Raw genomic sequence first — 57307 nt, forward strand, 5'->3', positions numbered from 1 at the left:
CGAACCTCTCGGGTTCGTGTTCCAAGAGGCATTCGTTGCATTCCGCGCAGCACAGAAAGCGCCGTTATTGTCGGGCTTGTAGACAGTTTGTGAGCGAGAGCTGTTGTCGCTCCCGCTCGATTCCGTCTCGGGCGAGACGGCGATCGTGCCGTCTGGGCAGGGTTTGAATTTCTCATATCCGATGCGACCGGAACTGCCGGCCTCGGGGCACTGGGGCCAGGGCTCCCCATGCGCGACCATACGGAAAGCGCGCTCGACCGGAGGCACACATTCCCCGACGCTCGCCCAACCCTGCGGGTTGAGGATGCACAGCAAGACCTTGCAGCCAAAATCATCAGCATGGGCCGGCGCCGGGGACAGAGCCGCCAAGGTCGGCAAAAACGCCACAACGGGAAGAACCTTGCTCATTTTCATTGTGTCTGCCTCATTTTCGCGATTGCAGTTCATCGATTCATTGTATTAATTCAGCATTTCAGAATCGGCAACGGCGCAGGGTTATTTTAATGATTCGATCCCGCAGAACGGTACTGGCAGCGGGTGCGATCCTGGTGACCTGCCAAGCAGCGTCTGCGCAGGAAGCTTCCGGGAATTTCCTGGGCAACGTCACAGCACCTACCGGTCGCATCGTCAACGCGGCTGTCGACTCGAAGGGCCGGGTGATGCCGGCCTTTGAGGTTGGGAGCCATGACGTGCAGCGGATCGGTACGGCGGGAAGCGCTGACAGCGCGGCCGCTACGGTGACATCGACCAAGGCTGACAACCCCTGCCCCGGCGTCGCTGCCCTGTCGAAGGAAGAAGGACAGCGGATCGTCGAAGCGGTCGCGCGCCAGCAAGGCTTTGCCCCGCCCCTCGTCCTCGCGGTTGCCCGGGCCGAAAGCCGCTTCAATTCCGGCGCGCTATCGCCCAAAGGGGCCTATGGCCTGATGCAGCTTCTGCCGTCCACGGCGGTAAGCTACGGTGTCAATATCTGCGATCCCGCGGATAATGTGAAAGGTGGGATCGGCTTTCTGCGGGATCTGCATCGCAAATTTCCGAACCCGATATACATGCTCGCCGCCTACAATGCCGGCGAGATCGCGGTTCTCAAATATAAGGGCGTGCCGCCCTACCCCGAGACGGTTGGCTACGTCGCCAACGTCATCAACGATTTCTACCAATGGCCATCGGTCGGGTCTGGGGCAGTGATGCCCACCGGGGTGGTGAGCCTTGACCTGGCCGGCGTTCAACCGGCTGCGGCCGGCGCAGCGGATCAACGAAATGATCCGACATCCCGCACCAACTCTCGCAATGGCAGCACAATGACGTCTCGCGAAGCGACGGCGCCGGTCTGGCAGGGCGGGATGGTGCAAAACTTTGACTGAGGAGAAGCTTTGATGACCTTATGGAAGACTGGTGTGGCGATGCCGCTCATGCTCTTGGCAACGCAGGCGATGGCTGGGGGCGGAAATCTCCAGCCGGTGCAAAGCACGCTGCAGACGTTGGTGCAGACCCTGACCGGGCCGATCGCGACGGCTTTGGCGGTTCTGTTCTGCATTTTCATGGGCTTCATGGCCTGGGCGGCACGCCTGTCATGGTTTGTGGCCGGCAGCTGGGTCCTGGGTATCGTGCTGGTCTTCGGCTCGGCCCAGATCGTCGAATTCTTTCAATCCGCGGTCGGCAGGTGATCGGCATGGCAGACGGCCGGATCGATCCTGGCGAGCCCAGATTGTTGATCACTCCTCTCGTCAAGGGCTTGACCCGAGCGCCGACGGTGCTCGGCATCCCCTACGAGCTAGCGGGGTTCATCGGCGTGTTGACCGCTGTCGTGTTCCTCGCAACCCATAATCTGGTCATGCTCTCTATCTGCGTGCCGCTCTATGCGGTTGCCAGGATCGCGATCATGCGCGATCCCATGTTCATCGAGATCATGTTCATCCGTTCACGAAAGATGCCGCCCCGGAGCGCCAGCTTCTGGGGCGCGCGCAGTTACCGGGTGTGACGTGGCGATCGCACGGGCTCTTCGCGATGAACTGAGTTTCGGGGCCGTATCTCGTCGGGAGAACCCGGTTTCGGCCCATATACCCTACTCGCGGCATGTGTCCGACGAGGTGATCAAGACGCAGGACGGCATGTTGATGTCCTTCGTTCACATGAGCGGGCTATGCTTCGAGACGATCGATATCGCCGAGATCAATTCGCGCCTGCTCGGTCGCAACGATCTCATTCGGGGGTTGGCGAATTCCCGCTATGCGATCTACTCGCATATCCTGCGCCGCGAGGTGAAACCCGCGATCGAGTCGAGCTTCGAGAATAAGTTCTGCCAAGAGCTGGACCAGCGCTATACGGCGGCCCTACGCACCCAGCGCATGTTTGTGAACGATATCTACCTGACCATCGTGCGGCGCGAGCTGCAAGGCACGGTCGGGACGGCGGATCTCGTGATCCGCAAGCTTTTGGGACGGAGGGCTGCGGACGGTCGCTCTTCGAGCGAGGAGCGGGCGCTGATCGAACTCACGGACGTGATGAAAGCCGTCCGAGAGAGCCTGCAGGCGTATGGCGCGCGGGTTCTCACCGTCGTCAAGCGCAGTGACGTTTGGCATTCCGAGCCGCTGGAATTCCTGGTGCAGCTCGTCAATGGCGGATTTCCGCGGCCGATGGCACTGCCGCGCATGAAACTCGCGGAGGCGCTAGCGACGAAGCGGCTGTTCTTCGGCCCGAATGCGCTGGAAATTCGCGGGGCGTTCCCTGGCGAAACGCGATACGGCGCCATCATTTCCGTAGGCGAGTACCCCTCCATTACGGGACCAGGGATGCTCAACCCCATGCTGAAGGTGCCGCACGAATTCATCGTCACGCAATCCTTCGCCATCATCGACAAGCCCCAGGCGCTGACCCAGATGGAGCGGGTCGGGCGCAAGATCGACATGTCGGATGAAGCAGGCTCGATCGTGGCCGATCAACTCGGTGAAGCGCGCGATGAGCTTCTGTCCTCGGAAGCGCTCTATGGCTTGCATCATCTGACGGTGCTGTGCCTCGGGAAAACCATGGACGACGTGGCGCGTTGCGTGACCGATGTCGGCACGGCGCTGACGGAGGTGTCCGCCCTGTGGGTTCGCGAGGACCTGAATTGTGAACCTGCGTTCTGGGCCACCCTGCCTGGCAATTTCGCCTATGTGGCGCGCAAATCGATGATCTCATCGAAGAACATGGCGGGCTTCTCCGCCTTTCATAACTATCCGAGCGGCCGGGCTGGCGGGGTGCATTGGGGAACGCCGATAAGCGTCCTCGAGACGACGTCGCAAACGGCCTACTTCTTCAACTTCCATGTTCGAGACCTCGGCAACTTCACCCTGAACGGTCCCTCGGGCTCGGGCAAGACGGTGCTGCTCGGCTTTCTCGCGGCACAGGCGCAGCGCATCACGCCGCGCCCCAAGCTGGTGATGATCGACAAGGATAGGGGCCTGGATATCTTCGTGCGGTCGCTTGGCGGCCGCTATGAGGTTCTGAAGGCCGGGGAGCCTTCCGGCTTCAATCCGTTGCGCCTGCCCGATACGCCGCGCAACCGGGATTTTCTCTTCCAGCTTTTCAGCTTCATGCTGCGTCGATCCGACGGATACGCCCACTCGACGCGCGAGGAGCAAGTCATCCGCAACGCGATCGCCCAGGTGGCGAGCGCGCCGCCGGAAGGCCGAACCATGGAGGAGTTCGCGGAGCTATTGCGCGGTGCGATGCGCGCCGGCGATGACGACCTCTATTCGCGCTTGCAGCCATGGATGAGGCCGGATCAGCGCGGTTGGTTGTTCAACAACGCGGAAGACTCGTTTTCGATGTCGTCCATTTTCGGCTTCGACATGACGAGCGTGTTGAGCGACGCAACGACCAGCACGGCGGCCTTGCTCTATATCTTCCATCGCATCGAGGAGCTGCTTGACGGGCAACCGGTCATGATCTTCCTCGATGAAGGCTGGAAGCTCCTGGACAATGATATTTTCAGCTACTTCATCAAGGACAAGCTGAAAACCATTCGTAAGCTGAATGGCATCATTGGCTTCGGCACGCAGTCAGCGGCGGATATCGTGAAGTCATCGATCGCCAACACGCTGATCGAACAGACGCCGACCAATATCTTTTTCCCCAACCCGAAGGCCGACGAGGAATCGCACAGGGCGTTCGGGCTGTCGGAGCGCGAGATCAAATGGATCCGCGAAACCCCGCCTGAAGCCCGCAAATTCCTGATCAAGCATGATCAGGACAGCGTCATTGCGCGCCTCAATCTGGGCGCGATGCCTGACGCGATCAAGATCCTCTCCGGTCGAATTGAGACGGTTCAGGAGCTCGACGCGCTACGCGCGCGCGTCGGCGACGATCCGCAGGTTTGGTTGCCAATCTTTCTTGGGAGGGACCCGGAATGAAGACCATTATAGGCGCGACGGCCGCACTTGTGACGGTGTTCGCGGGATCGACGGCGATGGCGGCCGTGCCGGTTTCTGACAGCCCGATCCTGTCGCAGCGGAGCGAGGACAAGGCCGACAAGGTTCAGATCAAGCTCATCCAGGAGGATACCAAGTCCGCCACGCAGGGCGTCAATTGCTCGGTAACGACACCCAAAAAGGCGCAGAACATGAAGAGCCCGAAGGCTTCGGTCGATCCGGCGAGTGGCCGGGCGTCCTTGGAACAGGCCAATCCGGACATCAAGGGCTCTTCGGCGTTCGCCTCGACCGGGTCGGGATCGGGCGCTGTCGGCGGCAATGCGGGCGAAAGGGGCCAGTTGGATATCACCGGTCAGGTTCTCGGGGGCATGAATGGCAGCATGTCAACGGTGGCCCCCAATAAGCAGTCCTTCGAGACCATGGGTCAGGATATCGGGACCGACAAAACGGTCATGGAAGCCTTCGACCGCAACAGTGCAATCCGCGCCCAAGGCGGGCTGACCTTCAACGAGGTGATCCAGGCGACAGGGTTCTTCGCCCAAGCTTTCAACGTGCGAAACATCGGCACTGCCACACTGACAAGTCGGGGATCCTCCGGCCTGGTGGTGCCCACTCCCGCGTCCCCGCCGCCTGGCTCGGGTGGCTCGACGAGCTGTCCGGGGGGTACGAGCGGCGGCGGCACGGCCGGCAACCCGTGCTGCCCCTCGACGGACAGCGCATGCCCGGTGCCGCGCACGACCGACACGGTTGAAAACGTCTCGCCCATGCTTTCGCAAATCCAAAGGGACGCGAACAGCGCCCCCGTCACAATGACGACCGACGAACTGATGTCGGCCGTCAAGCAATATCAGGCTCAATAGGAGAAAGCGCTATGCGTGGAATTCCGTTAACAGCGGCACTCTTGCTTGGCTTTGGCGGCATCGCCTTTGCGCAGGTGCCTACGATCGACGAGGCTAATCTGGAACAGGCTCGGCAGATTGCATCGGCCACGAGCGAGATCCTCAGCACCGACCGCAACATCATGAACTATACGCAAAAGACGCTGCAGGCCGTCACGGGCGACCGGTCGAGCCAGGCCGGCCAGCTCGCGCAGATGGCCTTGGGCAATGGCGGCTTCTCCATGGGGGACGCGCCTTCGCTTGGTAGCGTGATCTCGGGCGGCTCGTTGTCGTTCGCCGGCCTCGGCAATGGATCGCAGGGCATCGTTTCGAACATGATCAATGGCTTGCAGCTGGTGAAAACCATTTCGGGCCTGATCAATGGCCAGACGACGCAGATGGATAAGAACTACAGCGCCCTGGTGAACGTCGCGGCCACTGTTACCGGGCTGGTGGACTCCTCGCAAAATGGGGTGAAGACTCGTTCCAGCGCTTTTCAGTCGGGCGCTCAACGGATCGGCACGGCGCAGGACATCAAGGGCTCGATCGATCAGAACAGCCAGATCATGGTGCAAACGGGTCTGACCGTGAACGAGCTGATCGGCGCGGTGAACACCGCTACGGCTGCCGCCAACCAGGAAAACATCGATCGTATGAACCTGATCACGCAGGCCTCGCGGGGGCTCGAATACAAGTCCGGCCAATGACGGTGCGCTTTCTTCTATCAGCGGCCGCCATCATTGGCGCTGTCGCGACCTCCGGGTGCGGCCACAAGCCGCTCAAGGCTCCATGCTCGCGCGACGAGGGACCGATGCAGCCGATGGCGTTCGCGGCGCCCGAACCAAGAACAGAAGCGAAGAAGCCATTCGAGTGCGGTCCGATGAAGGCACTCAATAGCGATCCATCTCTGTTTCCAGGTGGGATGGCAAAAAAATGAACTTCAATATCACGACGCTTCTGCAACAGGTCGACAAGTTCGGCAATAACTATGTATCGCAAGCCTACCAGAACCTGGCGTCGGCCCTGACCGGCGGCGGACAGGTGGGCGTCGCCGGCCTGATGCTGACGCTGTACGTGATATTCTGGGCCATCGGCATCTGGCAGGGAACCTCGACCGGATCGGGAAAAGAGATGGTCTGGCGCCTGTTCCGCGCCTTCGTCATCTACGCTCTGGCGACGAGCTGGGGGGACTTTCAGACATATGCCTATTCGTTCGCGAATGAGACACCTTCCGCGATCGGGAACAGCCTTCTGACGAGCGTTTCGGCCAATGTGACCGGGACATCGGCCGGACTGAACTCCGTCAACTCGGTGCAGACGGCCCTGCAAAATATCTGGGATTCGCTCGCCAATTCCACCTCCGCCTTTATCAAGAGCCTTGGGGTGTTGAACTTCGGCGGCTACGTGCTGGCGGCGATCATCCTTGTCGTCGGCGCGCTGCTCATCGGTTATGCGATCTTCCTCATCATCCTGTCGAAGATCTTTCTTTGGCTTTTGCTGGCGCTCGCCCCAGTGTTCATCATTCTTATGCTGTTCGGCTACACGACCCGGTTCTTCGCCGGCTGGGTAACCGCGATCGTGCAGTACATGTGTGTGCAGATACTGGTCTACGCATTCTGTGCCTTCTTCATCTCGATCACCCAGACTTATTTCGACGCGGTCAACCGGTCGAACGGCGCTGCGACAACGACCTTGACCGAAGCCGCGCCGCTGATCCTGATCTGCCTTGTTGGCGTGCTGCTGCTGTCGCAAATCACCAACGTTGCCGCCTCTCTCGCGGGCGGAATTGGTATTGGAACGCCTTCGTTTGGGCGCTTCTACGGCGGCGCCTTCGCAGCGATGGGCCAAGCCGGTCAGCGCAGGCTGATGGGACGCTTGGGCTGGAGCACCCGGCAGGAACGCCTGGCGGGTCGCGAGCGGGCACGCGTGAGCCTCGCACAGAGAAGGTATGAGAATTCAGCGGAATATGCACGGCTTTCCCGAAAGCTGACGGATCCCGCATAGGTTTGGGGCACCAATGAGCGATGTGAAGGAAAACGCTGGGCGACCGGCGAAGGAAACCGAGTCTCCCTTGCCGTACTACGTGGATGCGGCAATCTGGGAAAAAGATATCGCGCGGCGCAATCGCTGGTCGCGATCTCTGGCGTGGTGTGTGGCAAGCGTCGCCTCGGTCATTGCCGTTGCAGCGGTGGGCGCGCTGATCCTTGCGCTGCCGCTCAAGACTTATGAGCCCTACATGGTGGTGGTCGACAAATCCACCGGGTTTGTCGAGGTCAAGCGGCCGCTGGCCGACGGTCCTTTGCAGCAGGACGAGTCGATGGGGATGTTCGATATCGTCCGTTATGTGAAGGCTCGCGAGACCTACGATCCGAAGGCGCTGAAGGACAACTTCGATCTCGCGCAATTGCTGAGCGCCGGCGATGCCTCGAGGGAGCTCGTCGAGCTTTTCAGCCCGGCAAACAAGGTGACGAACCCCGTCGTGCTGTACGGGCGAAACACCGTCGTGGCTGTGACCGTGAAGTCCGTGACATTTCCCAACCAAAGGACCGCCCTGGTCCGGTTCATGACGGAGGAAAAGAGCCAGGCGAACACCGTGCAGCGGCATTGGGTGTCGTTGATCCGGTTCCGCTACACCGGCGTGCCGGCCAAAAACGAGATCCGCTTTCAAAATCCGCTCGGCTTCCAGGTGCTCGAATATCGGCGCGATCAGGAGACGGCGCCGGCACCCACCGCGGAGACACCGCAATGAAGGTCGCCGCCATCCTGATGGCAATCGGGCTCGGCGTTTGCGCGGTTCAGCCGGCCCTTGCCGAACAGACCCCTCGGGCGGGATCTCGTGACAGTCGCATTCGCTTCGTCTGGTATCAGGAGGACGATGTGGTGTCGGTGCCGGCCAGCTATGGCGCCTCGACCATGATCGAATTCGGCGATGACGAGAAAATCGAAACCCTCGGCGCTGGCGACGTCCCGGCCTGGAGCATCGAGCCCAACAAGAAGGGCAATGTGCTGTTTGTGAAGCCGATCGAGAAGAATGCGGGCGGAAATCTCAACGTCCTGACGAACAAGCGCAGCTATGTGTTCTTCCTCAACGGCGAGTTTCGGCCGGTTGCGCAACAGGTCTATGCGATCAAATTTCGCTATCCCGAAGAGGCGTCGGACGCGGCGCTGATGGACGAAGCCCGGGCCCGGGCGGCGCAGCCGAACCGGCAGGGTTTCAAGGCCGAAAACGCCAACTCGTCCTATGCCTACAAGGGGTCGTCGGCAAATAAGCCGCTCGTGATCTACGACGACGGCGTGAAGACCTGGTTCCGCTTCGATCCGGCAAGGGAAGTGCCGGCGATCTATGTCGTCGACAGCGAGCGCAATGAGACCCTTGTGAATTATCGCCGCGAGGGCGCGTACATCGTCGTCGACAAGGTCAATTACCAATGGACGCTGCGCAACGGCAACGAAGCAACCTGCGTCTTCAATCTGAGACTGAACAATGTGAACGAACCGACCGGGCTTGAACCTTACGAGCCGCAGCGTGTCGGCGGTGGGACTGTTCGGAAAGTGAGGGGGCCTGATGCCATCTCCCAATGAGTACAGAATGCTCGCCGAGGAAGGCACGGCGGTCGCCCCGCCAAAATTCGGGGCGAGCACATTCTTCAAGATCGTGGTGCCGCTGGGTGCGGTGGTCTTCGCCGGCTGGATGATCTATGCGGCGACGCGTGCGCCAGACAAGCCGCTGTTGACGGCGTCGGATGGCGAGGAGTTTCACACCACACAGTTTCCCGCACCTGGGCTCGATACGCCGCGTCCCCAGCTTGACAACGGGACCCTGAAAATCCCGACGGCTCCCGAGGAGCCGCCGGCTGCGCCGGCGCAGCCGCCGTCGACGATAGAGGCTCCGCCTCCCCCTCCGCCAGCCTTGCAACCGCCTGCAGCTCCACCACAGGTGCAGGATGATTCCGAGGCCCGTCGTCTGGCTGAGGAAGAACGGCGCAGGCAAGAAGAAGAGGAGCGGCGCAAATGGGAGCGCCTGCGCGCCAAGCAACTCGTCGTCGATAGCGGCGATGCGCCTGGCAGTGCGTCAGCACTGGGCGGCAATGGTACGGATGCAGCGGCGGCCGGAAACGCAGGCGAGGGCGAGGAGGACCCCAATCGGCGTTTTTTGGCAAGGGCGAGCCAGAGCGGAGCGGATACATCGAAGGCCACGATGAACCCGCGCACGGACGCTCTGGTCGCCCAAGGGACGATGATCAAGGGCGTACTCGAGACCGCGATCCAGAGCGATCTTGCCGGTATGGTTCGGGCCGTCGTGTCGGAGGATGTGTGGTCGTTCGACGGTCGCAGGGTTTTGATCCCCGCTGGCTCCCGCCTTATCGGTGAATATCGCAGTGGCCTCGCAACCGGCCAAACGCGGGTGTTCATAGTGTGGACACGCCTGCTTCGATCGGACGGCATGTCGGTGCAGCTCGGTTCGACGGGCACCGACGAGCTCGGTCGCAGCGGCATGCCGGGCGAGGTCGACAACCATTATTTCGAGCGCTTCGGCTCGGCGATCCTTTTAAGTGTCGTGGGCGGTGCGACACAATTCATCGCCAACCTTGGCAACGACCAGAATGGGTCAAACACCAACCAGACCTCCACGGACCCGCAGACCGGACAGACGGTGACAATCCAGACGCAGCCCAATCAATACCTGCAGAGCGCCCGCCAGATCGGCGCGCAACAGGTCTCACAAAGCCTCAACCGCATTGCCGAAGAGGCGCTTCGAAATTCGATCAATATCGCGCCCACGATCCATGTCGATCAGGGGTCGCGCATCATGGTGTTCGTCCGCCGGGACCTCGATTTTTCGGAGTTCTATCCGGACCCGGTACGCGAGGCGTTGACGGAGATACGACGTGAGCGGGCAGCAAAGAACCGTCTTTCTAAATAAGGCGCTGGAGCCGGTGCGGCGCTGGCTCGACGACGATCGCGTGGTCGAAATCTGTGCGAACGGGCCTGGACTTGTGTGGGTCGAAATTGTTGGCTCGACACATATGGAGCCCTTCGACGTCCCCGAGCTCGACCGCGCCGCGATCACTTACCTCATGGAACGTATAGCGGCATCATCCTCGCAATCGATCAGCGAGGAAAATCCCTTGCTTTCGGCCGCCCTCCCCGGCGGCGAACGCTTCCAGGGCGTGCTTGCGCCGGCGACGCCGACAGGAGGCGCCTTCGCGATCCGCAAGCAGGTCGTGAAGGATATGCGCCTTGATGATTACCGGAAGCGGGGGTCGTTCGATACGATCTCCGTCCAGGATCCCGGCGAATTGAGCGAGACCGACAGCGCCCTTTGCGAATATCTCGACGCCGGCAAGATCGAGGATTTCCTCCGCCTGGCCGTGCGGGAACGGTATTCGATCTTGCTTTCAGGAGGCACATCGTCGGGCAAAACGACGTTTCTGAACGCGATTTTGCACGAGGTGCCTTCGGATGAGCGGATCCTCACCATTGAGGATACGCGAGAGGTTAAACCACACCAGCCCAACTATCTGCCCCTCGTCGCATCAAAGGGCGAGCAGGGCCTGGCGCACGTGACCGTTGAAACGCTGCTGCAAGCCGCCATGCGGTTGCGGCCGGATCGAATCTTCCTGGGCGAGATCCGGGGAGCGGAAGCCTATTCGTTCTTGCGCGCCGTCAACACAGGTCATCCCGGATCGATCACGACGATCCATGCGGACAGCCCGACCGGTGCGTTTGAGCAGCTAGCCTTGATGGTCATGCAGGCTGGGCTCGGGCTGAGCAAGGCAGAGATCATCGATTACGTGCGGTCCGTCCTGCCGATTGTGATCCAACAAACGCGCCGGGGCGGCTGGCGCGGAACTTCGGCGATCTGGTTCAACCGCATGACCGAATGGAGAGCCGCCAGAAAGGTTCCCCAGAATGTCTCGCGTATTCGCTTATAGGCTTCTCCTCGGCCTCATCGGCCTCGCCGCCTTCCTTGCCCTTTGGAGCCTGGCCTACGAGCTGGTGGCGACATGGCGGTGGAATCCCGCCCTCCCCTCTGAAGGCGCCTCGCGCTGGGGGCTTCTAAAGTACCAGAACGCGCAACGCAGCTTAAGTGGCCTGTTCGTTGCCTGGCAGCATTTCAGTCAGCGCCTGGCCTATCATCCCACGCAGAGCGAGACGATCATCCGCGGCGCGATCGCGGTCGCGGTTGTCGTGGCGATCGGCGTCGGCCTGATCTTTGCAAGCCTGATCAACCGCAAGCCAAAGCACTACGGCGATGCGCGGTTCGGCACGATCATGGACGCCGAAAAGAAAAACCTGCTGGCAAAGCAAGGCTTGATCCTCGGCAAGATGGGTGGGGCGACGATCCGCTCGGATGATCCCGCGCACGTCCTGGTGGTCGGGCCGACCCGATCCGGCAAGGGCGTCAGCTTTGTCATTCCGAACGGTTATATGTGGCGAGGATCCTCGGTGTGGTTCGATCCGAAGCGGGAGAACTTCGAGGCGTTCGGTGCACACCGGCAGGCTCTCGGCGACAAGGTCTTTTTCTTTTCTCCCGGCGAGCGGGATTCGCATCGCTACAATCCGCTGGATTTCATCCGGCGCGATGCGCGCATGCCGACGGACTGCGCGGTGGTCTCCTCCTTCATCATCCCGGAGGCGACAGGAAGTTCCGAGATCTGGGCGCGCGCCGGCCGGCAGCTGCTTTCGGCCATGATCGGCTATGTTCTGACGTCACCACGCTATGAGGGGCAGCGTCATTTGCGCGCCGTCGCGATGCTTCTTTCGACCGGCGTGGATTTTCTCAGGGTGCTGACGAATATCCGCAATGACGAGGAAAAATATCTGCCTTCGTGGGTCGTGCAGGGGCTCAACCAGTTCATTGCGCTGGAAAAGGAAACGCGAAACTCGGCCTACTTCAACCTGACGGCGGCTCTCAATCCCTGGACCAATGACCTCGTTGCGGCCGCTACGGCGTCGACGGATTTCGATATCTCGAAGCTTCGCAAGGACCCGACGGCTCTCTTCATCGGCTGCTCGGTGGCCCAGCTCGACGTGTTCCGGCCCATCATCAAAATCTTGGTCCAGCAAATCCATGATGTGCTGATGGCCTCCTTGCCGGGCCCGGACGAGCCCTACCAGGTCCTGGTGATGATCGACGAGTTTCGCCAACTCGGCAAAATGGAGTCTATAGTGTCCAAGCTGGCGATCAACGCGGGCTATGGCTTCCGCATGGTCCTTGTCCTGCAGGACCTCGCCCAGCTCGACGAAGTCTATGGAAAAGCGACGCGGCAGACCACGGTGTCCGCGTGCCAGGTGAAGCTTTTTATCCGCATGAACGACGTGGAGACATCGGAATATGTCTCTGTAATGCTGGGACCGACCACGATCGAGGTGCCCACACCGATTATCAGAGCCGGTCAAGGTATATTCGGCGCCCGAGATAAGAGTTTAAGTTATCAGGAAAGGCCGCTCCGGACGGCGGCGGAGCTTCGACAGATGCCAGCGAAGCAGGCCGTGGTTCTGGTGCCGAGCGCACCTGGTTTCATGGTGCGCAAGGTCACCTACTATAAGGACGCTCCCTATAAGGCGACCTACCGGGAATTTCGCCACCGGCGCCTGAAAGTGCCGCCTCTTAGCCGATGGCAGGATCTTCCACTGCGCCCCATGGCGGAGGTCGAAGCGGTGGCTAAAAGTACGCCAGCCATGCCTTTCGAGCTAAGGGACCCTGATACCGTCGAAGCGCCGGTTTCGGGCGATGCAGCCTATGCCGATGCGGTGCCGCCGGCGACTGGTGCGGCGGCTGAAGGGGTTGATCCTGTGGAGTCAAAGCCGAAAGTGAATAGCAACAGCTCGGACGCACCGCGGGCGCTGCCAAGCTCAGGCCGTCCGACGGGCGGTGAGACTGACGCAAAGAGTGAGGTCGCCGCTGAAGTTCCTGAGTTGAAACCGAAGCGGACCGATCAGACGGCCGATGATGCGCCGCGGCCGCTTCCCACCCTTGGCCGGCGATCGGCGCCGGCAGCATTAAACGCGTCTGACCCGAGTGCGTTTGTGGGCAAGGCCAGTGTCCTGCAATTCCAAGTCCGGCCGGGAAACAAGTCCACGTCGATCGCCGCGCTGCTCGCATCGCTCGATCAGGAGGTGGAGGCCGACGCTCGTTCACTGTCGCCGTCAGTGGATAGCGAAGATGTCGACGAGGTGCCGTCAGCCGCTATTGAGGCGTTGCAGGATCAAATTAGACGTCACGGCGATCGCTAGGACGTGAAATTCAGTTGAATACAAAGAGCGCTTTGTGCGTTCGGTGCCCATGTCGAGACATGAGAACAAAACGAAGGGTTCCCTATCCGATATAAGGGGCGCATCGAACGGTTTCCTTGAGCCCTCGGTGGTATGTGTGAGCCCGCTGGCGAGGATCTGGCAGGATCGGCAAATCCGGTTCTTGGTGGGCAAGTGAGGCTGATTGCTGGTCCGTAAAATGCGATTGATTTTCATTCTAGCCAACCTGTATCAATACCGATACAGTGCGCGCGATGAAGGTGATTGAATGGCTTGGAAGCAGCAGAGCGGATGTTCGAGCGTTTCCTGACGATGCGCGGATAGAGGCCGGCTGGCAGCTCGAACTTGTCCAGCGCGGCGACGATCCCGACGACTGGAAACCTATGCAGATCGTAGCGGCCGGCGTCAGGGAAATCAGGGTTCGGGAGGCATCCGGAGCGTTTCGCGTCATCTATCTGGCAACCCTGGAAGACCGCGTTTTGGTGCTTCATGCATTCCAGAAGAAGACACAGGCCACATCCAGGAAAGACCTCGATCTAGCGGCTCAACGGCTAAAACGATGGAAGGCAGAACGATGAATGTAGAAATCTATGAGAACGTCTGGGACGCCCTGGCGGACACCGAACAGGAGGCAGCAAACCTTAAAGCGCGCTCGGCGCTGCTCTACGAAATCCGTAAGGCAGTCCAGCGTTGGGGCATTCCCCAGGAGGAAGCCGCCAAGCGGCTCGGCCTGACGCGCCCTCGTATCAATGATCTGCTGCGCGGTAAGCTCGCCAAGTTCTCGCTTGACGCGCTCGTCAACATCGCCGCCTCCGCTCACTTGGATATAGAAATCCGGGTGAAGGAGGTTGCATAATCACGAGGTGTCTAATCCTCGCCTTTCCTCGGAGTACATCCGCGTTTGGACGCGAGCGTGGGCCGAACGGAGCCCCAGCCAGAGCCCGGTTAGGGAACAACGAGCCCACGCAGTGCTGCATGACGAGGCGACTACTGCTTTTGCGGCTTTTGTGAATCCGGCTCTTCGCCTTCGACCGGAGCGGTGTTGATGCTCCTCGACTGCAGGCGCTGCAGTTCTTCGAGCCGTTCGCCTTTGACGATCTCGGGATCAAGCCGCTCGTTAGGATTCTGCGCCAATGCACGCGCGGCTTCGCTTGCGGCTTGTGCCTCGCGGGCTTCCTTCGCAGCGATGCTTTCGGCGTTGCGCACCATTTCGCGGTCTTGCGCAACCTGCTCAAGCGAGGTCGGATCAGCCGATCCGGCTCGTTCGTCGCGGATCTCCTGCTCGATGGCGCGGTTGCGGATCTCGCGAGCGCGATCGGCCTCAAGCCGCTCAGCCGCTTCGATCTCCTGGGCGCGATGGATCAAAGCTTCGGCGCGTGCGCCGGCAATCCGATGGGCCTGGTCTTCACTGACATGCGTGACGCCTCCTTCCTGCAGGGATTTGAGATCCGTCCGGATCGCAAGCAGCTCCATGGTGGGCGCCGCGCGCCGTAAGAACTCCGCTTTGGCTTGCCCATTCATCATCGCCGCTGTCTTGTTAACGGTCTCGTTGATCTCTTTAGGTTTTCCCGCATCTGGTCCGCGGTGGCATCTGAACTCATTTGAACACCCTTTCCATCTCGGATAGCGACCACAACAGTACCGGATCGGACGGCTTGCGTCATCCGATCATTGAAGTGACTCGCTATCGTGTTATCCGGCTGAGATGCGGCGACTGAGTGCCATTCCTGAAGGCCTGTCTGGGTGGCCTGCAGCTGGCGCGCCGAAATCGGAATCTTTATCGGGTTGGCCTTTGCGTGGTTGATCCGCTGGCGGGCTTTCTCGATGACGTGCGGGTTTGCACGGGCGTAGGCGCGGTCCCGCGCCTCCCTGCCCGGCCGCGGCTTCTCGGCCGTGGCCACTATCGCCTTGTCGCGCGGACCATAGCTTTGTGATGACGCCCGATAGGCCGCGGAAGTCGCGACGATTTTCATGCCCTGCGCTTGTGCGTGCTGGGCATAGAGCGCGCGCCATTCACGAAGCTGGGCCGGGCCTGGTCGCAAGCGCTCACCGTCCTCACCCTTCACGGCGACGATGGCATGGACATGAATATGGCCGCCCTCCTCGGCCATATCGGCATGCATGCCGAAGGCGAATTTGTGATTGGGGAACTGCTCATGCAGGAACCCACGTGCGGCCCTCACCAGAGCTTGCCTGTCCTCGCCCGCCTTGGCCGACAGGATCATGTGCATGGTGTCGCGAGGCTTGTAGGAATTCAGCGTCTTGTCCCAGGACTGCGCGGTCTGCCGAACCGCCTCCTCAGACGCGATCGCGGCGCCGTCGCCGCCGATCGCCGCTCCGTCATGGGTAAGGCGCGAGAGCTGGAACACGACACCGGCTTTGCCGTGGCTGGGTTCCCCAATTGGCTTCACCGAAACGGCATCCTCCTTGACCCCAAGCGCCTCGGAGATCCGCGAGGCGATCATGACCCGGGTGGGGGCCGAGAACTGGCGATCATGCTGGCGTCGATCGGAAAGGTGAAACCGATGCTTCACCTTGTCGTCCCCGTTCTCACCTTTCACGACGCTGTGTCCGGCCATGGTCGCGACGACGCGCGCGACGCTCGATCCGTCCTGCAGTGTGTCGATACGATAGGCGAAACCGTGGCCGGCGAAACCTGCCTGAACTGCCTGTGAAAGGCGCTCGGCATTCTCCTGCCCTGCCAGCGAAAGCCGAAACGTCGCCACATCCTCGCTCTCCCGCCGCTTGTCGAAACCCTTGCCCCACTGTTTCATTTCCTCGGCAACGGCTTCCTGCGTTGCCAGGATACGCGCGTCATGCGTCTCGAGCGCGACGCCCTCCTTCTGGATATATTGACCGATGGCGGCTGCCCTTGTGACGCCATGCCCGTAGGAAATCACCTTCAGAACGGCCGGCTGATACCCGGCCGCCAGCTTGTCGGCAGCGGCCCTCGGTGCAGGTCCGCCGGCGAGCTTCCGCCGCTTCGTTGGCGGGGCGAGGTTTAGTCGCCCGGCTTTACCGCGCGGCGGCTCCAGCTCCCCGGGAGACGAGCGCGGCACGGCCGGTTCAGGTGGCTGGCTTGCCCCGAAACCGCCCTCCCCCTTCCGGCTGCGAATCGTCTTGAGCAAACCATCATCGTCATTTCCAGCAAAGGACAACATGGCCCGATGCCGGCGCTTGCGGTTCTCGTCTTCAAAAGCCGCGCTCGCGCGAATTCGATCGGCTATGGCCTGTATGGAAGACTGGTCGAGGTTCACGCGCCCTCACCATCCAGCAGATGCGCCGCCTTCCGAAGTTTCAGGCCATGCGCGATCGTCATCGCCGTCAATTCGGCGTCGACAGCTTTCACCCTCTCATCCAGCGCTTCCCATATCGGCAACGCCGCCTCCATGGGGGCAGCGTGGCCGGAATGAATGGCATGGAGAAGCTGGCTGAGGTTTCGGCCGACCATCCGGAGTTGCGAGGCCAACGCCGCGACGGTGCGTGAATTCTCAGCTGACAGAGCGGGACCGACATCCAGGCTGGCCCGGATAATGCGCCGCAACGTCTCCGCTCGGTCAAGCTGGAACACCTTGCAGGCCTCATCCAGGAGCGCGCCTGCCTCCGGCCGATATCGATCCGGGAACGCTTTCGAGTGTCCTTGTGGGCGGCGCTGGTGTCCAAAATTCCTCGCTATGGCGGATGGGCCTCACGTCGAAGACGGTCCAGGTCGAAGCGAAGCGACGACCTGCTCAGCCAATTTGGACCCAAATTGCGTATCTTGTCAATTCAATACGCAACATTATACTGACTCACTGATGTGTCGCTCCCGAGCCGCCTCTGCATCCCGGGACATTGCACCGATGCGCAAATTCATATTATCACATAGGCACTTATGCGCCTTCGCACTTTGTTGCATCGGCGCATAGGCAAAACGCAAGAAAGTCACTTTGGCGCCAAATCACCTATGTGCCTTGACGCCAAAGTCGAACGCGAACATTAGGAAAAAACAATGCCGGAACAACGCGCGGTGCAAATCACAGTGGCCTCTCCCAAAGGCGGGGTCGGCAAGACCATGACCACCATCCTGCTCGCTGGCGAGTTCGCCGCCGCCGGTCATCGGGTGACGGTGCTCGACACTGATCCGCAACTGTCAGCGCTGGAGTGGAGCAAAAACAGTCGCCGCGCCGGGTACGCTCTTTCAAACATCGACGTCATTCCCATCGGCTCGACCGACGAACTGATCGATCGCCTGGCGCAATCCGACGCCGAGGACCTGCTGCTGGTCGACGTCCAAGGCACGGCCGTGGCTGCCCTGGGACCAGCCGTCGCCAACGCCGACTTCGTGCTGATCCCGACGAAAGCGCACGTCTTCGATGTCAAGCAATGCCTCGGTCTGATCCGGCACATCCGCTCGCTTGGCGGACGCCATCGCGAAATTCCCTACGCGGTGATGCTCAACATGGTTTCGGGGATCGAGCACAACACGATGGCCTTCCGCACAGCGATCCAGTTGCTGCGGCAGGCTGATGCCAGTGTGCTTGAGACCTTTTTGTCGCAACGGCCGACCTTCGCCTCAATCGCAACCGCCGGGACGCTTTACGAAGTCCAGCCTGTGAACAAGGCGGTGCAGGACGCTCGCGACCAGACGAATGCCCTGACCGCCGAGATCATCAGCAAACTGAACGGAGCCACCCCGCAATGAACGAGAAAAGCGATCGGACCGCAAACCAATTGCCGCTGCCTGCCTTGAAACCGCGTGCCCGTTCGGATGATCCGTTCTCGCGCAACATGGCTGCCATAGTGGAATCCAGCATCAGCGAAACGGACAACCTGGAGCAGCAGACGAGAACCCGGTCTGCCAGAGAGGCGAAAGCGAAGATTGAAAGGCCAAAGGCAGACGGCGGGACAGCCCGGCTGCACACGCGCATTCCGGTCTCGGAGATGATCGAGCTGCAGGTCCATTGCGCGCGCAACAGGACAACCATGCAGGAGGTGGTTCAGGGTCTGATAACGGAATTCCTTGCCCGGCAGCCGAAGTAGCCAGACGCGTCCATCAGCGTCGATCGTTACGACCGACCGCGCACGATACGGGCCAACGTGGATTGGCTACATCTCTCCGGGAAGGGCCATCAAAGACGCTGTTGAACGACTGACGCTCGGTTCCATCCATCACCAAAGCGAATCGATCCGCGTCTGCTGATTCAAACCATTCATTGGACGCGCGCGTCCGGCTGCGCGATTCTGTCTGCAATGATCGCGCAGCTCTATCGCCTCTGTATCGAACGCCGCGACGCGGATCGGAACATGGCGCGCTTCTATGCGCTGTCGATCGAGGAGACCCTGTTCGGCCAGACCTGCCTGGTCCGGCGTTGGGGTCGGATCGGAACCACCGGCCGCACGGTACAGCACTCCTTTGATACCGAGGGCGAAGCCGTCGAACTTTTCCTCGCGCTGCTGCGCGCCAAGCGGATGCGCGGCTATCAGCCGCGATCCACCTACCCGACGCGCAGAAGCGATCCCGTCTGGTTGACAGGGTAGCCGCTGGGGCGACGGGAGCCAGGCGAAGTCGTTCGTGTCCTCGCTCTGGTTGGAGCTGTCGCGCTTGGGTCAAGCGGGGAATTCGACGGCGCCGACAACGATTTCGGAGCTGTAGCGCTCGATGCCGCGTTGTCCGTCCACTGGTGTAGTGGATGCGCCCAAGACCGCGACCGTCATGCCCTTGCGTGCTTCTGCCAAGTTTCGGCGAGGCTGTTGAAGCACTTGATGCGGTGCCATTGGGTGACCCTGCTCGGTCTAGCCGTTTTCGCCTTGACCACCTTGCCGTCGACCCGGCGCGGGCGCGATGTCGCCCGCGCCGGGTCGATGTCGCCAGTCGGAAATCAGTGATCTTGATGCTGCTGCCGCATTGTCGCAGTTTCGGGGCCTTCGCCTATGTTGCGCCGCCCGCGCCAGCGCAGTAAAAAACAGGGCAACACCTGCCCCTGTGGCTTAACGCTTTGCTTTGCGCCAACCGGCGGCCACCGCCTCTTCCGCGCTGCAGAACCACCGCTCTCCCTTGCTGGTCGTTATGACCGTGCGATCGTAATACTCTTGGCCGGGCATGTGATAGATGTGCTCACCGCGGGCGTTGATGTTGCCCTTGATATTGCAGGCACTGGGCGACGCTGCGAGCAGGGGAGCGATCGTCGATGGCTGTTCGTTGTCAGCGCGATGCTCGGCACGCCAATCCCAAGGCGCTTCAAACGTTCCTGCCCAGATGCCAACCCTTGCCGCCTTGGCCTTCTCCTGTAGCATGGCGTAGGCACCTTGGCTGTATTTCGGCCAATCAAGAGCTTGGCCGTTCTCGACCATCCAGGCGGCGACGCTGACCCCATCGGCCCGGCTACAATTGCCGACATAGCGGCCGTACCGATCCCATGACACAAACATGCACTGGGTCGGTCGGGAGGCGGCGAGAAAGGCATCGAGAGCGGCGGCATACTTGGCGCCACATTGATACTGGAAGCCGTTGGCGTCGTCGCACTGCTGTGCTGACTCCGGTGCATCGATACCATTGAAGCGAATGCGCTGGCCATGGATCTCGATCGTGTCGCCGTCGATCACAGATGCGATCCCAGCAATTGCTGCCGGCCTCGGCTTGATTAAGTTCTGCAGATTGATTTCCGGCAGCGATCCGCTGTTATGCATGACAAACTGCGTCACCAGAGCGAAAGCCGCAGCCATGGTCACGAAGACCAGCCGCATCGGCACGCTGGCCCAGCGCCGTACGAGCGTGCGTCCTGCGGCAGTACGCTTGCGCCACGGGCTCGACCAATCATTATAGCGGGATTTATCCAAGCCCTTCTCCCCGGCGCAAGAATGCGCCCCAAAATACACGGAAAGTCCACAATCCTATCGGAACCGCTCAACGGCTCGCCCGTTTTTAAATCGGAGGCACATTGCCGCTCTAGGAGCTGTAATGAAACGGCTTCCATACGCATCCGCCATGTTGGCCGTGCCTGCGGCCTTCTTGCTCCGTCCGCCTGCCGGCGTTCGTTTGGGAACGGCCGAAGGCCCCGCCTTGCGGCGGAGCCCTCGTCGAGGCGATCAGTCCCGGTTGGGGCGAGACCAGATCAGCTGCAGGCCTTCCTCGCCTTCCACCTCGATCAGGGTGGCGTAGATCGGAGCGGGGAAGCTCGGGTCGTCCAGCTTGACCGAGAGGTAGTCGCGGCCCTCGTTGGAGACCTTCTGCCAGGCGGCTCCGAGATCGACGCTACCCGAGTAGACGCGGAAGTGAGGGCCTTTGTCGGAAGGGTTCTCGACGCGGATCAGCTTGGCCTTGACGTTGAGGTTGAGGGTCTTGATGGCTCCGGAAAAGCCGGAGTTGCCGTTTGAGGTGAAAGTGCCGATGGTAGCCATTTGTCGTCTCCTTGAGTTTCTCGGGCCGCGACCACCGCGACCTCGATGGCGGTCGACAGACCGGAGGCGATCGGCCCGCACCCGAAGGGCCGGAACGACAGTGAAGGGCAGCCAGGGCGAGGCTTTCTTGTTCCGCGAGGAATGATGGCGAAGCCAGCAGGGGAAGAAAGTCACGACCGGCTGTTGCGGGTTTGAGAACGAGGCGAAGCGAAGCGAAGACGGCCTTCGGTCAGACCAGCCACATCGAGGACGCAGGTGGTGCGCCCTTCCATGAAACCCCGGCCACGGACGACAGGCGAAGCAAATCGGCATGATCACCGCAACCGCAGCCACGGTGGGGCGCCATCAAGCCCGGCCGTCCACGTCACGCGTCATTGCGAAACGACGGACAGCCACAATCGGAAAGAGACGCACCCGCCTCCTCATATCGGTCGAACGACGACGGGGCCGAGAGGCGAATCTCCAGGAGCCCGGTAATCTGCTGCTTCAAGCAGGAACGGCCGCATAGCAGTCGTCGATAGCCATCTTGGATTGGACGCCGGTACGGGCCGGCTGATCAGGCTTCGGCTCCGGGTTACCGCCCGAACAGGCGTCCGCCGCAAGGCGGGGCCTTCAGCCTGCTGTGCAGTGCCGGTGTAGCCAACGACGCTTGCCAGGCTGGACGATCACACGGCGCACATCCCTTCACATTAACAAATCGAGCTGGCCTGTGCCGTCGACAAACCGACTTCGCCAAGGGGAACGCCGGATCGGTGCAGAAAGACCTCGCCGCCGATACCGCGCAGGCCGGTGCGAGTTGCCCGGTCAACGTCGACAGCATCGGGGACATGCCTCGGCGTCATTGTCACGCATGGATCGCCAGAGGCTGTTGGCGTAGATGGGGCAGCCGATGCAGGCGCTTTTGGGCGGATTCCGAGCCATTGAGTGGCGACCGGATGCTGCAGCGAGCGCCAGCGCGTGAGGCTAACCGGCACGGGATCGTTTCGATCCGCCGGCTGTGGTCGTGCACTGCCAGCGGGTCACGCCGATCAAGACATTGGCGCGCCGGTCGACGGTGCGGGTAGAAGCGGGAATCGATGCCCAACGCTTGCCCTCAGCGGCGTTGAGGCGATTTTCGCGCAGATTGCCGTCCGAGACGAACCGGAAACGGGCAGCTCATTCGGCGATATAGCCAGCGCAAATGCTCGTCGACGGCGACCGGTTCCCAGCGAGCATCGGCGAATATAGCGCAATCCAAAGGCCCGAAATGACCATGTGCCGCCATCAGGGCGAGCGTGGTCGATTGCACACCTGCGCCCCAGACTCAGGACACGAAGGCGGATCAGGGAGGGCTCGGCGCCCTCCCCTTGCAAGAGCGGAGCGCGTAACATCAGGCCGCCCTCCCCAATTCTTCCGCCTGCGGCTGGAATTCGTGGAGATAATTGACCGCGCGTTGCGCGTGGGCGGCTGCCTGAAAGATCGCCCGCTTGTCGCTGCCCAGCAGGCTGGCCCAGCCCTGAATATAGGCGGCATGATCGGGCCTCGGCTCGAGCTCGGGGACGATATCGAGGTCCGCGCACAGCATCGCAGCACCAAGCTCCACGAGCAATTCTTCGCGCGCGCGATCCGTGCGGTCCTCGTGGTAGCGGCTGAGGTCCCTGTTCAGCCGATGAGGAGCCGATGTCCAATGCAGAGTCTCATGCGCGCGCGTAGCGACGAACGAAGCCATGTCCCGGAAAAACTCCGAGGACGGTAACTGCACATGGTCGGAAGAGGGAGAATAGTAGGCCTGGTCTCCGCCATACCGCACCACCGCTCCAGTATTGTCGAAAAAGCGATCGGCATGCTCGATGCGCTGGACAGGATCGGTAACAGGATCGGGCGCCGCGTAGTAGTGGGCCGGCAGACCCTCGATCTGGTCGGCGCAGAACACCGTATAGGCTTTCAGGAACGGAATGCCCCGTTCGACTTCTTCGCCATGAGCATCGGTTTCGGTCCTGGTGAAGCGGCTGGCATAAACCACCATGGAGCCGGTCTCCCCCTTGCGGACATGACCCCCCAGTTCGACGCTCTGCTTGAAGGTTATCCACGTCGGAGAGACGAAGCCTTTCGAAGCGGCCTCCGACCAGAGTAGCAAGGTATTGATGCCCTGATACGGAAGGCCATTGTGGCGTAGCGGGCGCGTGATGCGACCCTTCGCATTGCCCACGCTCCACGGCCTCACCCATGGGCGCACACCCTTTTCCAAGTCCGCAACGATGCGATCGGTGATTTTCGCGTAGATGTCGACGCGGGGCTTGTTGCTCTTCTTGTCCATTTCAAACCTCCATTCGAGGCCGCGCCGATCGCGACCGTCACGAGGTCCGACCGCGGAGGACCGCAGGTCCGCGAACCCGGTCGAGGTTGAATCGGAGGAAGGAGAAGTCTCGCAGCCGGGCCGCAACGGCAGTGGAGGACGGCGAAGCCGTTTCGCGGCCGAGGACCGCAAGCAGGACCATCATTCGTGACGGCCGCGATCGGCGCGGCCAAACCAAAAGGATTTCCTTCTCTTTCAAGGATCTGGAGTCGGATACATTGCGACACGCAAGCAGGCCGGCGCCCCGTAGGGAGCCAGCCTATGGAATCGGGCGGAACCGAAGTTCCGCCCGAAGAGTGTCAGCCCAGAGCCGCCATCTGGAGATCGGCCGCCTGCCGGCTGACGCCCTGGCCGGGATTCTCGGTCTGGCGTTCGTAAGGCTTCCAGCCTTCACCAACGACGTGCTCGTAGGCTGCCACGGCGCCCTCGGCCGCCATGCGCAGCGCATGGGCCTGCAGGCCCATTTCGGCGGCGAATTCGCGCTTGCGCTGGGCCTTGCTGTCGAAGCCGACCGGACCGTCAATGTCTTCGTCGCGGGTGTCATTGGCGAGCTTGGCCGTAGCGTCCTTCGCCTCGGTGACGGCTTTCGAGTAAAACTGGCCTGCTCCATAAGCCGAACCGACATGGGAGCCGACGATCCTCTGCAGGTGGATCTGCATGGCCTTTTCGGAAAGGCCCTCGGAGAGCGTATCGGCCCCATCGATCAGGCTGCGCTCGTGGAATTCGCGGATGCCGTCGCTGTCGAGGACGGGAAGGCCGAAGCTTTCGGAAATGAGGGTGGCCTGGTGGCCATCCGGGCAGCAGAGCCGGACCATTTCGAGGGTGGTGCCCTTGCGGAGCTGGACGACGCGGGCCTTGGTCTTGGTGGAGCGGGTTGAACTGGACATTGAGCTTTCCTTTCTAGCGATGCCCTTCAGGTGTTCCGGCCCTTGCCGGTCTTCCCTGCGGGTGCGGTCAAAAGGAACCGGCGGAAGCTGGACGCTTCAGGGTCCGGAGCCTGACAGGCGAGCGAGGTTGGCTTGCGGACAAGCGAGGCCAGTTCTTCACTGGCCCTGCGCGGGACGCGGGCCAGCCTTGCCGAGATCGGCGGGTTCCGGCCGCTCCGCGGCGCGACAGCGGCCTTGAAGCGGACAGCCGCGGGTTCAGACCGCAGCAAACCCGCCGGGAAGGCCGGCAAGGAGATGGCACGGATACCGGCATGCGGGAGGAAAAGCACCCGGTCGACCCGCGCTGCCATGCCATCGCACGGCCTGCCCAATGACGCCGGGCGTCCGCGGTTTGAACGCCGGCTGCTGCTGGTATAGGTGAGCTGCGCCGGTCCGCCGCTGCGGATCAACTCTTGGCCTGCTCCCATGTCGGGCTGACAGCGCACTGCATTCAATCCCGAGGCGAGGGCAGCAATGACCGATCACACGACGACTACGTCTATGACGACGCGACAGGGGAATGGCGACCAGCGTCGGAGATGGCTGCCATTGCAGCTTCTGCCGGAAGCATCGAAGTGCGCGATGCCGCCGGCAACGTGCTGGCCGACGGCGACTCCGTCGTCCTCGTCAAGGACCTCAAGGTCAAAGGCGCGGGGCAGACCCTGAAGCAGGGCACGGTGATCAAGTCGATCCGCCTCACCGACAATGCCGAAGAAATCGACTGCCGGCATGACGCGATCAAGGGGCTGGTGTTGCGAGCCGAATTCGTCCGCAAGCGCTGACCAGGCCGCGGTATCAGGCGCGCATCAGGTCCGGTGGCAGTCTGGCACGCAGCACCTCGATTGCAGCATCCTGCCTTGCGAGCTTGCGGGAGAGAGCGTCGATCTCGTGCTGCCTCTCCAGTGTGATCGCTGCAAGGTTGGCCCGATATCGTTCGAGAAACATTGCCGGCTCCAGGCCCCTGTCACGTCGATGGCCGGCACATTTGGGTGTGAGCTGCGGAATGATTGCCGTTATCCGCCTCATGATCTGCCGGTCGATCAGATCGAGCTGGCGCTGTGTCTGGCGCCGAGCCTCTTCCATGCGAAAGAGCTGCGCGCGGCGATCGCGGACAGACATTATGTGTCCCTCCGCTGCCACCCAATGAAGCTCGAAGGGCCGCCATAGACGGCGTGGCGATCAGGATCGATGACGAATCCAAAGCGGCCGACAAGGTATTCGTCGGTCGGAACGAGAAAGCGTCGCTCCTCCGTGCCCGGCCCGCGCTTACCGCCGGGGGTCGCGATGACCTCGGTGAACCCGAGTTGATGATCGGAGAGGATCGCCGAGACCACGATCCAGTGGCCGGCGTGCTTGTCGGAGAAGGCACGCTCATCCTTCTTCCAGGATTCACCGGGTCCCAGCACGTTGCCTGTGATCGCTTCCCAGGCGTCCGGGAAGCTGTCCTTCATCGTCCTCTCTGCGCTTCGCGACTCGAAGCTGGTGAACAGGGGCGGAAAGCTGAAGGCAACGATCGCCCAGGCCTCATCCTCCTCATAGGCGCCGCCTGTGACACGGAGCGACCGATGAACCTTTCGGTTGCGCTCGGGCGAAAGAAGGAACCCGCCATGACCGGCCGTCGAGTGAAAAACGACCCCATCGGCATAGACGGTGGCACCCTGCGACGGCCCCCATGGCGTGTGGGCACGGGAGTGGATCTCGCGGCGTCCGAGAGCAGCGCGCTGCTGCTGGTGAAGGGCGTTCTCCTCGACATGCGCGCGAAACGCCGCCTCGTCGGCAAGCTCACCGGCATGGCCGTAGAAATCGCCGCGCGTCCATTCGGCCATGGGCCGGCGGATAAGCCAGCCCGTGACAAGATAGTGCCGGCCATCGGGGGCTGGAGCCATGGCGAAGGCGTGTTCACCGACAAGGGCAACGCAAAGCCCATCGGCGCTTCGGCCAAAAGAAACTCCCGGAAAACCGGGGGTTTCGACGACATGGGTTTCAGAAGTTCGCGCAGTCATGCTGCCGTCCTCCCCTCTACAGTATCCGCCGCTACGGTGTCGGCCGTGAGCTGCTGCAACACGGCGTTCGGATAGCCGTGGCGGGTCAGCCATTCCTCGGCGGCCGTGCGATTGGCGGCAAGATGGACAAGCTCCGCATCGTCGCCGGCGCGGTCGAGCACCACGACGGAGCCGATGGCGGGTCGCTCCTTGACCGAAAACTTCAGGTCGCTGTTCACCGAAAACGTGTTGTAGACACGCAGCACAATGGTTCCCTGACTGCCAAAGTCACCCTTGTGCAGGGTGATCGAGGCGGGCAGCGTCGTACTACCGACGCGGGCCTCGGCCTGTTTGCGGATCAGTCGGCCGCCACCGTTGCGATTTTCCCAGGCTGCGAGCTTCTTGCGATGCCGCTCTGGCGGGCGCGGTGATCCGTCGGAATAAGTCACGATGGATGCGAGTGAAACAAGGTCATAGATCAATTGGGCGGACATAGTTTTCTCCGTGGTGCTCATGGTGGAAACAGAACCGCCGCCGGTGAGGTCACCGGCGGCGGGAATGCGAACGGAAGGAAGAAGGCGCGCGCTGCTATTCGGCGGCCACCTTGTAAGCCTCGATCTGTCCGTCAGTGAGGTCCTCCTCCTGCGGAGCCGGGTCCTCGCCGACGTAGTCGTGCGCGGGCTCGACACCCGCATCGCCGTCGAGCTCGTCCTGGTCCTGCGGCGTGCCGTTGTCCTCAGGCTGTTCCCTGGCCTCGTTCTTCTTCAGCCAGGAAGTGACCTTTTCCGGAGTGGGCGCAAACAGCGCCGACGGGTGGACGAAGCGGCCTTCCTTGAAGTGCTCGACCAGGGCCGCACGGGTATCCTTGACCTTCTGACGGGGCAGGACGGATGTATCCGCGCAGGCGGCTTCCAATGCCGGCCGCGACAGGCATGACAGGAAATCCTCCGTCCCCATGTTGGCCAGGAAGTTGTCGGCGGCGATGACGTCGCCGGCCACGCGGGAGACCACGCCGCTGTCCGAGCGATTCTCCCTGCAGGACAGAACGTCGATCAGCAAGGACCGCACGGCAATGCGCAGCGTTTCCATGTCGAACTCGATCTTGCCGTCCTGGTCGAACAGGCGCGCGGCATGTTCGCCAAGGCCTGCGGCCCCGTAATAGGAGATGTCGCGGGCACCGGATGCCACCGTCACATTCTGGCCGGCGAAAGCGAGAACGAGCAGGGCCATCAGCGTGTCGTCCCCGATCGGTGCGCGCGACAGCGCCTCGTGCAGCGCGTCGGTGCGCAGGTCGCCGATCATCTCCATGCCTTTGCGCGTTACGTCCGGACGCGGCTTTGCCGTAACGACGATATCATCGCCATCGGCCTCAACATCAGCGCCATTCTTGCCCTTGGGCTTTTTGGCCGCCGGCATGCGGTACACGACCGATTGCACCTTGCCGTCGCGGTCGAGATACATGGCAGTGTGATCGGACTTCGACGGCTTACCGTACACACGCTCGGCCTTGGGCGGCAGCTTCGGCTCGCCCCACTGACCGGCTTCCACGATCACACCACGCTTTGACACAGTGTTTGCCATCCACTCCTGCTGCGCGCCAAGGAAGGCCTCGACATCCGTGGTATAGCGGCTGTCCTCGTCGGCCGGAGCGAACAGATCCTCGACCCAGGCAATGCCGTAGGCCTGAGCGAGATCGTCACCGAAGCTGGCGTCGCGCGCGTACATGCGACGCTTCGTCAGGCCCTGCGCCACGCTCCACCACGACACCTGCGGATCGGCCTTGGACGGCTTGTGCTTCTTCCAGACCTCCTTCTGCTCATCAAGCGAAGCCGACGCGATGGTGCGCAACTCCTTCTCGTTGGGCATGTCGCCCTTGGCCATCTGGTCCAACATGGCCGGCAGAACGTTGGCGAGCAGGCGCAGCTTCCTGATCTGGCGGACGGGAAGCGCCAAAGCGACGGCGATCGCTTCCTCGGTCCAGCCGAGCGCGATCAGTCGCTCAATCGCGCGCCATTGGTCGACGGGACTGAGCGATTCATGAGCGAGCGTTTCCGCTAGCGACCGCATTGCGCCACCATCCTCGGCGCGATCGATCACCAGCACGGCGATCTCTTCCAGACCGGCGGCAATCGCCTGCCGCACACGACGATGGCCGGCATCGATGACGTAGCTGTTGCCGCCATCCGTCTGCAGCGCGACGACAGGCGGCTGCACGATGCCGACGGCGCGGATGGTGGCCAGCAGCAGCGCGTCGGCCTGCGGACTGGACTTCGAGCGTCGCGCCTTGTCAGGGTTATCCTTCAGCGCACGCGGATCGACAAACTTCAGTTCCATGGAGATGCTCCTTCAAGGGGTTTGCGGACACCGCCGTTCGCTGTGTCCTTCCTCGTCTTCTTCCCGAAGACATCCCCCGGCCCGCGGAGCGGACGGGCCGGTGCAACCGCGGCCGAGCATCCCTGCCCGGCTGGCCGAGCGGGGCTCTTAGGCCCTGCGCAGGACGACGCGGCCGGGATCGCGAGCGGCGCGGTTGAGCGTCAGCGGCGCCGGCCCGCCCGATCTGCGAGCGGGCTTTATTCTTCCTCCGTTTTCCTTTCCTCATCCCTGCGACGTAGACCGGGGTATGGAGATAAGCGGAAAATTTAGCACGGCAAACTGGAGGTTAACGTCTTTGAACCTACGGACGCCGCGAGGAGCCCTCTAGCGGCTCGAAGCTGTCGCGCTGTGATCATGAGGTCACCCATTCATGGTCAGAAGGTCAGCTACGAACTCGTGCAGGACAAACGTTCCGGAAAGACGTCGACCGGCGAACTCCGAACCATCTGATGGAGGCTACCAGGCAGTCTTTCTCAACCCTTCCACATCGTTGAGCGAAGCCGCGCGCCTCGAACTCTAAAAGATATCGGGCCTTAGCCAAGCATTGCCTTCCCTGATCGCAGGATAGGCGCAGATGGCCAGCCGCGCCATTTTCTCAACTCGGCTCGCTCTATCATGATCATGGTCACGGCTGTTTCGCCACTTCGTAGAGGGCCTTGCCGAACGCCGCGTATGCTGTCTTGTGGACCTCAATCAGCGCTCGCAGGCCGTTGCAGGGTTCTCTGTCTCGGCGCTGCGGCTCCGTGGCGAGAGCCCACAAGGTTTTTGTTCTGTGTTTGTTCTTTCTGAAGAGAAACCCGGCTGCTAGCGGGGACCCCGGTATTGTCCCATTTCGGCACCAAAGTGCTGGCATTGCTCTTGCTTCGGACGTGGTGCCGGTTGATCCCGGTCCTGATCGCGTACTTTGATCAGGTATAGGCTCGCCGGGCTTGAGGTGGTTGGGGTTTCTTCGCCCGGCGAGTTCCGCCACGCTAAGAACAAAGGCCGGCGCCCTCGCTGAAGCTTATCCGAATGGCGCCGGCCACGGGCGGGATTGGGATCCGCCGCGCCTCGACATAGCTGAGTCGTTACGTCGCGTCAGGTGGTCGCGGACACTTTGGCTTTCCGCTTCGCAGGTGCCTTCTTGGCTGATGCGACGGGTTCAGCCTTGCGGCCAAGCCCGATGGACTTCGCCAGTTGCGAGCGCTGAGCGGCGTAATTCGGAGCCGTCATCGGATAGTCGCGCGGCAAGCCCCACTTCTCGCGATAGGCGTCCGGCGTCAAACCGAAGTCCGTGCTAAGGTGCCGCTTCAGGGATTTGAACTTCTTGCCGTCTTCGAGGCAGATAATGAAGTCTGGCGTCACCGACTTCTTCGGGTTGACCGCAGGAGTTTGCGGCTCAACGACAGGCGCGATCGGCGTACCAAGCCCGGACAGAGACATGTGCACGGATGCGATTAGTTCAGGCAGGCCGGTAGCCGGTACAGGGTTCTTACTTACGTAGGCGGACACAATCTCCGCAGTAAGCTCGGCTAGTACTACAGTTGCGGATCGTTTGATTTTCTGATTCAGTTCGACAGGTTATGGAGGAAACCATGTCTGTCGCTTCGTGGTCAGGGTCGTTGTTGGCTTGGGAGCAGGAGCTCTCGGCGCTAAAGGCACGGGTTGGTCGGGTGCTTCCTCGTCGTGAGCTGCGGGAGACAGGCGCAGATTTCCTTGACGGCCTTCTTTCCGGCATTGAGCGCAAGACGGGCTGGCTGATGGCAGAGCAGTCCGGAGCGGGGCGACCCTATCGGATGCAGTCGCTGTTGGGGCGCAGCCACTGGGATGCGGATCGGCTCCGAGACGAGGTTCGCGATTATGTGGTGGAGGCATTGGGCGATGAGGATGGCGTCCTCATCGTCGACGAGACCGGATTTGTGAAGAAGGGCGATCGCTCCGCCGGCGTCGCGCGTCAGTACTCGGGAACGGCGGGGCGGATCGAGAACAGCCAGATCGGCGTGTTCTTGGCTTACGCGAGCCGCTACGGCCAAGCGCTGGTCGATCGTCGGCTTTATCTGCCGGAGAGTTGGACAAAGGATCGGGCGCGATGTGCCAAGGCGTCGATCCCGGAGACGGTCGAGTTTGCGACCAAGCCGAAGATGGCGCGCGCCATGGTCGAGGCGGCGCTCGATGCCGGCGTCCCGTGCGCTTACGTTCTGGGCGACGCTGTCTACGGGGCGGACAGTAGCCTTCGCCGGATGCTGGAAGCTCGCGAGCAACCCTATGTCTTGGCGGTTCGCGGCGCTCACTTCATGCGCCGTGGAGGGGATCATCGGTTTGAGGAAACATCGCCCGAGGAACTGGCCGGCGAGCTCGCGTCCGAGGACTGGGTCTGTCATGCGGCAGGTGAAGGCGCCAAAGGGCCTCGGGTCTACGACTGGGCACGCATCCGCCGCCCTTGGACGTCAAAAGGTGGATTTGAGCATTGGCTTCTCGTTCGCCGCAAGCGATCGACCTCCGGAGAAAAAGCCTACTATCTGGTCTTCGCCCCGCCCGGTTCCTCCTTGGCCGAATTGGCGGCAGTGGCCGGCCTGCGCTGGGCAATAGAGGAGTGCTTTGAGCGTGCCAAGGATGATCTCGGACTTGATCATTGCGAAGCTCGGTCCTGGCACGGATGGCATCGCCACATGAGCCTGTGCATGGCTGCCCTGGCGTTCCTATCCAAGCTATCGGCTGATCTTCGCCGCAGCGCATGGAGCAAACCGAACGAAACGAGTCCAAAGGAGCCAATCGCCGCCTGATCCGGATGGCTGCACTCGTCCCGAGCGTCCCCGAGATCCGCTATCTCCTCGCCCGGATACTCATCTTTCCACCGACACAAAAACCCTTCATCATCGCATGGTCGCTATGGCGACGACGACATCAGGCTGCAGCTACCATCTCCCACTACAAACGGTGCGGATATCCGCAACTGTAGTACTAGAGCATTTTCCGTGAACGCCGAGTCAGATTTGGGATTCACGCGGTGGCGGAAGTCTGTTTCATTTTCCCTGTGATTCGCAGGGAGATGACGATGACACGCAGCTTGAGTGCGGACCTTCGCGGTCGGGTGATTTTGGCGATATCGGAGGGTGTTTCGATGCGAGAGGCAGCACGCCGGTTCCGGATCGGGATTGCTACGGCGGGGAACTGGTATCGCCGCTATCGCGAGACGGGTGAGATGGCGGCACGCAAGCAGGGCCAACCGTCGCGCTCGAAGCTTGATCCTCACGAAGCCTTCATCCTCGGCCTGATCGAGGAGACGCCCGACATCACTCTGGCGGAGATTGCCGAGAGGCTGGCGGCCGGGCATGGCGTGCGCGTGGTTCCTTCGACGATCTGGATGTTTCTCGACAGGCGCTGCGTCACGTTTAAAAAAAGACGGCGCATGCCAGCGAACAACAGCGCCCCGACGTCAAGGCGCGCCGTTGCGCCTGGTTCGACGGCCAGCTCGATCTCGACCCCGAGAAGCTGATCTTCATTGATGAGACTGCCGCCTCCACCAAGATGGCGCGGCTGCGCGGGCGGGCCAAACGTGGCGAACGCTGCCGTGCGCCGGTTCCTCATGGTCATTGGAAGACCACGACCTTCACCGCTGGACTGCGGCTGAACGGCCTGACCGCACCGATGCTGCTCGACGGGCCGATGAACGGCGCCGCCTTCCTGGCCTATGCCGAACAGGTGCTCGCACCTGAACTTTCTCCCGGCGACATCGTCGTCATGGACAACCTGCCGGCTCACAAGATCACCGGCGTTCGCGAGGCCATCCAAAGGACCGGCGCACGGCTTCTGTTGCTGCCGCCCTATTCGCCCGACTTCAATCCGATCGAGATGGCGTTCTCGAAGCTCAAGGCCCTACTCAGAAAAGCAGCTGCCCGCTCCATCGATCAACTCTGGTCCGTCATCGCCGACTGCCTCGACGCCTTCAAACCGGCCGAATGCCGAAACTACTTCGAGGCAGCCGGATATGACCCGGTGTAAGTCGAATCTGCTCTAGTTCGGCGGTGCGGTGGTCGGATTCTTCTGTCAATGTGTCGGTCCTTTTGTCTGATTTGTCCCATCTCTATTTGAGCAATGTCCAGTACGCAACCGGCCTGATCTATTCTAGGCCAATGATGGCGGCCGGCTTTGCGGCGCTGGGCAAGAGCGACGCCGAAATTGACGCGTTCTTTTTGGCCGTGACTAAAGCTGTAGACCAAAAAAGGCGGCCCGTCAGCCATCCAAGTGACGGGCCGATTGCATGCGGATTAGCTAAAATAACGGAACGTCCGACGGACAAGTACGGAACCAAAGCGGTTACGTCAGACCTTTGCTCGCATGGCGCAAGACTTTCGTCCTGCCGTCTTATGTTGAAGAACGGAAGTTGATCGGCACGACATAGGGCCATCCGCAACGGATCGATAGCAAACTGAATTTAGGCGGCTATGGTGTGAACGCGGAAGTCGGGTCAGATCCGCTTGAAGTCCTTAAGCCCTAGGCGTATCCGCTGGCCTTCCGCGAAGGCAAGGGCGACCGATTCTAGGTCGAATGATCGGGTAAGTTCTTCGCCGTTCCCAACAACACGGACGAACCACTCGCCCATGGCCTCGACTATCTCAACGGACGTGTGGTTTGCGCCGCCTTTGGTGTCGTCCATCGCAACTGCCTCGTGTCTGGATGGGGACAAGACGAAACAATATGACTGCTCGCCTTTGAAGCGCTAAAAGGCCGGCGCCTGCTTTTGCGGGGGGCTCTGGCAGGCGCCGGCCGGACGGTCCAATCAGGTCCGCCGCGATGATCCAGTTAGCTGATTCTTGACGTTGCGTCATCTGGTCTGGCTGGGCGGAGCCGAGCATGACCGAAACGTGGCATCAACATGGGTAAGCAGTTCGGCGCGCCTCCTGCATCGCCTGCACCCGAGCGGCCTTGAACCTTTGCCGCCGGTCAATGGCTGACAATGATCGGCAGCCTGTATCGAGCTTGCTATGCGGCTGCACGCGGATCCTGGCCATCAATCGAAGACGCAAGATCGGTTTCGATTTCAGCAAGCCGCCCGCGCTTCTCAGCCAGTTCACCAGAGAACCCAAACTCGCCGCCCTCACGCGAGCGATAGGAGGTGAGCCGGCGCTCGGCATCCTCAAGACGCTGGCGGTATCGTTCCTGCTCGCCCTCAAAGCCGGCCAAGGGGTGCTCGAGGCGAGAAATCGCACCAAGCGGCGTGGTGGTCACCGGCAGCTCGATCTCATCATCGGCGCCGGTGCGCATCAGCCTGGTGGCATAGCGGTAGCTGTCCTTGCCGAAACGCTCGCCGGAATATTCGCAATCGAACCCGCCGATGGAGGCGATAGTGGTTTCGCCTTCCTTCTGAAGCTGCACGAGAGTCAGGATTTCCTTCATCAGCGCACGACCGGCGAGTTTGCGCTCCATGAACGCGTCGCCCCCGACCACCATGCTGAACCCATCGCCGGTCGTCGGCACGAGGCGCTCGATGTCCTTCCCGACCTCTCCGATGCGCCGGGTTGAGTATTCGATGTCGCGCTCGGCGTCGCGGATCTGCCGTCGAACGGCGTGCTCATCATCGATGTGGGCCGCGCGAAGGCGCTCCAGACGGGCAATGTCTGCCTCCAGACCTGCCTTCTGCATCAGACGCGGATCGCCAGAGGCGATCGCCTTGGCCATCGCGAACTGGTTGGCCTGCCCCTCACCCATATCCTCCAACCGCCGAATGGACGTGTCTCCGGACAGAGCGGCCGCGACGAACCGGGCCTTGCGCTCGTTGTTCTGCCACATCTGGGCGTCCATCGATCCTTCCGTAGCGTAGGCGAAGATATCGATGACATCGTGCTGGTTGCCCTGCCGCAGGATACGACCTTCGCGCTGCTCGATCTGGGAGGGAAGCCAGGGCACATCGAGGTGATGCAGCGCCTTGAGGCGAAGCTGCGCGTTGACGCCGGTGCCCATCGTGTCGGAAGAGCCGACTAGGAACCGGATTTTTCCAGCGCGCACATCACCGAACAGGCGCTGCTTGGCTTCCGACTTCTTAAAGTCCTGCATGAAGGCAATTTCCGATGCCGGAACGCCCCTGCGGATCAGCTCGTCGCGAATCCAGCGATAGGCCGAGAAGCCTCTGGTTTTCTCGACGCTGATCGTGCCGAGATCGGAGAAAATCATCTGCGCTGCGCCCGCAAGCTCGAACGGCTTGCCGTCGGCGCGGACATAGCTGCTTTGCGCTGTTTCTTGCCAGATACGGAAGGCATTACCGATCAGGCCGTTGAGCTTGTTGTCCGTCTCATTGTCATTGTCCGGATCGACCAGGCGCAGGTCGATAGCAGCGTGCCGGCCATCGGTGATAACCGAGAGCAGGATGTCGTCACCAGGTTCTGCCGGACGGTCGCGTTCCTCGATGGCCTTGATGCGGGCGTCGAGCACCATCTGGTAGCGCTTGAAGGCGGCGGACGGCTTGGCGGTGATAATCTGACGTGCGCCGGTCGAAAGCGCCGGCACCTTCACATATTCCCGAAGGTCTTGCGGCATCACCACATCCGCGAAAGAGCGGAACATGGCGATCAGCTCCGGCACGTTGACGAAGGTGGCGAAGCGCGTCACCGGCTTGTATTTGCCGGATGGCTGCAATTCGAGTTCAGTCGTGACGTCGCCGAAGGTCGAAGCCCAGGCGTCGAACTCGTGCAGGCCGCGCCGAAGCAGCGCCTCGTAACCGAGATAGCGCTGCACCGAGAACATCTCGCCAAGCGTATTGGTGATCGGCGTGCCGGAGGCCAGCACGAGCGCCCGGCCCGGATTCTTCGTCTCCACGAAGCGAGATTTGACATAAAGGTCCCAGGCCCGCTGCGAGCCGTTTGGATCGACGCCCTTGAGCGTCGACATGTTGGTGGCGAAGCTGAGCTTCCTGAACTCCTGGGCTTCGTCGACGATGATCTGGTCGACGCCGATCTCGGAGATGGTGAGCAGCTCGTCCTTGCGGGTCGCCAGCGCCTCCAGCCGTTCCTTGAGCCCCTCCTTCAGCCGCTCAAGGCGCTTGCGCGAGACGCGGTCGTCGCTCTCGACCTTGGTCAGCAGCGTCTCGTAGAGTTCCAGTTCGTCGTGGATCATCTGTTGCTCGAATGCCGACGGCACACCGATGAAGCGGAAGGCGCTGTGCGTGATGATGATCGCGTCCCAGGCGGCGGTCGCCGCCCGTGACAGGAAGCGATGTCGCTTGTCCTTGGAAAAATTCGTCTCATCGGCCACCAGGATTCGCGCGGTCGGATAGAGCGCCAGAAATTCGCGGGCCGCCTGTGCAAGGCAATGGCCGGGAACGACCAACATGGCCTTGGCGATCAAGCCAAGCCGGCGCTGCTCCATGACGCCCGCGGCAATCGTCATGGTCTTGCCGGCGCCGACGGCATGGGCGAGGTAGGTCGAGCCGGCAGAGACGATGCGCCAGATGCCGCGCTTTTGGTGCCCATAAAGAAAAGGCGCCGGAGGCGCCTGGAAGTCGCAGGTGATCCCCGTTGAATCTTCGGGGAGCGATGTTGTTGAAGCGGTCATTGTAGACCCGCGCCAGGCGGTCGGTCCGGTCGGGATCGGACCAGATCCAGTTCTGGAAAGCGGTCTTGATCTTCTGCAGCTTTTCCTTGGCGGCTTCCGTATCCACAACATTGAGCACGCGCTTTTCAGCATGGTCCTCCTTCACCGTATCGAAGATCTGCGGTACCCGGCTGTTCAGTGCGTCGGCTATGAGCTCGCCGGCATGACGGCGATCGGTGCCCCATTCGGACGTGCCGGCCGCCATCCATCCCAATTGCCGCGCCTCTACGGTCCACGATGCCAGCTCCGGCATATGATGGATCCTGATCTCGGCACCCATCGTCTCCTTGACGAAGGCGACGACATCGGCGGCGGGGATCCAAGGTGCGCCAAGACGCGCCGTAATATCGGAAGGCCGAAGATCGGCCGGCTGAACCTCGACCAGGGCACGAACATTGCGCTCGAAGACGGGGTCGAGTGCGGCAGCGGCTTTTGCGGCCTTGAGCTTGTCGCGGACCTGACCGGAGAGATAGGCGTCGGCCGTTTGCCAGGAGCCGGTCTCGGGATCCCGGTAAATGGCGTCGCCGAGTTCGGAGATGACGTCATCGACATCCTCATGCAGCAGCTCGGCGATGTGACCGATCTCAACATGGCCGCGTTCGTTGAGCACGACGGCAAGCGCATCGGCGGCACTTGTGATGATGGGTGCCGCGGGCGGCGCGATGACGCGCTCGGTGAAAATCGGACCCGGCCGGGCGGTATTGGTTTCGAGATCGTAGTCCTCGATGGAGGCGACCAGCCAGCAATCGGGATCGTCGAGGAAGGGCTGCAGGTTCGGCCGGCGATGCACTTCGCGGACCTCGCCGGTCTCGGCGTCCTCGCTGGTCGAAACGACGGTCGTGTTGATCGGGCCGAAGGCGCGCACAAAATTCGACCAGGCGATGCGCAGCCTGACCTGGGCCGGCTTCCAGGGCCGGTCGAACTCCTGGGCCTTCAGGACTTCACGCACGGCATCACGGATCGGGATCAATTTGCGGATGATACGCGCGTGCTTTTCCGGCACACCTTCAGCCGCGCTGCCCTTGCGCACCGTGATGATCACAGCAGCGCCATCGATCATTTGCGCGAGGGCGGCATTTTCCGCGACGAAGAAACTGCCCTCGCGCACGCCGGCGCCTTCTGGCAAGGCATCGACGATATCGGCACTGGGCTCGGCGTCATGATCAATTTCGTCCGGCTCGCCGTCATAAATTTCTTCCGGAAGGAGGGAGATCGCTGCGGTGAGCGCCCGCTCCAGATCGACACCGGGATGGGGCAGGCAGGAATAGGCCTCGCCGTAAGGCCCCGAGATCGTGGCATGCGTGCCGAGCACGAAATCCGGGTGGCGCGCGAACCAGCGGTTCACGCGGATCGCGCCTTCATCGTGCGTCGCCTGGCGGACTTCCTCGATGTCGAGCCAGGACAGATTACCTTCGGGCTCGGCGACCTTGCGCTTGCGGAAAAGAGGATGTCGACCACGACGTCCGTGCCGGCGTCAGTTCGGAAACTGCCCTCGGGCAAGCGCATGGCGGCAATCAGGTCGGCCGACTTCGCAATGTGCTTGCGCGCGGTGCTGTCTGCCTTGTCCATCGTGCCTGAGCTGGTGACGAAGGCGGCAAGAGCCCCCGGCTTCAGCAGATCGACCGAACGGGCAATGAAGTAGTCATGCAGCCGCAATGCCATCGACCGATACGCCTGATCGGAGCGCACGGTTCGATCAGAAAACGGAGGATTGCCGATGGCGAGGTCGAAGCTCGCCGGCAACTCGGTTCGGGCGAAATCGCCGGCTATGATCCGCGCTTGCGGCTGCAACAGCCGGGCGATGCGGGCGGTGACGGGATCGATTTCGATCCCAGTGACATGGGAAACATCGCGCAACGACTGCGGCATCAGTGCCGGAAACAGGCCGGTTCCGACGCCTGGTTCAAGAACCCGACCGCCGCGCCATCCGAGACGCTGAAGGCCTGACCAGATCGCCCGGATGACGAACTCCGGGGTGAAGTGGGCATATTGGGTGCAGCGCGCGAGCGAGGCATAGTCGATCTCGCCGACAGCATCTTCCAGGTCCGAGCCGATCTCGCCCCAGCCCTTACGGAATTCGCTCTCGCCGGGACGGCGGAAGATACCATTGGCAAGGTCGGAAGCGCCGAAGCCGGTGAACCGGATCAGCCGCTCCTGCTCCGCGCGCGTGGCAGAGCGCTCATCGGCCTCGATCTCGGCGGCGAGCCGGATCGAAGCGATGTTGTCGCGGGCCCGATCCTTCCAGCTACGGGCCAGCCCACGATCGCCGGCAAGATGAAAGTTCAGTCCATGACCCCGTCGAGGCTTCGACGTCGGTTGCATGGCTGCAACCGCCGGCGTGACCGGCGAAGGCGCGGAAGAATTGGGATCATCGTCATCGCCCGGCCCGAAGTCAGCCGCGAAGGCGGTGACGCCAAGGCCAAGTCCGGACGAAATGGCCGTGCTGCCTAACAGGTCGATGGTAAGGGGTCGTCATGAGCCATGGAAAATCTCCTTGGATTTGAGGGCAAGCGCGAGCACGCGGACGCCGTTGGCGGCCGCGTGAAAGGGCTGGCGGGTTTGCTGGGATTACTGGCGGGTTTGCTGGGGTTAGCGGGCGATCAGCGAGAGCGAGACTTCGGTCTCGGTGAGCTGCACGTTGAGATGCGTGCAGCGAAGGTTGCGATCGAACAGCGGGATCAGTTGCTCGGCGTCGATGAATTCGATGCCGTCGTCGCCGCCGAAATGGCGCTGCTTGTAGTGAAACCAGTCGGGGTTGCCGATCGGGTGGCATTCTTCGGAATAGCAAAGGAGCGCCTTCTGGCCCTCGGCGAGCTTACCATTCGAAAGCACATACACGCCCTCGTCTCCGACCAACCACAGGCCGGGGATCTCGCCCTGGCCGGGCTTGAGGCCATAATAGGGATTGCGAAAACCGCCATTGGCGGCGGCATCGGTTTTTCCGCGCTCGATGACCTTGCGAACTGCAAGAATGGGAAAAGTGAACATCGCATCCCCCTCACGCGGCAACGGCCAGGGGGAGATGGCGCAGATGCACCGGCAGCTTGGCCGCGATCTCATCATCGGTGAGCTCGTCGAGCAGCTTCAGCATGGTGCCCTGCCGGCCGCCATAACAGAGCACCGTGCGCTTGCCTCGATGCTTCGGCAGCCAGCGGTCCCCGGCATAGCCACGGTAATCGTCGTGCGTGGCGCTCCAGATGTGCTCCAGCCGCTCTTCGCGCGTCATCGCCTTCACCGGCCAGGACTCGCGCTCGACGATGGCATACCGCATTTCGGCAGGCGATCGCGCCACATTCAGATCGCAATAGGCATGATAGTAACGCGTTCCGCCGTCGATGCGCAGTGTGTAGAAGACGCTGGTGATGCTATCGGTAAGGAACTCGCGTAGCGCGAACATCTCGCCTCGCATCCAGAGCGGTGGCAGAATTTCCAGCATGTAGTCGTGCTCGACGCGGCCGACTCCAAACCACTCGCCGCTATAAAGAGATCCGGCATCGACGTGATCCCGGTTCGGGCGCTGCGCATGGCGGTCGAACAAACGGAACATCTGCCGGCGGTCGGCAATGCCCTGGTAGACTTTACGGATGGGAGAAAAAGGGTTCATCGGCGGGCTCCTTCGGCCTCGTCGGGCTGACCTCGTGGATGCCCATCATCTTCAGCCCTTCATGACCCCTTCCCCGCGGCCGCCTCTCCGTCCGGGCGGGTCAAGGGCCGGCGCAGCCGGGCGAAGCTTCACCCTTGCACGCGACCGGCGGGCATGCGGCAGCCGGGTTCCCTTTTCTTTTCTCCCTTCTTGCCCTCCCCAATTTGACGGTGCGAACCGGCTGTCATGGCCGCGTGACGCACCCTTTCAAGTTGACATGACCATGGCAAAGCGGGGCGGCGATCTTCAATTCTGCAGCGGCAGTTGAGTGATCGGCACCGTCAGGGGGATGCCGCGTCCTGCAGCATCGCGTTCCAGTCTTCGGCGAGCGGCTTTAACCGCTCAAAGTCGCAGGCGAGCTCGCCGGCAAGCTCACGCAGCCTCGATACGAATGTCTCACCCTGCGGGTTGGCGTCGGTGGCCGCTACAAGCCGCGTGTTCGGCCTTCCTGCCAACAGGCGAAGAGCCGTGTCCGTCGCCGGCGACCAACCGCCGCCGGTGCTGGCATACAGCGTGTCGCGCCGGATCCGTTCGATCGCGGCCAGGCTCATGGCGTCGATCGCCGCTTCGGTGACGCAGATGCGGGTGGCTGTCACCGTCCCCAACCGGAACAACACCTTGCCGCCTCCGGCCGCAAAACCACGCCATTGTGGGCCGCGCTCCTCCCAGCCGGTGACGATACCGGCCGCGTCGCTGTGGGCGGCCCACATGCTGCCGCGCGGGCCTTCCCTCAGAACGTCCTGAGCGATCGCTGTCGCGATGACCTGTTCGGGAATGTGCCGCTCATCGCGCAGATAGCGCCAGGTCGCCGACCCGCGCCACGGCTTGCGTCGCGCCGCCCATCGTTCCGTGACGGAATAGTCGGGTTCGGTCTCCCGGGACTGCCGTTTCCATTCGGGCTCGCTCGGCACGAATCCCACAAGCGACGCTACCTGCACCAAGGCATCCAGGAAATCGCCGCCATCCAGATGCTGCACCAGCAAATAGACATCGCCCTTTGCATCCGACAAGGGGTCGAACCATCCCTTGCCGTCATGGATGACAATGATGATATCGTCGCCACGACGGTATTTGACCGCTTTGCGCGTGCTTTCCTTGAGGTCGACCGTGAAGCCGCTGGTCTCCAGCACCGCCGCACAGCCGACCCGGCCGCGCAGCGCTTCTATATCCGTCTTTTCCATTTTTTCTCTCCCGGCAGCCTTCCGGCCGGCCTTTCTCCAAGTCTATTTCTTCCACACAATTCGCGGAACACTCGGCGACCGCCGCGAAGAGCAAAGGGCGCAAGGGCGCGGCTTCCGCCGCGGCGCAGCCTCCCTTGCGGCCTGCCGCTCGCAAGCGGCACGCCCTGGCATAGATGCCGGTTCAATGAACCGGCCGGCCTCCTGTGTATGGACAGTATTCGGCGATCGCCTCGACCTCGTCGCCGTCGAGGTCTTCGGCAGGGAGAACGCCGTACTCGTTGTCATTGACCTTGAAGAGGATGACCGGCGTCATCAGGGTGCGAGCGAGGTTCCAGGCGTGGCTCTGAGCGAGGCTGAGTTCGTGCGACATTTGTTTGGCTCCCGTGTTCGCGGGGACCATTCCCCGCTCGACAGGCGCCCGTCGGGTCCAGCCGGGACCGCGATCATCGCGATGGCGAAGCCTTGAGCGACGGCACGCTTGCGTAGTCCGACCCCGAAGCGGGTTGATCGGCAAGGTCCGGGCTGGAACAAGGGAATTAAGCCGAAAGAGCGGGAAATGGGCTCTGCACAGGAGCCAAGTCACTCGCCGCGAAACCTCGCGGATTCATGCCTGCAGCACTTGCGGCTGACTTATCCCGGCTTCAACAAGGTTTAGGCGAAAAAACCGTTCTCCCTGTTCCGACGATGCCGCCACGATAGTGGCGTCCGCACAAAGAACTCCATCAGGGCACACCATGGCCGACGAGAATACGAGAGGCACATCAGCCTGATCGGGCTGACCGCCGATAAGTTGTCGCCTGGGATTGGCAGTGAAGGAACTTCAGATGCTGCGTATCCAGGTCGCTGTATCCCGATCAAATCACGCTTCGCTCGGTAGCTGCCCCTCGAGGAGCGCGGAGGCTATCTCGTCCTTAGTCCAGCCGGATTCCGCCGCGTGCTGAACTAATTGCTGGAGGGCCGGCTCCAAGGCGAACTGGCATTGAAGGCCGCGGTCCGGATGGTCGACCGGGCAGCTTGGTTGCACGATAGCAATGTTTGATTGCTTCATTGCAGGCCATGGGCTCTCGCCCCGCTCCTTTAGCCAAACCAGGCGCGCCAGCTCACACGTTCTTCGTGCGCGGCTCGGCAACCGCCTCATCTTGTCGACCAGCTGCTCCAGCGATCCCGCGCGTTCCAACTCCTTAAAGAAATGACGCGGCGTGACGCTGCCCAGCCCGTGGGAGCCGACAGGCCGGTGCCGTCCGACCTCACGATCACGGTGCCGAGATGTTTTGTCAGTTCCGTCACGTGGCCGCTGCTGTGGTCGCGCACGAAGGATGGAATCACGTCGTGCAATTGTCATTCGTTGCCGCGACTGGTTATATGGTTGCCGCCGATAGTCAAAAGGGGAGCTTCCATGAATCCGATCAGACAGGTTCTCAACGTCCTGCTCCCCATCCGCCGAATTTCCGGCAAGAGCCCGGTCCGCTACAGGACAACCGCCCAAGCTCTTTCGTCGGCAATCCGGATCACACGCCGCCGCAAAGCTGTCGATCTTGCTGCATCATTCGCCACTGGATCTGTAATCGAGGAGATCGAAAACAGTTCTTTGCCTTGGGAATTCCTGAAGGACAGATCCCACGATGCTGCCCCGGAACCGACGCCTGCCATGGCCAAGAAAACTGTCGGAAATTCCGATGAGTTCGCGGAGTGGCATCGCCTGCTATCAAGATGAAAGCAGACCGCATTGCCTCACGAAAAATGTTGCCGGGTGGCGTCCGTTGCCTCACCTCGTCACCGTTGGCATACGAGAAAAAACCAGACCATCGCCGGCAAAGTGCGGGTCGTGCCATTCATGTATTTAGCTACTGACCAAACGGCTTCGCAGCAATGCAAAGAATGTCGTCTATCCGGACAGGTTTCCCGATTAAATAGCCTTGAGCTTCGTCACACCTGACGCGGCGAAGATAGTCGAGCTGTTCGGGAGTTTCGACGCCTTCGGCCGTTACCTCGATTCGAAGCTCGTGCGCCAGTTCAATCAGTGATCTCACAATCGCGGCGCAGTCCACATCGGTGAGCATATCCTGGACAAAAGATCGGTCGATCTTTAGCCGCGAAAGAGGCAATTTACGAAGATACGTGAGTGATGAAAAGCCAGTGCCAAAATCGTCAAGCGCGACTGTGATGGATAGAAAACTCAACGATTGTAACAATGAAATAGCGTCTTCAAAATCGGAAATCAGCACCGATTCGGTGATCTCGACCTCCAGTCTTTGGGGCTCCAAACCGGCTTCAGCCAAGGCCATTACAATTCCATCCAGCAAGGCCTTGTCCTTAAGCTGCACTGCCGACAAATTGACGGAAACCCGCAAGTCGCGCGGCCATTGTGCCGCGGCCAAGCAAGCCGTCTTGGCGGCCCAATGTCCGATGCCGTGAATCAATCCGGTTTCTTCAGCGATAGGAATGAACTCCGATGGAGGAATCGCGCCGAGGGTCGGATGCTGCCAGCGCAGAAGCGCTTCAAAACCGCGGATGCGATCGCTCCCGAGGTCGAGAAAGGGTTGAAATGCAAGCCAGAGCTGGTCATTGGCGAGCGCAGATGCCAGATCGCGCTCAAGGGCATGGCGCCTTGCAGCAGCTTCATCGTCATTTGCGCTGAAAAACTGGATGGAGCCCGCCCCCCGCGTCTTGGCCCTGTATAGCGCGGTATCGACGCACCGCAGGAGCTGGTTGGTATCCAAACCGTCAGTGGGCGCCAAAGCGATGCCGATAGAGGCCTTACAATATATTTCGCGGCCTTCGATCAAGAACGGCGCGCGCATGACATCTATGATCTGTTTAGCCAGGGACCTGATTTGATCTGGCCTGATATCGCGTGGAGCGATTATTGCAAATTCGCCGCCCTCCAACCTAGCAATGTCATCGCTCTCCCGCGTTGATTTGCGAAGTCTCGCAGCCACTTCGACCAAAAGGGCATCCGCCATTGCTCGACCAAAGTGATCATTCACCTCGTCGAAATTATTCAGATCGAACAACAGTAACGCAAAGTGTCGGTCAAACTGCTTTGCGTCCAGCAACGCGCTCTCGAGCCGCTCATTGAAGCTGAACCGGTTTGGCAGACTCGTTAGAACATCCCTGCGAATGGCATTTTCACTTTCCGCTTGTAGAACGAAGCGTTGGGTAAATTCGGACGCGTGAGCAAGCACTGCACGAAACAGCGTGATGGCGTAGCTCACTATCAGGATTGCGACGGGCAGATTGACGGCGTCTCCACCCGCACAATGGCAACCGCCGAACCGACGAAGATCGGTAGCGTATACGCGATGGCCGCAATAGGAATCGTGTAAAAGGAAGCGGCACCGCCTGCGATCATCCCTGCGCTCAGGCAGGTGATGACGACCTGGGCGGCACTTGTTGCCCCACTGAAGAACAGAATGGGAAGTGCGCCCCACCAAGTACCGAACAGGAAGGCGTTCCGCACCAGGTTTTGCGTAGTCCGGCGAGACACCGACCTTGGTTTGACTGACCGAAACGATGATCTCGCTCTCAAGCCCACGAAACCAGCGGCGACGATGATCCCACTCGCCCAGACGATGGCTTTCGTCTGGTCGGGCGAGCCCCAAACCGCCATAACAAGAGTGGCTGCATTGAGTATATTCGCAACCATGCCAAGAAGGGTATTGCGAAGCACGATACTGACCTGCTCCGCTCTAATGCGGCCGGCAAGTGGTTCGATCGTCGAGGGCCCGCCAAAAGCCCGCAGGTCGCCCGCCAGAAGGTCACCGAGCCTTGCGGCAGACAGACGCTGCATCACTCTTTCACCCCCCGCGCTAGAGTAGTCGCTGCGTGTTGATCCCCTACCGAACAATTCGGTAAAAGTAAATTTCAACCGCAAATTTTGACAACCCAGTTCGAAAGCCCCGAACGCCCGCCGAACCTTTCGCACCGGCCCGTCCGCGCGCCATCGGGGACCCAAGGCTCCGCCTGCTCCGGCGGTCAAGCCAACCTGGCCTTCGAATTGTATGGTCGAGGCGAGGCTGAATGAGGAGCGAGTCTCGGATGAATTCCCCGGTGATTTTCACGAGCCGCATTCCTCGTGCCTGCCGAGACGGCAGATTACGGATTTTCCAAAGGATATACATATGCCGCTCAAATTGCGCTCGCCTTGGGCGGCGCGGGCTGGGTCACCGCCTGGTCGGGGGTTGGCGTGAGCGTACAGCTGGCGAGCCCGCGCTGGGTCGTGGGGCGGACCATCTCGATCTATTATGCATTGATAGACGGCGGCATCGCTGCCGGCAGCTGGGTATGGGGCACGGCTTCCCAGAACTATTCCCTGACCTTGGCGCTGGAGGGTTCCGCTGGAGCCCTGTTGCTGGTCGCCGCAGCCGGCGTGCTGTTTCCTCTTCGCGAGCGCCACGAGTCCGAGCCCGATTCTTTGGTGGAATTCGACGCCCCAGCTGTCGCTCTCAATCTGAAACCAAGAAGCGGCCCGATCGTGGTCAAGGTCGAATATCTGATAGCCGAAAGAAATGTCGAGGCCTTCCTCGACCTCATGCGGCAGCGCAGGCATGTCCACAGCCGCGTCGGCGCTCGGAACTGGACGCTCCAGCGTAACCTTCAGAAGCCTATGCAATGGACAGAAACGTTCCGCACGCCGACCTGGACGGACTGGACGAGCGTGTCTTCCAGTTGCATGGGGGAGAGGAAGTGCCTCAAATGACGCTTGCGATTGAGCGTCCGACAAGCTCGGCCCGCAAACCCTATCAGTCAATCCTTCACCTTCCCCGTCATTGAAGCCCGACCGGCCCATATCACCCGTGATCGCTAACGTATGGCGCTCAACCGAAATGGGCTGGATCACATCGCCGTGCCGGTGGTCCCGGAACTAGAGGCCCGGGCTGGCCTCAAGGAAATCACCCCCCGCTCAACGCGGATCCTCACCGAAACGGGTTCGTCCAACTTATAAAGAATTACCCGACATTATCATCTCGTACACTGCGTCTCCTCAAAGGGATTCCACCAGGAATGCGTGCAGGGTACTCAGGAGCGCGGATTGGTGGGTTAAAGTGCTGCATCTCCAGAACACTATTCTCGAAATGATCGCCAGGGGTGAAACGCTCGAAGCAACGACGGACCGTCTTTGCCACCGGATCGAGAAACTGTTGCCGGGCGTCCGGTGTTCCGTCCTGCGCGTTGACGGCAACGGCTTGTTGCATCCCCTCCCAGGGTCCAGCTTCCCGAATGAATATATGGCTCTTCTCGAAGGCCTGATGATCGGTCCGCTTATGGGCTCCTGCGGCAGTGCGGCCTATCTCGGAAAAGCCGTGGCTGTGAAGGACATCGCGACCGACCCGCGCTGGATCGGCTTCAAGGAGCCGGTCCTGGCGCTGGGCCTGAAGGCCTGCTGGTCGAGCCCGGTCTGCGATGCCGCGGGCGCTGTGCTCGGCACCTTTGCCCTGTACTTTCCGGAGAAACGCGGCCCCACCCCTCGCGAGGAGAAGGTTGTCGCCTCTTGTACCTCCCTGTGCGCCATCGCGCTTGAGCGTCACCGGCGGGTCGTCGAGCGAGAGCACGGCGCCTATGTCGATGCCCTCACCAACCTGCCGAACCGGGCGAGTTTGGACGTCGCCCTGGAGCGGCTGTCCTTTGGCCAACCGAGCGCCTGGGCGGTCCTGATCATCGACCTCGACAACCTGAAGACCATCAACGACACCTTCGGCCATGCCGCCGGCGATGCTTTGCTACAGGCGGTGGGGTCACGTCTCGCCGAAAGCGTAGCGCCTGACCGTGTGTTTCGCATGGGCGGCGACGAGTTCGTCGTAATCCTTCAGCGAGCTGGCGCGCCCTCCGGCATTGAAAGCACGGCGCGTCATATTCTCGACACTCTGGCTGTGCCCGCCGATTGCGACGGGCACATGATCCTGGCACAGGCTACCATCGGCGGCGCAGTGCTGTCGGCGGGGGACATCGATGCGAAAAGCGTGCGCCAAAACGCCGATTTCGCGCTCTACCACGCCAAGGAAACTTCCCGAGGCGGCTTCGTGCTGTACTCGCCGGGAATCGGCAGCACAATCAAGACCCGGATCGAGGTGATCCGCGATGTTGACGCGGCTTTGCGCGAAGGCCGGATCGACGCGTTCTACCAGCCGATCCTGCGGCTCGACACCCGCGCGATCGTCGGCATGGAGGCCCTCTGCCGCCTTCGCAAGCCGGATGGCGAGGTCGTTTCCGCCGCTGCGTTTCACCAGGCGACGTCCGATGTCAGCGTCGCTTCGAATCTGACGGAACGCATGATAGCGATCGTCGCAGCCGACGCGCGCTCGTGGCTGGATCAAGGTATTCCGTTGCAGCATGTCGGCATCAACATTACCTCAGCCGATTTTCATAGCGGCACCCTTTACGCGCGTCTCGAAGCCGCCTTCGGCCGCGAGAATGTTCCGTTGAAGCACATCATTCTGGAGGTCACGGAGTCGGTCTATCTCGGCCAGCGCGATCCGGTCGTCGCTCGGGAGATCAAGGCGCTGCGGGCCCATGGGCTGCGTGTCGCGCTCGATGATTTCGGAACCGGCTTCGCTTCGCTCACGCATCTGCTGACCGTGCCGGTCGATATCGTCAAGATCGACAAATCCTTCATTGATCGCCTTGTCCAGGGAGATCCGAGCCTGGCCATCGTCGAGGGCTTGGTTGGCATCGCTCGCAAGCTCGACATCCAGGTCATCGCCGAAGGCATCGAGAACGAAGCCCAGGCCGTTTTACTTGCAGAGATCGGGTGTCAGCTCGGTCAGGGATATCTGTTTTCGCAAGCGGTACCACGTCAGATAGCGAAAGGCCTTTTGAAGCGGTTCGGGCGACCACCTGCTGAGGAGACTAGGATGGCGAGCGGGATAGCGAACCCAATCGATCGGATCGCCTGACAGAAACCCTCCCTGGGGGTGGCTTGCACAACCGATAAAGAATGCTGCGGCGCCCCGCAGAGTGTCCGAAGAGGAGACAAATATGCGCCTGCCAACCGCGTCACAGCTTATTCGCAAGGCTTTTGGTCGCACCGGGTCCGGGCAATCGCCGGCCGGCCTGGCTATCCGTTCGGACATTCTTCCGGAGGAAACGAATTTCCGGATGCTCACTGAGAACAGCGGTGACGTCATCATGCAACTCGGGCCGGACACGAAGGCACGCTACGTTTCACCGTCATGCACCCGACTTCTGGGATGGCTTCCGGAGGAAATGGTGGGGCATGGTCCGGAGGAGTTCGTCCCGCCCGAGCATCTTCAAAACATCGCTGCGGCAGCCGCGCTCTTGCTTGCCGGAGCAGATGAAGGCGAGCCTCTTGCGATCGAGATCCGGCGCAAGGATGGGAAAACCGTCTGGGTGGAGAGCAAGGCGCGCATCGTCCGTGATCCGCTAACTGGCGTTCCAGGCGACTTCGTCCTGATCATGAGAGATATAACAGAACGCAAACGGCTCGAAGAACAACTCCGCTCGCTTGCGATGACGGACGGGCTGACCGGCCTGGCCAACCGTCGAGCCTTCGACGAAACCTTGGACAGGGAATGGCGGCGCACCGTTGGCAGCGCTGGACAGATGTCCTTGCTGTTGCTCGATATCGATCGATTCAAAGGCTTTAACGACAAATACGGTCATCAGGTTGGTGATGATTGTCTTCGTGCCGTCGCTGCCGCCATGAGAGACGTGCTTCATCGTCCAGGGGATCTGGCGTCGCGATACGGCGGGGAAGAACTCGCCGTCATCTTGCCTGATACCGACAGCGAGGGAGCACTTGAAATAGCGGAACGGCTGAGGCTCGCAATCGAAAACCTCGGCCTGCCTCATGGCGACAATTTGGAAGGCGGCGGACACGTCACAGTCAGCATTGGTTCAGCGACCGCACTGTCACGATCGGGCGGGACAATCAGGATGCCAGAAGGCCTGCTTCTCGCCGCCGACACCGCACTTTACAAGGCCAAGCACAAAGGCCGAAACCGCGTCGAAGTTGCACTGCTCCTCGCATCGGAAGGTCCCGACGCGGTCTGATCAAAGGGCGCTATAGCCTCGCACATCGATTCAGCCAGAAGGTCTCGATTTCGTTGACCTGGGCCAGTAGCAAACCTTGAGCGCGGCTGGGTGTCGCGGCAGATATGCCCTCTGCCCTCTGCAGTGGCCCGGTTGCCATTGACGCAGCCCGGCTGTGGGCGGGTTCGTAGGCCGTCTCGCAGCAGCGGCGTAATAGGGCCAAAAGCGGTCCAGATAGGCATCGGTTTGGATGCGTTTGCGGCAGGCAGGCATTGCTGTCTCCGGCCAAAAACATGATAGGAATATGGTCCTGCCTCGTTGTCAAGAATGTGCCGAGCCGTCAGTAACTTTTTTGATGACAAGCACTTTCGGCGGAGTCATCTTCGCCTGTCGGCGGGTCTCTCCGCCGCCGCCTTTGTGTCGTTCAAGATCTCAGCCCGCAGGAGGCCCGGATGATTGATCGTCTCAACCTTGACCCAGCCCTCTATCCAAGTGATTTGGAAAGCCTGAAGTCGGTTTTCGACCAGCTTTGCCAAGAGAGCCATATCCAGCCGGGTTCACCAGAAGCCGAAAATGTTGCCTCTGACCTCGTGCGCCTTTTCCAGACCGGACTAAGCGACCAGACTTGCCTGCTCATAGCAGCTAGGGCGCGACAGCGGGATTTGAGGCGGGCAGGCTAACCGTTCCCTCATGGACCCGCACTGAATGGTAGCCGGCGCGATGGCCGAGCCCGTGCACCCCTGCAACTTCGTCGAACATGCTCGACAAGTGTCGGATTTTTCTGAGACAGAAGTTGGAGGGCCAACCCGTCCGACTGATCTCGGGCATATCGGTCAAATCCTGTACTTATATTGCGACCGGCCCGTAAATTGTATCACTGCAATATCTTCGTACGGGCCGTGGGCGATGCGCCGTCTAGGCGAGGCGAATGCTCCGGACTTCCAAGCCTTTCTTGCCTTGCCCGCATTCGACAAACACCTTCTGTCCCTCCACCAGCACGCTGAGCCCTGAGCGGGCCAGGGTGCTGGCATGAACGAAGACGTCCTTCTCACCGTTGTCAGGAGCAATGAAGCCAAAACCCTTTTCGGGTTTGTACCACTTGACCGTGCCCGCGCTCTCCAGCTCCGCACCCGTCTCGGCGATGGTCCCTCCAGCGGCGAGCTTATGTGACGGAGTTTTCGCGATCTGATCGCCGATCTCCAGCCCCTGCGCGACTTGATGACCTTTCGGACTTTTTTCGACCGTGACCTTGAGATGCGTCCCCTCGGCAACATCCCGGCTTCCGGCCGCCTCTAGCGCTCGGACGTGCAGATAGGCCTCCCTGCCGTCCGACAGTTTGACGAAGCCAAAACCCTTGCTGACTGTGAACCACAATACCTCGGCGTCGACAGGGTGTGCGGTGACGGGCGCCGGGCGCTGAAAGTAGCTTGGCTCGGAGGTCCGTTCCGAAACGGAAACGGGGTCATCGTCATGGCGATGCCCGCGTGGCTCGCGATGGTCTCGATATTTGCCCATGATCATCTCGACTGGCTTGGATGGCGAACTACGCTACCGTCAAGATAATCTCAATCGGTCGACGCGTTTATGTCAAATGGCCGTGATGGCCGCAGCTGTGCCCGGCCTATCGGTCGAACCCTTTGAAACTAGATTCATTTCACCTGAAACAATAGTGCCGGCGCGTCGATTTATTGACTCGCATCAGGCTGTGCTGGAGTTCGAGTGCGATGATGGCGACGCGGGCGAACTGGAGAAGAATGTCGCAATGTCGATCGACGAGCTTTGCAATCGGCGTGTACATCCGGCGGTGTGATCGCCTTGGAGTTGGCAACCGCGCTCAATGGACGCCTCGCTCCCCACCGTTACCACCCACGGGTGTCGCGTTTGGCACATTTTTGTGCAGCGGCGACCAGCTAAAATCGCCACGACGCGTGGTGTTGACGCGCCGACAATTATCAGACAAAACCAAATTAAATCGATTCAGCCGCCTACGCGGCAAAGCTCTACCCAACCACTTCGGGGACCATGGACGATCGCGCAAAAGGCATCAAGAAAGGCAAGGCCGCGGTTAAGGCCAACGACGTCAAAGCCGACCTGATCGCCGTCGTTGTGGCAATGAACGGTGGTGGACCTTGCGTTCTCACCGTTGGACAGGAAGCCTCGGGGCCATTCGAGCTTGCTCATCGTTCGCTGCAGTCGGGCCTCAGGGGATGGGTGGAACAACAGACCGGCCAGCCGCTCGGTTATATCGAACAGCTCTACACCTTCGCCGATCGCGACCGGATTGGCGCCGAGGAGCGCGTAATCTCGATCAGCTATCTCGCACTTACGCAGATCGAGGATGCGGGCGCCGCAGCCAGGCGATCCTGGGCAAGCTGGTACGACTATTTTCCATGGGAGGATCACCGCTCTGGCGCGCCGGCGGCAGTGCTGGAAGATTTGCGACCGCGCCTGAGGGAATGGGCGGATAGCGCTGAAGAGAAAGCCATTCGGCTCGATCGCCGGCGGCGCACGGCTGTTGCTTTCGGCTTCGACGACCGGTCATGGAACGAAGAGTTCGCGCTGCAGCGTTATGAACTACTCTATGAGGCGGCGCTTGTGGAGGAAGCGATACGCGGTAGACCTTCAGTCGCACCTACTCCGGTAGTGGGCAAATCGATGATCGCCGATCACCGCCGCATCCTGGCAACGGCTATTGCGCGGCTGCGCTCCAAGATCAAATACCGGCCCGTCGTGTTCGAACTGATGCCGCCGCTCTTTACGCTTTTGCAGCTGCAGCGAACCGTGGAAGCGCTCTCCGGCAGGCTCATCAACAAGCCAAACTTTCGCCGGCTGATAGAACAGCAGGAGCTGGTTGAAAAGACCGGGGAGACAACCACCGAAACCGGCGGCCGACCGGCGCAGCTCTACCGCTTCCGCCACGACATTCTCGATGAGAGGCCGGTGGCCGGGACAAAATTGCCGCTTGCGAGGGCTTGACATCCCTTATAGTCACAAAGGATATATAGGTCTTATATTCTTGTAGACTATAACTGGAGGCTCGATGAGCGCCATCCTGCCTTCAGGCGTGTCCCTGTACGACCGCGTTCGCCACTTTGTCCCCCCGATCGAATGGCCGGTCTTTGCCGGCGATATCGATGCCATTCTTGATCTGAAGCGGCAGCGAAACGCCGTCATCCTGGCGCACAACTACCAGACGCCGGAGATTTTCCATTGCGTGGCTGACATCGTCGGTGACAGCCTGGCGCTTGCCCGCAAGGCGATGTCGACCGATGCCGATGTCATCGTGCTTGCCGGCGTGCATTTCATGGCCGAGACGGCGAAGCTGCTCAATCCGCAAAAGACGGTGCTCATTCCCGATCTGCGCGCCGGCTGTTCGCTGGCGGATTCGGTTACTGCCGAAGACATCCGCCTGCTGCGGCAACGCTATCCCGGCGTGCCAGTCGTGACCTACGTCAACACGTCGGCCGAGGTGAAGGCTGAGTCCGACATCTGCTGCACCTCGGGCAACGCGAAGGCCATCGTCGAGTCGCTTGGTGTTCCCCAGGTGATCATGCTGCCGGACGAATATCTCGCCCAGAATATCGCCGCCCAGACCGACGTGAAGATCATCGCCTGGAAAGGCCACTGCGAAGTCCATGAGCGCTTTACGCCGGCCGACATCCGCGAGTTGCGCGAAAATCATCCTGGTGTGATCGTGCTTGCGCATCCAGAATGTCCGCCCGACGTGGTCGCGGAGGCAGACTTTTCCGGCTCCACGGCCGCCATGTCCGATTATGTCCAAAGGCAAAAGCCGCCACGCGTCGTGCTGCTGACGGAATGCTCGATGAGCGACAATGTCGCGCTCCAGCATCCGGAGCTCGAGTTCATCCGGCCCTGCAATCTTTGCCCGCACATGAAGCGGATCACGCTCGCGAACATCCGCGAGGCTCTCGAGCAAAACCGGCATGTCGTAACCATCGATCCTGAGATTGCCGGCCGGGCCCGGCTCGCCGTCGAGCGGATGCTTGCGATATGAGACGCCCAAAGGTGCACCAGTGAGCGCGGATGTGCGCAGCTTCTTTGGCCGGCCCATCATCATTGGCGGCGGCATTGCCGGATTGTTGACCGCGCTTCATCTGGCGCCGGAACCCGTGCTTCTTCTGTCCAGGACACCGCTTGGAACCGACGCATCGAGCACGTGGGCACAGGGCGGCCTGGCTGCCAGCCTTGGCGTCGACGATGATCCGGCACTGCATCTCGCCGACACGCTCGCCGCCGGCGACGGGCTGTGCGACGCGGAAATCGCCAGCCGCATCCTCCATGCGGCTCCTAACGCGATTGCGACCCTGGCGACCCTTGGGGTCCGCTTCGATCGGACGCCTGAAGGAGCACTGCGCCTGGGATTGGAGGCCGCGCACAGCCGCCGGCGCATCGTTCATGCCGGCGGCGACGGCAGTGGGCAGGAGATCATGCGCGCGCTGGTCGAAGCCGTGCGTTCCACTGCGTCGATTGTGGTCGTCGAGGGCGTTGAGGCGCGGCGGCTGGCGGTGGAGGACAATACGATCCGGGGCGTTTGGGCAAGCTGTTCGACGAGCCCTGTGTTCCTGGGTACCGGACGTGTCGTCCTCGCGACCGGTGGGATCGGCGGCCTGTTTTTCGATACCACCAATCCTTTGGGCAGTTGCGGACAGGGCCTGGCACTTGCGGCGCGTGCCGGTGCTGTCCTTGCCGATATCGAGTTCATCCAGTTCCACCCGACCGCTCTCGACGGACCGGACCGCCCCATGACGCTGATCAGCGAGGCGGTTCGCGGCGAAGGCGCGACGATTGTCGATGAAACCGGCCGGCGCTTCCTCGAAGACTTGCATGACGCGGAACTCGCCCCGCGCGACGTCGTGGCCCGCGCCATCTCGAAGCATCTTTTGAACGGTCATCGCGTCTCTTCTCGATGGACGCGAAAAACCCGGCCCGACATTCGCGCGGCAGTTTCCAACGATCGCATCAGCTTGCCGGGGCGCCGGCATCGACCCGGGACGCGACCTCATACCCATACGGCCGGCCCAGCATTACCATATGGGCGGTGTCGCAGTGGATCAGGACGGCCGTACCTCCGTTGCCGGACTGTGGGCTTGCGGCGAAGTCGCTTCGACCGGACTGCATGGCGCCAACAGGCTTGCCAGCAACTCGCTGACCGAGGCAATCGTATGCGCGCGCTGGGTCGCTGAAAGCGTGGCGGGAGCTCCGATCGGTCGCAGAACGCGATCGACGGCATGGGAAATTCCGGCGCCCGATTCAGTCTCCTTGCGCCCCCTCCTCTCACGCACCCTTGGCGTGAAGCGTGATGGCGAGATGTTGCGCGAGGCCGTTCGGACATTGCTTCCGCTGGCCAGACGCCACAATGCGGCGTCCGATCCCGCCGCAGTGGGACTGATGATCGCGGTTGCCGCCTTGCTGCGCCAGGAAAGCCGCGGCGCTCACCACCGCACGGACTTTCCCGATCGTGCTGCCACCGCCCGCCGCTCCAGGCTCAGGCTTGACGAAGCCTTAGCGACAGCCGACGAACTCGCATGTTCGTCAACGCTTGAAGAGGTCGAGCCATGAACCTCTCGCCGCTTCCCGCAATCATGCTCGAGCCCCTGGTGCGGGCAGCGCTTCTGGAAGATCTCGGCCGGGCCGGTGATCTGACGACCGACGCCATCGTTCCGAAGGACCTTCGGGCAACGACCGTGCTTTCGGCACGACAGAGTGGAGTTGTCGCGGGGCTCGATCTGGCGATGCTCGCTTTCAGGCTGATCGATGAGAGGATCGAGAGTACGCTTGAGTGCCCGGACGGCGGCGAGGTGGCGCAAGGACAGACCATAGCGTCGGTGAGCGGGCCGGCTGGAGCCATTCTCACCGCCGAACGCACCGCGCTTAATTTCCTCAGCCATCTGAGCGGCATCGCCACGGCGACGGCATCGATCGTCAATGCCATCCACGACCACAAGGCGAAAATCGTCTGCACCCGCAAGACGACGCCCGGTTTGCGGGCAGTCGAAAAATACGCGGTGCGCGCTGGTGGCGGCGCCAATCACCGTTTCGGCCTCGACGACGCCATCCTGATCAAGGACAACCATATCGCCATGGCCGGAGGAATCCGCCCGGCCATTGAACGAGCGCGTGCGAGTGTCGGCCATCTCGTCAAGATCGAGGTCGAAGTCGATACGCTGGCCCAGCTGGAAGATGTCCTGGCTCTCGCCCCCGACGCTGTGCTCCTCGACAACATGTCGGTCGAGGAATTGCGCCATGCGGTATCGATGGTCGCCGGTCGATGCATCACCGAAGCATCGGGCAGTATCACCGCCGCCGCGGCGCCAGCAGTCGCCGCGACCGGCGTCGATATGATCTCCATCGGCTGGCTAACCCACAGCGCGCCGATCCTGGATATCGGCCTTGATTATCGGGACTCATGATCGACTACAAACGGACGGCAGCGGGCCGATAAGCCTTCCAGTCGCCGTCAATCCGCCAGCAAAGAAGCCGTAACGCCGGAACCCAGGGAACAGGACAGGGATGCACGCATCGAATTCGACGAAGACAATGCCACAGGCGCAATGCAACGATGGCGGGATGTGGACCCTGGAGAAGGCTCGGGCTGTTCACGACGCTCCCTTCAACAATCTCCTCTTCCTCGCGCAAACCGTCCACCGCGAGAATTTCGATCCCAACAAGGTCCAGCTCAGCCGGCTTCTCAGCATCAAGACCGGCGGATGCCCGGAGGATTGCGGCTATTGCAGCCAGTCGGCGCATCACGAAACCGGGTTGAAGGCGTCGAAGCTGATGGAGGTCGACCGCGTCATCGCCGAGGCGACCAAGGCGCGCGATGCCGGCGCCACCCGCTATTGCATGGGCGCGGCCTGGCGAAATCCCAAGGCGCGCGACATGGATGCGGTGGTGGCGATGGTCGAAGGCGTCAAGGCGCTGGGCATGGAGACCTGCATGACGCTCGGCATGCTCGATCTTGAGCAGACCGCTCGTCTGAAACAAGCGGGTCTCGACTATTACAACCACAACATCGATACGTCGGAACGCTACTACAGCGAGATCATCAGCACGCGCAGCTTTGCCGATCGGCTGGAGACGCTCGAGCAGGTGCGCCAAGCCGGCATCAAGGTCTGCTGTGGCGGCATTGTCGGCATGGGCGAAGAGCCGGTGGACCGCATCGACATGCTGTTGACGCTGGCCAATCTGCCGGAGCATCCGCAAAGCGTTCCGATCAACATGCTTATCCCGATCGCCGGGACCCCGCTTGCCGAAGCCAGGCCGATCGAGCCGATCGAATTCGTGCGCGTGATCGCGCTGGCGCGCATCATGATGCCGAAATCGCATGTGCGACTTTCGGCCGGCCGCACCGCCATGACCGACGAGATGCAGGCGCTGTGCTTCTTTGCCGGCGCCAATTCAATCTTCGTCGGGGACACACTGCTGACGGCGGACAATCCCGGCGAGGACAAGGATCTTTTACTCTTCCGACGCCTCGGCATCGAGCCGATGGAACTCGAGGCGCAATGAACGGGGCGCCGCTTGCCCGCTATGACGCGACCTTGCAAGGGCTGGCGCGCAGGGACCGGCTGCGCACGCTTGCGCCGCGCGCCGGGCTCGACTTCTCGTCGAACGACTATCTCGGGCTTGCCGCATCGAGGAGGCTTGGCGGCGCGGTTGCGGCGGCGATCGCGCGGGGCACGCCGGTTGGCGCCACCGGGTCGCGGCTGTTGCGCGGCAATGCACCGGAGCATGAGCAACTGGAGGCAGACGCGGCGGCGTTCTTCGGGGCCGACCGCGCACTGTTCTTCGGCAGCGGTTACATCGCCAACTTCGCTCTGCTGACCGCGTTGCCGCAGAGGGGCGACCTTTTGATCCTGGACGAGCTCGCCCACGCCAGCATGCATGAGGGCGCGCGGGCAGGACGTGCTGAGTTCAAGCTCGCCGCGCATAACGACGTCGATGCTTTCGAGGATGCTATCACGCGCTGGCGCGCCGAAGGCGGCACGGGGCGCGTCTGGATCGCGGTCGAAAGCCTTTACAGCATGGATGGTGACCGCGCGCCGATGGAGAGCCTCGTCGCGCTTGCCGATCGGCACGAGGCATTCCTCGTCGTCGACGAAGCGCATGCCACAGGCGTCTGGGGACCGGACGGCCGGGGGCTGGCCGCCGTATTCGAGGGTCGCGACAACATCATTGCGCTCCATACTTGCGGCAAGGCGCTCGGCGCGTCCGGCGCACTGGTCACCGGGCCGGGACTGCTGTGCGACTATCTCGTCAACCGCTGCCGGCCATTCATCTATTCCACCGCGCCATCGCCTCTGATGGCAGTGGCAGTGCGCGAGGCGATTGCCATGCTGTCCGATGAGCCCCAACGCCGTGTCCA

General features: G+C 61.5%; 53 protein-coding genes and 3 pseudogenes (2 of these 56 running past the window's edge). 34 read left to right on the forward strand and 22 right to left on the reverse strand.

Annotated elements, in window-relative coordinates:
- A protein-coding gene (locus tag AC0V7N_RS40465) for a hypothetical protein (RefSeq protein WP_496628518.1) crosses the window boundary here: on the reverse strand, positions 1 to 408 show its 5' portion. 126 nt of this gene lie to the left of the window's left edge; 408 of the gene's 534 nt are visible here — the first part of the coding sequence; the start codon lies at positions 406 to 408; its stop codon lies off the left edge, out of view.
- A gap of 95 nt (positions 409 to 503) precedes the next feature.
- Between AC0V7N_RS40465 and AC0V7N_RS40470 the strand changes: the two genes are divergently transcribed.
- From AC0V7N_RS40470 to AC0V7N_RS40540, 15 genes are all read left to right on the forward strand, one after another.
- Complete coding sequence (locus AC0V7N_RS40470; protein ID WP_496628520.1) at positions 504 to 1361, forward strand: transglycosylase SLT domain-containing protein; 858 nt, start codon at positions 504 to 506, stop codon at positions 1359 to 1361.
- A gap of 39 nt (positions 1362 to 1400) precedes the next feature.
- Entirely contained in the window at positions 1401 to 1664 is a 264-nt protein-coding gene (locus tag AC0V7N_RS40475) for a TrbC/VirB2 family type IV secretion system protein (protein WP_244426096.1), read from the forward strand.
- A 5-nt stretch (positions 1665 to 1669) separates the two neighbouring features.
- Complete coding sequence (locus tag AC0V7N_RS40480; protein WP_496628522.1) at positions 1670 to 1978, forward strand: VirB3 family type IV secretion system protein; 309 nt, start codon at positions 1670 to 1672, stop codon at positions 1976 to 1978.
- A gap of 1 nt (position 1979) precedes the next feature.
- Complete coding sequence (locus AC0V7N_RS40485) at positions 1980 to 4391, forward strand: VirB4 family type IV secretion/conjugal transfer ATPase (RefSeq protein WP_496628524.1); 2412 nt, start codon at positions 1980 to 1982, stop codon at positions 4389 to 4391.
- 56 nt (positions 4392 to 4447) lie between these two features.
- Positions 4448 to 5269 (forward strand): hypothetical protein, encoded by an 822-nt coding sequence (locus AC0V7N_RS40490; RefSeq protein WP_496628526.1) that lies wholly within the window; start codon positions 4448 to 4450, stop codon positions 5267 to 5269.
- Positions 5270 to 5310: 41 nt separating this feature from the next.
- The gene (locus AC0V7N_RS40495; protein WP_496628527.1) at positions 5311 to 5994 is read left to right on the forward strand and encodes a type IV secretion system protein; all 684 of its coding nucleotides are present in this window, start codon (positions 5311 to 5313) and stop codon (positions 5992 to 5994) included.
- Positions 5991 to 6224, forward strand: coding sequence for a hypothetical protein (locus tag AC0V7N_RS40500; protein WP_496628528.1), 234 nt, complete (start codon positions 5991 to 5993; stop codon positions 6222 to 6224). Before AC0V7N_RS40495 ends, AC0V7N_RS40500 begins: the two co-directional genes overlap by 4 nt.
- On the forward strand, positions 6221 to 7291 hold the full coding sequence (locus tag AC0V7N_RS40505; RefSeq protein WP_464614899.1) for a TrbL/VirB6 family protein: 1071 nt from the start codon (positions 6221 to 6223) through the stop codon (positions 7289 to 7291). The genes AC0V7N_RS40500 and AC0V7N_RS40505 overlap by 4 nt, the downstream gene beginning before the upstream one ends.
- Positions 7292 to 7304: 13 nt before the next feature.
- On the forward strand, positions 7305 to 8036 hold the full coding sequence (locus AC0V7N_RS40510; protein ID WP_258580743.1) for a VirB8 family type IV secretion system protein: 732 nt from the start codon (positions 7305 to 7307) through the stop codon (positions 8034 to 8036).
- Positions 8033 to 8869 carry a P-type conjugative transfer protein VirB9 gene (gene virB9 / locus AC0V7N_RS40515; RefSeq protein ID WP_496628529.1) on the forward strand — a complete coding sequence of 279 codons (837 nt, stop codon included), beginning with the start codon at positions 8033 to 8035 and terminating at the stop codon, positions 8867 to 8869. The genes AC0V7N_RS40510 and virB9 overlap by 4 nt, the downstream gene beginning before the upstream one ends.
- Before the next feature lie 7 nt (positions 8870 to 8876).
- Positions 8877 to 10211, forward strand: a complete 1335-nt coding sequence (gene virB10, locus AC0V7N_RS40520; protein WP_258580741.1) for a type IV secretion system protein VirB10 — start codon at positions 8877 to 8879, stop codon at positions 10209 to 10211.
- Positions 10177 to 11223, forward strand: a complete 1047-nt coding sequence (gene virB11 / locus AC0V7N_RS40525; protein ID WP_496628530.1) for a P-type DNA transfer ATPase VirB11 — start codon at positions 10177 to 10179, stop codon at positions 11221 to 11223. Before virB10 ends, virB11 begins: the two co-directional genes overlap by 35 nt.
- A complete protein-coding gene (locus AC0V7N_RS40530) occupies positions 11201 to 13528 on the forward strand; it encodes a type IV secretory system conjugative DNA transfer family protein (RefSeq protein ID WP_496628531.1) in 2328 nt (775 codons plus the stop codon). Before virB11 ends, AC0V7N_RS40530 begins: the two co-directional genes overlap by 23 nt.
- A gap of 272 nt (positions 13529 to 13800) precedes the next feature.
- A complete protein-coding gene (locus AC0V7N_RS40535; protein WP_496628532.1) occupies positions 13801 to 14124 on the forward strand; it encodes a type II toxin-antitoxin system RelE/ParE family toxin in 324 nt (107 codons plus the stop codon).
- Positions 14121 to 14402 (forward strand): helix-turn-helix domain-containing protein, encoded by a 282-nt coding sequence (locus AC0V7N_RS40540; protein ID WP_006205593.1) that lies wholly within the window; start codon positions 14121 to 14123, stop codon positions 14400 to 14402. Before AC0V7N_RS40535 ends, AC0V7N_RS40540 begins: the two co-directional genes overlap by 4 nt.
- A 131-nt stretch (positions 14403 to 14533) precedes the next feature.
- On the opposite strand, the gene AC0V7N_RS40545 is transcribed toward AC0V7N_RS40540, so the two are convergent.
- Positions 14534 to 14755: a hypothetical protein gene (locus AC0V7N_RS40545; RefSeq protein ID WP_245498787.1), complete on the reverse strand. Its 222-nt coding sequence runs from the start codon at positions 14753 to 14755 to the stop codon at positions 14534 to 14536.
- A 9-nt stretch (positions 14756 to 14764) separates the two neighbouring features.
- On the opposite strand from AC0V7N_RS40545, the gene AC0V7N_RS40550 reads away from it, so the two are divergent.
- Positions 14765 to 15040 (forward strand): hypothetical protein, encoded by a 276-nt coding sequence (locus AC0V7N_RS40550; RefSeq protein WP_496628535.1) that lies wholly within the window; start codon positions 14765 to 14767, stop codon positions 15038 to 15040.
- 26 nt (positions 15041 to 15066) lie between these two features.
- Here AC0V7N_RS40550 and AC0V7N_RS40555 read toward each other — a convergent pair whose 3' ends face one another.
- Positions 15067 to 16803, reverse strand: coding sequence for a relaxase/mobilization nuclease domain-containing protein (locus AC0V7N_RS40555; RefSeq protein WP_496628536.1), 1737 nt, complete (start codon positions 16801 to 16803; stop codon positions 15067 to 15069).
- On the reverse strand, positions 16800 to 17117 hold the full coding sequence (locus AC0V7N_RS40560; RefSeq protein ID WP_496628537.1) for a hypothetical protein: 318 nt from the start codon (positions 17115 to 17117) through the stop codon (positions 16800 to 16802). The genes AC0V7N_RS40555 and AC0V7N_RS40560 overlap by 4 nt, the downstream gene beginning before the upstream one ends.
- Positions 17118 to 17537: 420 nt before the next feature.
- On the opposite strand from AC0V7N_RS40560, the gene AC0V7N_RS40565 reads away from it, so the two are divergent.
- The 3 genes from AC0V7N_RS40565 to AC0V7N_RS40575 all read left to right on the forward strand — a co-directional run bounded on the left by AC0V7N_RS40565 (position 17538) and on the right by AC0V7N_RS40575 (position 19066).
- A complete protein-coding gene (locus AC0V7N_RS40565) occupies positions 17538 to 18230 on the forward strand; it encodes a nucleotide-binding protein (protein WP_496628538.1) in 693 nt (230 codons plus the stop codon).
- The gene (locus tag AC0V7N_RS40570) at positions 18227 to 18568 is read left to right on the forward strand and encodes a hypothetical protein (protein WP_496628539.1); all 342 of its coding nucleotides are present in this window, start codon (positions 18227 to 18229) and stop codon (positions 18566 to 18568) included. The genes AC0V7N_RS40565 and AC0V7N_RS40570 overlap by 4 nt, the downstream gene beginning before the upstream one ends.
- Positions 18569 to 18778: 210 nt before the next feature.
- Entirely contained in the window at positions 18779 to 19066 is a 288-nt protein-coding gene (locus AC0V7N_RS40575; protein WP_496628540.1) for a WGR domain-containing protein, read from the forward strand.
- 450 nt (positions 19067 to 19516) lie between these two features.
- Here AC0V7N_RS40575 and AC0V7N_RS40580 read toward each other — a convergent pair whose 3' ends face one another.
- From AC0V7N_RS40580 to AC0V7N_RS40595, 4 genes are all read right to left on the reverse strand, one after another.
- The gene (locus AC0V7N_RS40580; RefSeq protein ID WP_496628541.1) at positions 19517 to 20365 is read right to left on the reverse strand and encodes a sunset domain-containing protein; all 849 of its coding nucleotides are present in this window, start codon (positions 20363 to 20365) and stop codon (positions 19517 to 19519) included.
- A gap of 249 nt (positions 20366 to 20614) precedes the next feature.
- Positions 20615 to 20926 (reverse strand): DUF736 domain-containing protein, encoded by a 312-nt coding sequence (locus AC0V7N_RS40585; RefSeq protein WP_027054589.1) that lies wholly within the window; start codon positions 20924 to 20926, stop codon positions 20615 to 20617.
- A gap of 1369 nt (positions 20927 to 22295) precedes the next feature.
- The gene (locus AC0V7N_RS40590; RefSeq protein WP_496628542.1) at positions 22296 to 23222 is read right to left on the reverse strand and encodes a zincin-like metallopeptidase domain-containing protein; all 927 of its coding nucleotides are present in this window, start codon (positions 23220 to 23222) and stop codon (positions 22296 to 22298) included.
- A gap of 338 nt (positions 23223 to 23560) precedes the next feature.
- On the reverse strand, positions 23561 to 24148 hold the full coding sequence (locus AC0V7N_RS40595) for a hypothetical protein (RefSeq protein ID WP_464614881.1): 588 nt from the start codon (positions 24146 to 24148) through the stop codon (positions 23561 to 23563).
- A gap of 488 nt (positions 24149 to 24636) precedes the next feature.
- Between AC0V7N_RS40595 and AC0V7N_RS40600 the strand changes: the two genes are divergently transcribed.
- Positions 24637 to 24969, forward strand: coding sequence for a PhnA domain-containing protein (locus AC0V7N_RS40600; protein ID WP_496628727.1), 333 nt, complete (start codon positions 24637 to 24639; stop codon positions 24967 to 24969).
- A gap of 13 nt (positions 24970 to 24982) precedes the next feature.
- On the opposite strand, the gene AC0V7N_RS40605 is transcribed toward AC0V7N_RS40600, so the two are convergent.
- The 5 genes from AC0V7N_RS40605 to AC0V7N_RS40625 form a co-directional block, all read right to left on the reverse strand.
- Positions 24983 to 25306: a hypothetical protein gene (locus AC0V7N_RS40605; protein WP_464614879.1), complete on the reverse strand. Its 324-nt coding sequence runs from the start codon at positions 25304 to 25306 to the stop codon at positions 24983 to 24985.
- Entirely contained in the window at positions 25306 to 26190 is an 885-nt protein-coding gene (locus tag AC0V7N_RS40610) for a DUF7007 domain-containing protein (RefSeq protein ID WP_496628543.1), read from the reverse strand. The genes AC0V7N_RS40605 and AC0V7N_RS40610 overlap by 1 nt, the downstream gene beginning before the upstream one ends.
- Positions 26187 to 26663, reverse strand: coding sequence for a UCP036055 family protein (locus AC0V7N_RS40615; RefSeq protein ID WP_496628728.1), 477 nt, complete (start codon positions 26661 to 26663; stop codon positions 26187 to 26189). Before AC0V7N_RS40615 ends, AC0V7N_RS40610 begins: the two co-directional genes overlap by 4 nt.
- A 94-nt stretch (positions 26664 to 26757) precedes the next feature.
- Complete coding sequence (locus AC0V7N_RS40620) at positions 26758 to 28503, reverse strand: ParB N-terminal domain-containing protein (RefSeq protein WP_496628544.1); 1746 nt, start codon at positions 28501 to 28503, stop codon at positions 26758 to 26760.
- Between the two features lie 1116 nt (positions 28504 to 29619).
- Positions 29620 to 30093, reverse strand: coding sequence for a MucR family transcriptional regulator (locus AC0V7N_RS40625; RefSeq protein ID WP_496628729.1), 474 nt, complete (start codon positions 30091 to 30093; stop codon positions 29620 to 29622).
- Positions 30094 to 30116: 23 nt separating this feature from the next.
- Here AC0V7N_RS40625 and AC0V7N_RS40630 point away from each other — a divergent pair, with 23 nt between their 5' ends.
- Together AC0V7N_RS40630 and AC0V7N_RS40635 are read left to right on the forward strand one after the other, a co-directional pair.
- Positions 30117 to 31304 carry an IS701 family transposase gene (locus AC0V7N_RS40630; protein ID WP_496628545.1) on the forward strand — a complete coding sequence of 396 codons (1188 nt, stop codon included), beginning with the start codon at positions 30117 to 30119 and terminating at the stop codon, positions 31302 to 31304.
- Positions 31305 to 31576: 272 nt separating this feature from the next.
- A protein-coding gene (locus AC0V7N_RS40635) for an IS630 family transposase (RefSeq protein WP_496628546.1) occupies positions 31577 to 32523 on the forward strand; the annotation gives its coding sequence in 2 pieces (ribosomal slippage) (positions 31577 to 31925 and positions 31925 to 32523; 948 coding nt in all).
- Between the two features lie 466 nt (positions 32524 to 32989).
- Here the strand turns inward: AC0V7N_RS40635 and AC0V7N_RS40640 are convergent.
- From AC0V7N_RS40640 to AC0V7N_RS40665, 6 genes and pseudogenes are all read right to left on the reverse strand, one after another.
- Positions 32990 to 33178 (reverse strand): hypothetical protein, encoded by a 189-nt coding sequence (locus tag AC0V7N_RS40640; protein WP_006205775.1) that lies wholly within the window; start codon positions 33176 to 33178, stop codon positions 32990 to 32992.
- 326 nt (positions 33179 to 33504) lie between these two features.
- A pseudogene (locus AC0V7N_RS40645) lies at positions 33505 to 38591 on the reverse strand (helicase-like domain-containing protein).
- A gap of 106 nt (positions 38592 to 38697) precedes the next feature.
- Positions 38698 to 39096 carry a DUF3085 domain-containing protein gene (locus AC0V7N_RS40650; protein ID WP_496628547.1) on the reverse strand — a complete coding sequence of 133 codons (399 nt, stop codon included), beginning with the start codon at positions 39094 to 39096 and terminating at the stop codon, positions 38698 to 38700.
- Between the two features lie 10 nt (positions 39097 to 39106).
- Positions 39107 to 39712 (reverse strand): DUF1419 domain-containing protein, encoded by a 606-nt coding sequence (locus AC0V7N_RS40655; protein ID WP_496628548.1) that lies wholly within the window; start codon positions 39710 to 39712, stop codon positions 39107 to 39109.
- 320 nt (positions 39713 to 40032) lie between these two features.
- Entirely contained in the window at positions 40033 to 40932 is a 900-nt protein-coding gene (locus tag AC0V7N_RS40660) for a DUF3991 domain-containing protein (protein WP_496628549.1), read from the reverse strand.
- Positions 40933 to 41113: 181 nt separating this feature from the next.
- Positions 41114 to 41302 (reverse strand): hypothetical protein, encoded by a 189-nt coding sequence (locus tag AC0V7N_RS40665; RefSeq protein ID WP_006205770.1) that lies wholly within the window; start codon positions 41300 to 41302, stop codon positions 41114 to 41116.
- Positions 41303 to 42328: 1026 nt separating this feature from the next.
- Between AC0V7N_RS40665 and AC0V7N_RS40670 the strand changes: the two genes are divergently transcribed.
- Positions 42329 to 42646 (forward strand): hypothetical protein, encoded by a 318-nt coding sequence (locus AC0V7N_RS40670; RefSeq protein ID WP_496628550.1) that lies wholly within the window; start codon positions 42329 to 42331, stop codon positions 42644 to 42646.
- Between the two features lie 130 nt (positions 42647 to 42776).
- On the opposite strand, the gene AC0V7N_RS40675 is transcribed toward AC0V7N_RS40670, so the two are convergent.
- Both AC0V7N_RS40675 and AC0V7N_RS40680 read right to left on the reverse strand, forming a co-directional pair.
- A complete protein-coding gene (locus AC0V7N_RS40675) occupies positions 42777 to 44147 on the reverse strand; it encodes an EAL domain-containing protein (RefSeq protein ID WP_496628551.1) in 1371 nt (456 codons plus the stop codon).
- A 2-nt stretch (positions 44148 to 44149) separates the two neighbouring features.
- Positions 44150 to 44722, reverse strand: coding sequence for a hypothetical protein (locus AC0V7N_RS40680; protein ID WP_496628552.1), 573 nt, complete (start codon positions 44720 to 44722; stop codon positions 44150 to 44152).
- A gap of 336 nt (positions 44723 to 45058) precedes the next feature.
- Between AC0V7N_RS40680 and AC0V7N_RS40685 the strand changes: the two are divergent.
- The 4 genes and pseudogenes from AC0V7N_RS40685 to AC0V7N_RS40700 form a co-directional block, all read left to right on the forward strand.
- Positions 45059 to 45705 (forward strand): annotated as a pseudogene (locus AC0V7N_RS40685) (MFS transporter); the annotation flags it as partial.
- A gap of 302 nt (positions 45706 to 46007) precedes the next feature.
- Positions 46008 to 47825 carry an EAL domain-containing protein gene (locus AC0V7N_RS40690; RefSeq protein WP_496628730.1) on the forward strand — a complete coding sequence of 606 codons (1818 nt, stop codon included), beginning with the start codon at positions 46008 to 46010 and terminating at the stop codon, positions 47823 to 47825.
- 82 nt (positions 47826 to 47907) lie between these two features.
- Entirely contained in the window at positions 47908 to 48942 is a 1035-nt protein-coding gene (locus AC0V7N_RS40695; protein WP_496628553.1) for a diguanylate cyclase, read from the forward strand.
- Between the two features lie 431 nt (positions 48943 to 49373).
- The gene (locus tag AC0V7N_RS40700) at positions 49374 to 49601 is read left to right on the forward strand and encodes a hypothetical protein (protein WP_477249324.1); all 228 of its coding nucleotides are present in this window, start codon (positions 49374 to 49376) and stop codon (positions 49599 to 49601) included.
- A 235-nt stretch (positions 49602 to 49836) separates the two neighbouring features.
- On the opposite strand, the gene AC0V7N_RS40705 is transcribed toward AC0V7N_RS40700, so the two are convergent.
- The gene (locus tag AC0V7N_RS40705) at positions 49837 to 50436 is read right to left on the reverse strand and encodes a cold shock domain-containing protein (RefSeq protein ID WP_496628554.1); all 600 of its coding nucleotides are present in this window, start codon (positions 50434 to 50436) and stop codon (positions 49837 to 49839) included.
- On the opposite strand from AC0V7N_RS40705, the gene AC0V7N_RS40710 reads away from it, so the two are divergent.
- From AC0V7N_RS40710 to AC0V7N_RS40740, 7 genes and pseudogenes are all read left to right on the forward strand, one after another.
- Entirely contained in the window at positions 50435 to 50731 is a 297-nt protein-coding gene (locus tag AC0V7N_RS40710; RefSeq protein WP_496628555.1) for a hypothetical protein, read from the forward strand. The genes AC0V7N_RS40705 and AC0V7N_RS40710 overlap by 2 nt on opposite strands.
- Before the next feature lie 212 nt (positions 50732 to 50943).
- A complete protein-coding gene (locus AC0V7N_RS40715; protein WP_496628556.1) occupies positions 50944 to 51897 on the forward strand; it encodes an NrtR DNA-binding winged helix domain-containing protein in 954 nt (317 codons plus the stop codon).
- A gap of 64 nt (positions 51898 to 51961) precedes the next feature.
- Positions 51962 to 52936 carry a quinolinate synthase NadA gene (gene nadA / locus AC0V7N_RS40720; RefSeq protein WP_496628557.1) on the forward strand — a complete coding sequence of 325 codons (975 nt, stop codon included), beginning with the start codon at positions 51962 to 51964 and terminating at the stop codon, positions 52934 to 52936.
- A gap of 19 nt (positions 52937 to 52955) precedes the next feature.
- A pseudogene (locus AC0V7N_RS40725) lies at positions 52956 to 54501 on the forward strand (L-aspartate oxidase).
- Positions 54498 to 55352, forward strand: a complete 855-nt coding sequence (gene nadC, locus AC0V7N_RS40730; RefSeq protein ID WP_258598158.1) for a carboxylating nicotinate-nucleotide diphosphorylase — start codon at positions 54498 to 54500, stop codon at positions 55350 to 55352. Before AC0V7N_RS40725 ends, nadC begins: the two are co-directional and overlap by 4 nt.
- Positions 55353 to 55509: 157 nt before the next feature.
- Entirely contained in the window at positions 55510 to 56451 is a 942-nt protein-coding gene (gene bioB, locus AC0V7N_RS40735) for a biotin synthase BioB (RefSeq protein ID WP_496628558.1), read from the forward strand.
- On the forward strand, positions 56448 to 57307 hold the 5' portion of the coding sequence (locus tag AC0V7N_RS40740; RefSeq protein ID WP_496628559.1) for an aminotransferase class I/II-fold pyridoxal phosphate-dependent enzyme. Its footprint extends 280 nt past the window's final position; only the first 860 of its 1140 coding nucleotides appear in the window; it begins with the start codon at positions 56448 to 56450; the stop codon falls past the right edge of the window. Before bioB ends, AC0V7N_RS40740 begins: the two co-directional genes overlap by 4 nt.

The organism is Mesorhizobium kamtschaticum, assembly GCF_056174585.1.

Coding starts and splice junctions, on each gene's coding strand:
- AC0V7N_RS40655 (WP_496628548.1), bottom strand. CDS start 39,712: ATGAACCCTTTTTCTCCCATCCGTAAAGTCTACCAGGGCATTGCCGAC.
- AC0V7N_RS40640 (WP_006205775.1), bottom strand. CDS start 33,178: ATGGACGACACCAAAGGCGGCGCAAACCACACGTCCGTTGAGATAGTC.
- AC0V7N_RS40710 (WP_496628555.1), top strand. CDS start 50,435: ATGATCATCTCGACTGGCTTGGATGGCGAACTACGCTACCGTCAAGAT.
- AC0V7N_RS40510 (WP_258580743.1), top strand. CDS start 7,305: ATGAGCGATGTGAAGGAAAACGCTGGGCGACCGGCGAAGGAAACCGAG.
- nadA (WP_496628557.1), top strand. CDS start 51,962: ATGAGCGCCATCCTGCCTTCAGGCGTGTCCCTGTACGACCGCGTTCGC.
- AC0V7N_RS40680 (WP_496628552.1), bottom strand. CDS start 44,722: ATGCAGCGTCTGTCTGCCGCAAGGCTCGGTGACCTTCTGGCGGGCGAC.
- AC0V7N_RS40570 (WP_496628539.1), top strand. CDS start 18,227: ATGAACGAGAAAAGCGATCGGACCGCAAACCAATTGCCGCTGCCTGCC.
- AC0V7N_RS40690 (WP_496628730.1), top strand. CDS start 46,008: ATGATCGCCAGGGGTGAAACGCTCGAAGCAACGACGGACCGTCTTTGC.
- AC0V7N_RS40585 (WP_027054589.1), bottom strand. CDS start 20,926: ATGGCTACCATCGGCACTTTCACCTCAAACGGCAACTCCGGCTTTTCC.
- AC0V7N_RS40615 (WP_496628728.1), bottom strand. CDS start 26,663: ATGTCCGCCCAATTGATCTATGACCTTGTTTCACTCGCATCCATCGTG.
- AC0V7N_RS40540 (WP_006205593.1), top strand. CDS start 14,121: ATGAATGTAGAAATCTATGAGAACGTCTGGGACGCCCTGGCGGACACC.
- AC0V7N_RS40535 (WP_496628532.1), top strand. CDS start 13,801: ATGAAGGTGATTGAATGGCTTGGAAGCAGCAGAGCGGATGTTCGAGCG.
- AC0V7N_RS40665 (WP_006205770.1), bottom strand. CDS start 41,302: ATGTCGCACGAACTCAGCCTCGCTCAGAGCCACGCCTGGAACCTCGCT.
- virB9 (WP_496628529.1), top strand. CDS start 8,033: ATGAAGGTCGCCGCCATCCTGATGGCAATCGGGCTCGGCGTTTGCGCG.
- AC0V7N_RS40500 (WP_496628528.1), top strand. CDS start 5,991: ATGACGGTGCGCTTTCTTCTATCAGCGGCCGCCATCATTGGCGCTGTC.
- AC0V7N_RS40470 (WP_496628520.1), top strand. CDS start 504: ATGATTCGATCCCGCAGAACGGTACTGGCAGCGGGTGCGATCCTGGTG.
- AC0V7N_RS40590 (WP_496628542.1), bottom strand. CDS start 23,222: ATGGACAAGAAGAGCAACAAGCCCCGCGTCGACATCTACGCGAAAATC.
- AC0V7N_RS40650 (WP_496628547.1), bottom strand. CDS start 39,096: ATGTTCACTTTTCCCATTCTTGCAGTTCGCAAGGTCATCGAGCGCGGA.
- bioB (WP_496628558.1), top strand. CDS start 55,510: ATGTGGACCCTGGAGAAGGCTCGGGCTGTTCACGACGCTCCCTTCAAC.
- AC0V7N_RS40670 (WP_496628550.1), top strand. CDS start 42,329: ATGAATCCGATCAGACAGGTTCTCAACGTCCTGCTCCCCATCCGCCGA.
- AC0V7N_RS40610 (WP_496628543.1), bottom strand. CDS start 26,190: ATGACTGCGCGAACTTCTGAAACCCATGTCGTCGAAACCCCCGGTTTT.
- AC0V7N_RS40620 (WP_496628544.1), bottom strand. CDS start 28,503: ATGGAACTGAAGTTTGTCGATCCGCGTGCGCTGAAGGATAACCCTGAC.
- AC0V7N_RS40605 (WP_464614879.1), bottom strand. CDS start 25,306: ATGTCTGTCCGCGATCGCCGCGCGCAGCTCTTTCGCATGGAAGAGGCT.
- AC0V7N_RS40575 (WP_496628540.1), top strand. CDS start 18,779: ATGATCGCGCAGCTCTATCGCCTCTGTATCGAACGCCGCGACGCGGAT.
- AC0V7N_RS40475 (WP_244426096.1), top strand. CDS start 1,401: ATGCCGCTCATGCTCTTGGCAACGCAGGCGATGGCTGGGGGCGGAAAT.
- AC0V7N_RS40705 (WP_496628554.1), bottom strand. CDS start 50,436: ATGGGCAAATATCGAGACCATCGCGAGCCACGCGGGCATCGCCATGAC.
- AC0V7N_RS40630 (WP_496628545.1), top strand. CDS start 30,117: ATGTCTGTCGCTTCGTGGTCAGGGTCGTTGTTGGCTTGGGAGCAGGAG.
- AC0V7N_RS40505 (WP_464614899.1), top strand. CDS start 6,221: ATGAACTTCAATATCACGACGCTTCTGCAACAGGTCGACAAGTTCGGC.
- AC0V7N_RS40700 (WP_477249324.1), top strand. CDS start 49,374: ATGATTGATCGTCTCAACCTTGACCCAGCCCTCTATCCAAGTGATTTG.
- AC0V7N_RS40715 (WP_496628556.1), top strand. CDS start 50,944: ATGGACGATCGCGCAAAAGGCATCAAGAAAGGCAAGGCCGCGGTTAAG.
- AC0V7N_RS40530 (WP_496628531.1), top strand. CDS start 11,201: ATGTCTCGCGTATTCGCTTATAGGCTTCTCCTCGGCCTCATCGGCCTC.
- nadC (WP_258598158.1), top strand. CDS start 54,498: ATGAACCTCTCGCCGCTTCCCGCAATCATGCTCGAGCCCCTGGTGCGG.
- AC0V7N_RS40490 (WP_496628526.1), top strand. CDS start 4,448: ATGGCGGCCGTGCCGGTTTCTGACAGCCCGATCCTGTCGCAGCGGAGC.
- AC0V7N_RS40480 (WP_496628522.1), top strand. CDS start 1,670: ATGGCAGACGGCCGGATCGATCCTGGCGAGCCCAGATTGTTGATCACT.
- AC0V7N_RS40695 (WP_496628553.1), top strand. CDS start 47,908: ATGCGCCTGCCAACCGCGTCACAGCTTATTCGCAAGGCTTTTGGTCGC.
- AC0V7N_RS40595 (WP_464614881.1), bottom strand. CDS start 24,148: ATGTCCAGTTCAACCCGCTCCACCAAGACCAAGGCCCGCGTCGTCCAG.
- AC0V7N_RS40565 (WP_496628538.1), top strand. CDS start 17,538: ATGCCGGAACAACGCGCGGTGCAAATCACAGTGGCCTCTCCCAAAGGC.
- AC0V7N_RS40660 (WP_496628549.1), bottom strand. CDS start 40,932: ATGGAAAAGACGGATATAGAAGCGCTGCGCGGCCGGGTCGGCTGTGCG.
- virB10 (WP_258580741.1), top strand. CDS start 8,877: ATGCTCGCCGAGGAAGGCACGGCGGTCGCCCCGCCAAAATTCGGGGCG.
- AC0V7N_RS40545 (WP_245498787.1), bottom strand. CDS start 14,755: ATGGTGCGCAACGCCGAAAGCATCGCTGCGAAGGAAGCCCGCGAGGCA.